General features: G+C 63.5%; 49 protein-coding genes and 3 riboswitches (1 of these 52 running past the window's edge). Of the genes, 35 read left to right on the forward strand and 14 right to left on the reverse strand.

Annotated features, from left to right (window positions below):
- The first annotated feature begins 360 nt into the window (after window positions 1-360).
- The 5 genes from DMO26_RS22920 (at window position 361) to DMO26_RS22940 (ending at window position 8,025) form a co-directional block, all read left to right on the forward strand.
- On the forward strand, window positions 361-1,311 hold the full coding sequence (locus tag DMO26_RS22920; RefSeq protein ID WP_117194663.1) for a phosphoribosylaminoimidazolesuccinocarboxamide synthase: 951 nt from the start codon (window positions 361-363) through the stop codon (window positions 1,309-1,311).
- Window positions 1,312-1,351: 40 nt separating this feature from the next.
- On the forward strand, window positions 1,352-1,954 hold the full coding sequence (locus DMO26_RS22925; protein ID WP_117194492.1) for a TetR family transcriptional regulator: 603 nt from the start codon (window positions 1,352-1,354) through the stop codon (window positions 1,952-1,954).
- A 162-nt stretch (window positions 1,955-2,116) separates the two neighbouring features.
- A complete protein-coding gene (locus tag DMO26_RS22930; RefSeq protein ID WP_117194493.1) occupies window positions 2,117-3,322 on the forward strand; it encodes an efflux RND transporter periplasmic adaptor subunit in 1,206 nt (401 codons plus the stop codon).
- A gap of 48 nt (window positions 3,323-3,370) precedes the next feature.
- Window positions 3,371-6,472: an efflux RND transporter permease subunit gene (locus DMO26_RS22935; RefSeq protein WP_117194494.1), complete on the forward strand. Its 3,102-nt coding sequence runs from the start codon at window positions 3,371-3,373 to the stop codon at window positions 6,470-6,472.
- 128 nt (window positions 6,473-6,600) lie between these two features.
- Window positions 6,601-8,025 carry an efflux transporter outer membrane subunit gene (locus DMO26_RS22940; RefSeq protein WP_117194495.1) on the forward strand — a complete coding sequence of 475 codons (1,425 nt, stop codon included), beginning with the start codon at window positions 6,601-6,603 and terminating at the stop codon, window positions 8,023-8,025.
- A gap of 96 nt (window positions 8,026-8,121) precedes the next feature.
- On the opposite strand, the gene efp is transcribed toward DMO26_RS22940, so the two are convergent.
- Window positions 8,122-8,691, reverse strand: a complete 570-nt coding sequence (efp, locus tag DMO26_RS22945; RefSeq protein WP_117194496.1) for an elongation factor P — start codon at window positions 8,689-8,691, stop codon at window positions 8,122-8,124.
- Window positions 8,692-8,880: 189 nt separating this feature from the next.
- On the opposite strand from efp, the gene epmA reads away from it, so the two are divergent.
- Together epmA and DMO26_RS22955 are read left to right on the forward strand one after the other, a co-directional pair.
- A complete protein-coding gene (gene epmA / locus DMO26_RS22950) occupies window positions 8,881-9,951 on the forward strand; it encodes an EF-P lysine aminoacylase EpmA (protein ID WP_117194497.1) in 1,071 nt (356 codons plus the stop codon).
- Window positions 9,948-10,994, forward strand: a complete 1,047-nt coding sequence (locus DMO26_RS22955) for a lysine-2,3-aminomutase-like protein (RefSeq protein ID WP_117194498.1) — start codon at window positions 9,948-9,950, stop codon at window positions 10,992-10,994. Before epmA ends, DMO26_RS22955 begins: the two co-directional genes overlap by 4 nt.
- A gap of 1,099 nt (window positions 10,995-12,093) precedes the next feature.
- Here DMO26_RS22955 and DMO26_RS22960 read toward each other — a convergent pair.
- A complete protein-coding gene (locus DMO26_RS22960; RefSeq protein WP_117194499.1) occupies window positions 12,094-12,984 on the reverse strand; it encodes an AraC family transcriptional regulator in 891 nt (296 codons plus the stop codon).
- 138 nt (window positions 12,985-13,122) lie between these two features.
- Between DMO26_RS22960 and DMO26_RS22965 the strand changes: the two genes are divergently transcribed.
- On the forward strand, window positions 13,123-13,902 hold the full coding sequence (locus tag DMO26_RS22965) for an SDR family NAD(P)-dependent oxidoreductase (RefSeq protein WP_117194500.1): 780 nt from the start codon (window positions 13,123-13,125) through the stop codon (window positions 13,900-13,902).
- Window positions 13,903-14,046: 144 nt separating this feature from the next.
- Here DMO26_RS22965 and thiC read toward each other — a convergent pair whose 3' ends face one another.
- Window positions 14,047-15,858, reverse strand: coding sequence for a phosphomethylpyrimidine synthase ThiC (gene thiC, locus DMO26_RS22970; RefSeq protein ID WP_117194501.1), 1,812 nt, complete (start codon window positions 15,856-15,858; stop codon window positions 14,047-14,049).
- 96 nt (window positions 15,859-15,954) lie between these two features.
- A riboswitch (TPP riboswitch) is annotated at window positions 15,955-16,086 on the reverse strand.
- A 181-nt stretch (window positions 16,087-16,267) separates the two neighbouring features.
- Here thiC and DMO26_RS22975 point away from each other — a divergent pair.
- Genes DMO26_RS22975 through DMO26_RS22995 form a run of 5 tightly spaced genes read left to right on the forward strand, consistent with a single transcriptional unit; the run spans window position 16,268 to window position 22,227 of the window.
- Window positions 16,268-16,519, forward strand: a complete 252-nt coding sequence (locus DMO26_RS22975) for an acyl carrier protein (RefSeq protein WP_117194502.1) — start codon at window positions 16,268-16,270, stop codon at window positions 16,517-16,519.
- A 1-nt stretch (window position 16,520) separates the two neighbouring features.
- The gene (locus tag DMO26_RS22980; RefSeq protein ID WP_117194503.1) at window positions 16,521-17,714 is read left to right on the forward strand and encodes an acyl-CoA dehydrogenase family protein; all 1,194 of its coding nucleotides are present in this window, start codon (window positions 16,521-16,523) and stop codon (window positions 17,712-17,714) included.
- 52 nt (window positions 17,715-17,766) lie between these two features.
- A complete protein-coding gene (locus DMO26_RS22985; RefSeq protein ID WP_117194504.1) occupies window positions 17,767-18,678 on the forward strand; it encodes an amino acid--[acyl-carrier-protein] ligase in 912 nt (303 codons plus the stop codon).
- A gap of 4 nt (window positions 18,679-18,682) precedes the next feature.
- On the forward strand, window positions 18,683-19,666 hold the full coding sequence (locus DMO26_RS22990) for a DUF1839 family protein (RefSeq protein WP_117194505.1): 984 nt from the start codon (window positions 18,683-18,685) through the stop codon (window positions 19,664-19,666).
- On the forward strand, window positions 19,663-22,227 hold the full coding sequence (locus DMO26_RS22995; protein WP_117194506.1) for a glycoside hydrolase family 2 protein: 2,565 nt from the start codon (window positions 19,663-19,665) through the stop codon (window positions 22,225-22,227). Before DMO26_RS22990 ends, DMO26_RS22995 begins: the two co-directional genes overlap by 4 nt.
- Here the strand turns inward: DMO26_RS22995 and DMO26_RS23000 are convergent.
- A complete protein-coding gene (locus DMO26_RS23000; RefSeq protein WP_226951397.1) occupies window positions 22,195-24,006 on the reverse strand; it encodes an alpha/beta hydrolase family protein in 1,812 nt (603 codons plus the stop codon). The genes DMO26_RS22995 and DMO26_RS23000 overlap by 33 nt on opposite strands.
- A gap of 108 nt (window positions 24,007-24,114) precedes the next feature.
- Window positions 24,115-25,197, reverse strand: coding sequence for a glycoside hydrolase family 5 protein (locus DMO26_RS23005; protein WP_226951398.1), 1,083 nt, complete (start codon window positions 25,195-25,197; stop codon window positions 24,115-24,117).
- Between the two features lie 283 nt (window positions 25,198-25,480).
- Here DMO26_RS23005 and purU point away from each other — a divergent pair, with 283 nt between their 5' ends.
- The 4 genes from purU to DMO26_RS23025 all read left to right on the forward strand — a co-directional run bounded on the left by purU (window position 25,481) and on the right by DMO26_RS23025 (window position 29,759).
- Window positions 25,481-26,365, forward strand: a complete 885-nt coding sequence (purU, locus tag DMO26_RS23010) for a formyltetrahydrofolate deformylase (RefSeq protein ID WP_117194508.1) — start codon at window positions 25,481-25,483, stop codon at window positions 26,363-26,365.
- A gap of 87 nt (window positions 26,366-26,452) precedes the next feature.
- Window positions 26,453-29,137 (forward strand): aminotransferase class III-fold pyridoxal phosphate-dependent enzyme, encoded by a 2,685-nt coding sequence (locus DMO26_RS23015; protein ID WP_117194509.1) that lies wholly within the window; start codon window positions 26,453-26,455, stop codon window positions 29,135-29,137.
- Window positions 29,138-29,201: 64 nt separating this feature from the next.
- Window positions 29,202-29,486: a hypothetical protein gene (locus DMO26_RS23020; RefSeq protein ID WP_117194510.1), complete on the forward strand. Its 285-nt coding sequence runs from the start codon at window positions 29,202-29,204 to the stop codon at window positions 29,484-29,486.
- Between the two features lie 75 nt (window positions 29,487-29,561).
- Window positions 29,562-29,759: a hypothetical protein gene (locus DMO26_RS23025; RefSeq protein WP_117194665.1), complete on the forward strand. Its 198-nt coding sequence runs from the start codon at window positions 29,562-29,564 to the stop codon at window positions 29,757-29,759.
- 66 nt (window positions 29,760-29,825) lie between these two features.
- Here DMO26_RS23025 and DMO26_RS23030 read toward each other — a convergent pair whose 3' ends face one another.
- Both DMO26_RS23030 and DMO26_RS23035 read right to left on the reverse strand, forming a co-directional pair.
- Entirely contained in the window at window positions 29,826-30,062 is a 237-nt protein-coding gene (locus tag DMO26_RS23030) for an Lrp/AsnC ligand binding domain-containing protein (RefSeq protein ID WP_117194511.1), read from the reverse strand.
- Between the two features lie 53 nt (window positions 30,063-30,115).
- Complete coding sequence (locus DMO26_RS23035; RefSeq protein WP_117194512.1) at window positions 30,116-31,039, reverse strand: LysR family transcriptional regulator; 924 nt, start codon at window positions 31,037-31,039, stop codon at window positions 30,116-30,118.
- 99 nt (window positions 31,040-31,138) lie between these two features.
- Here DMO26_RS23035 and DMO26_RS23040 point away from each other — a divergent pair, with 99 nt between their 5' ends.
- From DMO26_RS23040 to DMO26_RS23050, 3 genes are all read left to right on the forward strand, one after another.
- Window positions 31,139-32,422 (forward strand): NAD(P)/FAD-dependent oxidoreductase, encoded by a 1,284-nt coding sequence (locus DMO26_RS23040; protein WP_117194513.1) that lies wholly within the window; start codon window positions 31,139-31,141, stop codon window positions 32,420-32,422.
- Window positions 32,423-32,491: 69 nt separating this feature from the next.
- The gene (amaB, locus tag DMO26_RS23045; protein ID WP_117194514.1) at window positions 32,492-34,033 is read left to right on the forward strand and encodes an L-piperidine-6-carboxylate dehydrogenase; all 1,542 of its coding nucleotides are present in this window, start codon (window positions 32,492-32,494) and stop codon (window positions 34,031-34,033) included.
- Window positions 34,034-34,042: 9 nt separating this feature from the next.
- Window positions 34,043-35,038 (forward strand): P1 family peptidase, encoded by a 996-nt coding sequence (locus tag DMO26_RS23050; protein WP_117194515.1) that lies wholly within the window; start codon window positions 34,043-34,045, stop codon window positions 35,036-35,038.
- Here the strand turns inward: DMO26_RS23050 and cobD are convergent.
- A complete protein-coding gene (gene cobD, locus DMO26_RS23055; RefSeq protein ID WP_226951399.1) occupies window positions 35,031-36,041 on the reverse strand; it encodes a threonine-phosphate decarboxylase CobD in 1,011 nt (336 codons plus the stop codon). The genes DMO26_RS23050 and cobD overlap by 8 nt on opposite strands.
- Window positions 36,042-36,058: 17 nt before the next feature.
- On the opposite strand from cobD, the gene cbiB reads away from it, so the two are divergent.
- Window positions 36,059-37,027, forward strand: a complete 969-nt coding sequence (gene cbiB, locus DMO26_RS23060; RefSeq protein WP_117194516.1) for an adenosylcobinamide-phosphate synthase CbiB — start codon at window positions 36,059-36,061, stop codon at window positions 37,025-37,027.
- On the opposite strand, the gene DMO26_RS23065 is transcribed toward cbiB, so the two are convergent.
- Genes DMO26_RS23065 through DMO26_RS23080 form a run of 4 tightly spaced genes read right to left on the reverse strand, consistent with a single transcriptional unit; the run spans window position 37,011 to window position 40,056 of the window.
- Window positions 37,011-38,468 carry a cobyric acid synthase gene (locus DMO26_RS23065; RefSeq protein ID WP_117194517.1) on the reverse strand — a complete coding sequence of 486 codons (1,458 nt, stop codon included), beginning with the start codon at window positions 38,466-38,468 and terminating at the stop codon, window positions 37,011-37,013. The genes cbiB and DMO26_RS23065 overlap by 17 nt on opposite strands.
- A 2-nt stretch (window positions 38,469-38,470) precedes the next feature.
- Window positions 38,471-39,085, reverse strand: a complete 615-nt coding sequence (cobO, locus tag DMO26_RS23070) for a cob(I)yrinic acid a,c-diamide adenosyltransferase (RefSeq protein WP_117194518.1) — start codon at window positions 39,083-39,085, stop codon at window positions 38,471-38,473.
- Complete coding sequence (locus DMO26_RS23075; RefSeq protein WP_117194519.1) at window positions 39,082-39,849, reverse strand: CbtA family protein; 768 nt, start codon at window positions 39,847-39,849, stop codon at window positions 39,082-39,084. Before DMO26_RS23075 ends, cobO begins: the two co-directional genes overlap by 4 nt.
- 30 nt (window positions 39,850-39,879) lie before the next feature.
- Complete coding sequence (locus tag DMO26_RS23080) at window positions 39,880-40,056, reverse strand: CbtB domain-containing protein (protein ID WP_117194520.1); 177 nt, start codon at window positions 40,054-40,056, stop codon at window positions 39,880-39,882.
- Window positions 40,057-40,092: 36 nt separating this feature from the next.
- Window positions 40,093-40,304: riboswitch (cobalamin riboswitch) on the reverse strand.
- A gap of 71 nt (window positions 40,305-40,375) precedes the next feature.
- A riboswitch (cobalamin riboswitch) is annotated at window positions 40,376-40,596 on the forward strand.
- Between the two features lie 107 nt (window positions 40,597-40,703).
- Here DMO26_RS23080 and DMO26_RS23085 point away from each other — a divergent pair.
- Genes DMO26_RS23085 through DMO26_RS23115 form a run of 7 tightly spaced genes read left to right on the forward strand, consistent with a single transcriptional unit; the run spans window position 40,704 to window position 49,023 of the window.
- Window positions 40,704-41,096 carry a DUF1636 family protein gene (locus DMO26_RS23085; protein ID WP_117194521.1) on the forward strand — a complete coding sequence of 131 codons (393 nt, stop codon included), beginning with the start codon at window positions 40,704-40,706 and terminating at the stop codon, window positions 41,094-41,096.
- Entirely contained in the window at window positions 41,093-42,142 is a 1,050-nt protein-coding gene (gene cobW, locus DMO26_RS23090; protein WP_117194522.1) for a cobalamin biosynthesis protein CobW, read from the forward strand. Before DMO26_RS23085 ends, cobW begins: the two co-directional genes overlap by 4 nt.
- An 18-nt stretch (window positions 42,143-42,160) precedes the next feature.
- Entirely contained in the window at window positions 42,161-45,511 is a 3,351-nt protein-coding gene (cobN, locus tag DMO26_RS23095) for a cobaltochelatase subunit CobN (RefSeq protein WP_117194523.1), read from the forward strand.
- Window positions 45,508-46,875: a precorrin-3B synthase gene (gene cobG / locus DMO26_RS23100; protein ID WP_117194524.1), complete on the forward strand. Its 1,368-nt coding sequence runs from the start codon at window positions 45,508-45,510 to the stop codon at window positions 46,873-46,875. The genes cobN and cobG overlap by 4 nt, the downstream gene beginning before the upstream one ends.
- Complete coding sequence (locus DMO26_RS23105; RefSeq protein WP_117194525.1) at window positions 46,872-47,501, forward strand: precorrin-8X methylmutase; 630 nt, start codon at window positions 46,872-46,874, stop codon at window positions 47,499-47,501. The genes cobG and DMO26_RS23105 overlap by 4 nt, the downstream gene beginning before the upstream one ends.
- Window positions 47,498-48,250: a precorrin-2 C(20)-methyltransferase gene (locus DMO26_RS23110; RefSeq protein ID WP_117194526.1), complete on the forward strand. Its 753-nt coding sequence runs from the start codon at window positions 47,498-47,500 to the stop codon at window positions 48,248-48,250. The genes DMO26_RS23105 and DMO26_RS23110 overlap by 4 nt, the downstream gene beginning before the upstream one ends.
- On the forward strand, window positions 48,247-49,023 hold the full coding sequence (locus DMO26_RS23115) for a precorrin-3B C(17)-methyltransferase (protein WP_117194527.1): 777 nt from the start codon (window positions 48,247-48,249) through the stop codon (window positions 49,021-49,023). The genes DMO26_RS23110 and DMO26_RS23115 overlap by 4 nt, the downstream gene beginning before the upstream one ends.
- Here DMO26_RS23115 and DMO26_RS23120 read toward each other — a convergent pair.
- Window positions 48,987-49,754, reverse strand: coding sequence for a cobalt-precorrin-6A reductase (locus tag DMO26_RS23120; RefSeq protein ID WP_117194667.1), 768 nt, complete (start codon window positions 49,752-49,754; stop codon window positions 48,987-48,989). The two genes, DMO26_RS23115 and DMO26_RS23120, sit on opposite strands and share 37 nt — an antisense overlap.
- Before the next feature lies 1 nt (window position 49,755).
- Here DMO26_RS23120 and cbiE point away from each other — a divergent pair, with 1 nt between their 5' ends.
- From cbiE to cobM, 3 genes are read left to right on the forward strand one after another with little or no spacing between them, the layout of a single operon-like run.
- Entirely contained in the window at window positions 49,756-51,009 is a 1,254-nt protein-coding gene (gene cbiE / locus DMO26_RS23125) for a precorrin-6y C5,15-methyltransferase (decarboxylating) subunit CbiE (protein ID WP_226951400.1), read from the forward strand.
- Complete coding sequence (locus tag DMO26_RS23130) at window positions 51,006-51,407, forward strand: cobalamin biosynthesis protein (RefSeq protein WP_117194529.1); 402 nt, start codon at window positions 51,006-51,008, stop codon at window positions 51,405-51,407. The genes cbiE and DMO26_RS23130 overlap by 4 nt, the downstream gene beginning before the upstream one ends.
- Window positions 51,404-52,201 carry a precorrin-4 C(11)-methyltransferase gene (gene cobM, locus DMO26_RS23135; protein ID WP_117194530.1) on the forward strand — a complete coding sequence of 266 codons (798 nt, stop codon included), beginning with the start codon at window positions 51,404-51,406 and terminating at the stop codon, window positions 52,199-52,201. The genes DMO26_RS23130 and cobM overlap by 4 nt, the downstream gene beginning before the upstream one ends.
- On the opposite strand, the gene DMO26_RS23140 is transcribed toward cobM, so the two are convergent.
- The gene (locus DMO26_RS23140) at window positions 52,177-53,286 is read right to left on the reverse strand and encodes a cobalt-precorrin-5B (C(1))-methyltransferase (RefSeq protein WP_117194531.1); all 1,110 of its coding nucleotides are present in this window, start codon (window positions 53,284-53,286) and stop codon (window positions 52,177-52,179) included. The genes cobM and DMO26_RS23140 overlap by 25 nt on opposite strands.
- A gap of 53 nt (window positions 53,287-53,339) precedes the next feature.
- Between DMO26_RS23140 and cobA the strand changes: the two genes are divergently transcribed.
- From cobA to DMO26_RS23160, 4 genes are all read left to right on the forward strand, one after another.
- Window positions 53,340-54,137: a uroporphyrinogen-III C-methyltransferase gene (cobA, locus tag DMO26_RS23145; protein WP_117194532.1), complete on the forward strand. Its 798-nt coding sequence runs from the start codon at window positions 53,340-53,342 to the stop codon at window positions 54,135-54,137.
- Complete coding sequence (locus DMO26_RS23150; RefSeq protein ID WP_117194533.1) at window positions 54,134-55,447, forward strand: cobyrinate a,c-diamide synthase; 1,314 nt, start codon at window positions 54,134-54,136, stop codon at window positions 55,445-55,447. Before cobA ends, DMO26_RS23150 begins: the two co-directional genes overlap by 4 nt.
- 325 nt (window positions 55,448-55,772) lie before the next feature.
- The gene (locus DMO26_RS23155; protein WP_117194534.1) at window positions 55,773-57,362 is read left to right on the forward strand and encodes an ABC transporter substrate-binding protein; all 1,590 of its coding nucleotides are present in this window, start codon (window positions 55,773-55,775) and stop codon (window positions 57,360-57,362) included.
- Between the two features lie 99 nt (window positions 57,363-57,461).
- On the forward strand, window positions 57,462-57,671 hold the 5' portion of the coding sequence (locus DMO26_RS23160; RefSeq protein WP_117194535.1) for an ABC transporter permease. Its footprint extends 798 nt past the window's final position; the window shows 210 of its 1,008 coding nt (coding positions 1-210); it begins with the start codon at window positions 57,462-57,464; its stop codon lies beyond the right edge, outside the window.

Consider the following 57,671-nt stretch of genomic DNA (forward strand, 5'->3'; position numbering starts at 1 on the left):
CCATCAGCATTCCAGCCAACTTCTCAGAGATTGTGCAGAAGAAACCAAAATTTCTCCAGAACGAAGATCGTCGTCGCCAAAAGCGCCGCCGCCCTCGTCAGTGACACGGCTTATACTCACACCCCCCTCAGCCGTCAACAGCGATGTTTCACAAAACTGAAAAAATCTTATAAGCCACTGATATATATTCGAAAATAGCGACTTCAGACAAGTTTCCAAAGTTTGAACGACTTTATATATAGGGGAACGTGCAGCCTCTTCCAATTTCCGCAAACGACACCACTCGTCCTCCATTCTTGTGCATCCGCAACAAAACATGCGATAGCAAAAACACCCCGAAATCTCCAGAAAGTGGCTGCCGTGCGCGTTCTCTCCGATGCCTTCATCCCCGAATTGCCGAATCCCTATCGCGGCAAGGTGCGCGAGAACTACGACCTTCCCGACGGCAGCCGCATCATCATCGCGACGGACCGCCTGAGCGCCTTCGACCGGATCCTCACCTCCATCCCCGACAAGGGCCATGTGCTCACCCAGACCGCACGCTACTGGTTCGAGGCAACGAGGGACATCTGCCCCAACCACGTCATCGCCTACCCGGACCCGAACGTGGTGATCGGAAAGCGGCTCGATATCCTGCCGGTCGAGATCGTCGTGCGAGGTTATCTGGCCGGCACGACGGGCACGTCGCTCCTCACCCTTTATAAGAAGGGCGAGCGCCACATGTACGGGCTCGGCCTGCCCGACGGCCTGAGGGACAACCAGGTTCTCCCCGAACCGGTTATCACCCCAACCAGCAAGGCTTTCGACGGCGGTCATGACGAGCCGCTGACGCCGAAGGAGATCGTCGAACGCGGCCTGCTGACCGCCCAACAGTGGCAGACGCTCTCCGCCTATGCGCTCGCCCTCTTCGCCCGCGGCCAGGAACTGGCGGCGAAACGCGGGCTGATCCTCGTCGACACCAAATACGAATTCGGCACCGATGGGCAGGGTAACATCATCCTGGCCGACGAGATCCACACGCCGGACAGCAGCCGCTACTGGATCGCCGGCAGCTATGGCGAGGCCTTCGAAAAAGGCACGCGGCCGAAAAGCTTCGACAAGGATTTCATCCGCGCCTGGGTGGTCGAGCGTTGCGATCCCTACAAGGACGATATTCCGGAAATCCCGGCTGAACTGGTCGAGGAGACCGCGAAGGTCTATCGGACGGCTTACGAAACGATCACCGGCGAGACCTTTGTCCCGGATCAAAGCGGCGCAACCGTCCTCGAGCGTATCCGCAGGAACCTGGAACCCTATTTCAGCGCACGGTGAACCGTCGCCATTGAACCCTAACGTTTCTGATGAGGTGAGAGTGCGGAGGCCAAGGCGCAAGGCGGAAGAGACGCGGGAGGATATCCTCAACACGGCGGAAATCCTGTTCCGCGAGCGTGGCATCGCCAAATGCTCGATCGCCGACGTCGCCCAGGCGCTTTCCATGTCGCCCGCCAATATCTTCAAGCATTTTCATTCGAAGGCCGCGCTGGCGGATGCGATCTGCGACCGGCACATCAGCCGTATGATCGGCCGCTTCGGAACACTGGACGAGCCGGCGCCCGCCCCCGAACGTCTCGAGATCGTCGTCCGCAAGCTGATGGAGGCCCATCTTCAGGACCTGCGCGACAACCCTTATCTCTTCGAAATGATCTTTCTCATGTCGGAGGCCGATCTTCCGAGCGGCCAGCACTACAAGCGGCTGATCGAAACCCTGTTCACCGATCTCATCCGCCAGGGCGTCGAAAGCGGCGCCTACAAATGCAGCAATCCTGAGGGTATCAGCCAGTACGTGGCCGCCGCCTTCGCCAGCGTCCTGCATCCGGTTCTTCTGGCCAAGGCCGACGAGGCGGAGCTGCATGACCGATGCGACGGTCTTGCGAAACTTGTCAATGCTGCATTGCAAAATCCACTTGTAAAGTGACGGTTTTTGATTTACGTCACTTATTGTCGAGAAGTGTTGGCTGGATCCCGTTTTCAACCGGCACTGTTCCCATCGCTTGAGACGGGTTAATCTCCCCCGACCTCCGCCCCGGCACGAATCCTGCTGCCGCGGTGATCGCCAGATGCTTGCTTGGATGACGCCATGACCGGACGCAAACTGATCCTGCCTCTATTTTTCGCCGTGGCGCTCGCCGCATGCAGTGATTCGGGCCAGCAGGCCGCCGGCAACGGCCAGGGAGGCGGTGCAGGCGGTGCACCGCAGCGTCCGCCCCAGCCGGTCAGCGTCGTGTTGATGAAAAAGTCGGAACAGCCGATCACCGCCGTATTGCCGGGCCGCGCCTCGGCATTCCAGATCGCCGACATCCGGCCGCGCGTCACCGGCGAAATCAAGCAGATCGCCTTCAAGCAGGGCAGCGAGGTCAAGGCGGGCGATCTTCTTTATAAGATCGAAGACAGCACCTATGCGGCGGAAGTCGCCCAGGCGAAAGCGGCCGTTTCGAAGGCCGAGGCGAGCATTCCGAGCGCCCAGGCGAACCTTTCCCGCTACGAACGGCTGGTCAACAGCGGTGCGACCCAGATCGAATATGAAAGCGCCCGCGTGACGCTCCTGCAGGCGCAGGCGGATGTCGAACAGGCCAATGCGGCACTCAACGCCGCGCAGATCAACCTCGACCTGACCGAGATCCGCGCGCCCTTCGACGGTGTCACGTCGATCTCGAATGTCAGCATCGGCAATATCGTCACCGCCAACCAGACGACGGCGCTGACGACGCTCCGCCGGCTCGATCCGATCTATATCGACCTGATCGATTCCAGCACGAACCTTCTCGAACTGCGCGCCGCCATGGAATCCGGCCGGCTGAGCGGCGATCCGCGCAAGGCCGATATCCGCCTCGCGCTCGAGGACGGTACCGAATACCCTTTGACCGGCAAGCTCGACATGTCCGACATGGCCGTCAGCGAAACGACGGGGACCTACCAGATCCGCGCGCTGTTCGACAATCCGCGGGACATGATCCTGCCGGGCATGTATGTGCGCGCCACGGTCACCCTCGGCAAGGAAAGCGGTTTTCTGATTCCGCAGCGGGCCGCGACCCGCAACGCCCGCGGGGAGCTCTCCGCCAAGTTCGTGACGGCGGACAACAAGGTCGAGGCCCGCACGTTCCAGAAGAGCACCGTCTCCAACAACAGCTGGCTGGTGACGGAAGGCATCAATGACGGCGACAAGCTGATCGTCGACGGCTTCCAGTGGATCGGCGACGGAGCGCCCGTTGCCCCGGTCGAAACGACGATCGATGCCAAGGGCTTCGTTGTCGAAGCCCCGAAACCAGCCGCCGCCAAGCCGTGACGGCCGGGCGGAACCGATAACGACGAAACGCGGCAAGGAATCATCTGAATGGCCAAGTTCTTCATCCGGCGGCCGGTTTTCGCCTGGGTCATCGCGATCGTCATCATGCTGGGCGGCGCGCTTGCCATCGCGACTCTCTCCATATCGCAATATCCCGATATTGCTCCGACCACGGTCCGGATCAGCGCGAGCTACAACGGCGCCAGCGCCGAGACGGTCGAGAAGTCGGTGACCTCGATCATCGAGGACGGCATGACCGGCCTCGACGACCTCACCTACATGACCTCGTCCTCATCGACCGGACAGGCCTCGGTGACGCTCACCTTCGGCAACAGCATCCTCCCGGATATCGCCCAGGTGCAGGTGCAGAACAAGCTGCAGCTGGTGCAGTCGCAGCTTCCGGACGTCGTACAGCAGGCCGGCATCGAGGTGGCACGCTCGACCTCCAGCATCCTCATGGTCGGCGCTCTGGTCTCGACCGACGGCAAGCGTTCCTCCGTCGATCTCGGCGACGTCTTCTCGACCCAGATCGAAGACCAGGTGAAGCGCCTCGAAGGCGTCGGCAGCATCGATATCTTCGGTTCGGGTTACGCCATGCGCGTCTGGCTCGATCCTTACAAACTGCAGAAATACCAGCTCACCGCAGCCGACGTGACTTCTGCGATCCAGGCGCAGAACACCCAAGTATCGGTCGGTTCGCTGGGTGGTCTTCCGGCCGTCGAAGGCCAGCAGCTGACGGTGACGATGACGGCGCAGAGCCAACTCACCACAGTCGACGAATTCGAGCGGATCATCCTCAAGGTCGAGCAGGACGGTGCGACGGTACGGCTTTCGGATGTCGCACGCGTCGAGATCGGCCAGGAGAGCTATGGCGGCAACTCGCGCCAGAACGGGCTGCCTTCCACCGGCTTCGCCGTCAACCTCGCGACCGGAGCCAATGCGCTTGACACGGCGGCGCTCGTCCGCGCCGAGCTTTCGCAGCTCGCGCCGAACCTGCCGGAAGGCGTCGAGATCACCTATCCCTACGACACCACCCCGTTCGTCGAACTGTCGATCGAAAAGGTCGTCCACACGCTGATCGAGGCGATCATTCTCGTCTTCGTGGTGCTGCTCGTTTTCCTTCAGAACCTGCGCGCGACGCTCATCCCGATGATCGCGGTGCCTGTCGTCCTGCTCGGCACGTTCGGCATCCTCGCGTTCGCGGGGTATTCGATCAACACGCTCACCATGTTCGCCATGGTTCTGGCAATCGGCCTTCTGGTCGACGACGCGATCGTCGTGGTCGAAAACGTCGAGCGCATCATGGACGAGGAAGGGCTCGGGCCTCTCGAGGCGACCGAAAAATCCATGGGCGAAATCACCGGCGCAATCATCGGCATCGCGCTCGTTCTGACCGCCGTCTTCATTCCGATGGCCTTTTTCGGCGGCTCGACCGGCATCATCTATCGCCAGTTTTCGATCACCATCGTTTCTGCCATGCTGCTCTCGGCATTGGTCGCAATCGTGCTGACGCCGGCGCTCTGCGCGACGATGCTGAAGCCGATCGACCATCACAAGAAGCGCCGCGGCATCGGCGCGATGTTCAACCGCGGTTTCGAGAAGACGACCAAGGGATACACCTCGACGATCGGCTTCCTCCTGAAGCGTCCGCTGCCCGTCGTGCTGCTGTTCGCACTCGTCATCGCCGGTTGCGCATGGTTCTTCACCAAGCTGCCGAACTCCTTCCTGCCACAGGAAGACCAAGGCGTTGTCTTGACCATCGTGCAGACGCCGGTCGGCGCCACGACGCCGAGAACGGACGAAGCGGTCAAGAAGGTCGAAACCTATTTCCGGGAGCAGGAGAAGGACAATGTCGACGTCGTGTTCGGCGTGCTCGGCTTCAGCTTCGGCGGCAGCGGCCAGAACAACGCGATCGTCTTCACCAAGCTCAAGGATTTCGGGCTCCGCACCAGACCGGAACAGTCGGCGGCGGCCATCGTCCAGCGCGCGGGCCGTTATTTCTTCACGATCCGCGACGCCCAGGTCTTTGCGCTGCTGCCGCCGGCCATCCAGGGCCTCGGCACGTCGAGCGGCTTCTCCATGTACCTGGTCGACAGCGGCAACAACGGCAATGCGGCGCTTTCCCAAGCCTCGCAGCAGCTGATGCAGGCCGGCACCGGCAACCCCAACATAAGCTCGCTGCGCAGCAGCACCCAGCGGTCCGAAACCCAGCTGAAGATCCTGCTCGATCAGGAAAAGCTGGGCGCGATGGGTGTCGATCTGGCGTCCGTCAACTCCATGCTGGCAACCATTTTCGCCGGCCGCGACGTCAACGACTTCACGCTGAACAACGAGCTGAAACCGGTCTATGTGCAGGGCGACGCGCCCTACCGCATGCAGCCGGACGATCTGAAGCACTGGTATGCCCGCAACAACAAGGGCGAGATGGTTCCCTTCTCCTCCTTCAGCACCGTGGAGTGGATCAGCGGCACGCCGCAACTCGCCCGCTTCAACGGCACCAGCGCCATCCCGCTCGAAGGAGCGGCAGGTCCGGGCGTCAGCACCGGCCAGGCGATGGACGAGATGGAACGGCTGACGGCGCAACTGCCGGGCGGATATTCCGTGGCGTGGCAGGGCATCTCCTATCAGGAACGCCTTTCCGGCTCGCAGGCTCCGATGCTCTACGCGCTTGCCGTCCTGATCGTCTTCCTGTGCCTGGCGGCGCTTTACGAAAGCTGGTCGGTACCGTTCTCCGTCATCCTGGCCGTGCCGATCGGCGTGCTCGGCGCGCTGGCCGCCGCTCACTTCTTCGGACAGGCAAACGATGTCTACTTCAAGGTCGGCTTGCTCACGACAATCGGCCTTGCGGCGAAGAACGCGATCCTGATCGTCGAATTCGCAAAGGACCGGCAGGAGGGCAGCGGCATGAGCCTGATGGAGGCGACGCTGGAAGCGGCACGTTTGCGTCTTCGTCCGATTATCATGACATCGCTCGCCTTCATTCTCGGCGTGGTGCCGCTGGCGATCGCCACCGGCGCCGGTTCGGCGGCACAGAATGCAATCGGCGTCGGCGTGCTGGGTGGTATGCTTTCTGCAACACTCCTGGGAATTTTCTTCGTTCCCTCCTTCTTTGTTGTCGTTAGGCGGTTATCAAACCGTGAAAAAGAGTAGGATAGAGTTTACATTCGTTAATGTATCAATCGTTTAATCGTCATAAGGGCAAACCGCCTCTGGCGAGACAATCGGAAGGAGCAATCATTGCCACCCTTCCAAGCGTTGTAGGGCACTGGGACAGAAAAATGTTATCCATTCGCGTTGTTGCTCCTCTCACCATGTTGTTGCTGTCAGGCTGCGTCGTCGGCCCGGATCACACTGCGCCGGAAGTTGCTCTGCCAGGCAAGTTCGCCGAGGCCAAGGCCGCCAGCAATGGCGATGTCTCCCAGATCACCTGGTGGAAGGCATTCAACGACAGCCGCCTCAACGGCTATGTGCAGCAGGGCGTGAACCAGAACCTCGACATTCTCCAGGCCATGGAGCGGATCAAGGCTGCCGAGGCCAGCGTCGTCGTGGCGGGCGCCGGTGCTTTGCCGGGACTTGATCTTTCGGCCTCCAGTACGAGGAGCGGCGCCAATACCAGCCCCGATTCGGCCTCGGAAACGACGACGACCGTCACGAGCGGTTCGCTGACCGCCTCCTGGTTCCTCGATCTTTTCGGCCTCTATCGCCGCTCCACGGAAGGCGCGCTCGCCGATCTCCAGGCTGCGAAGGCTGCCGAGGATGGCGCACGACTGACTTTCCTGTCGCAGGTGGTCGCCGCCTATATCGACGTGCGCTATTATCAGGAGCGTATCGCGATTGCCCGCCGCAACCTGAATTCTCGCAACGAGACGCTCAACCTGACCAAGCTGCAGCTCGATGCCGGCGCCGCCTCGCGTCTCGACGTCGTGCAATCCGAAGGCTTGGTCAATTCGACACTTGCGGAAATTCCCGGGCTCGAGACGAGCTTCCGTGGCGCGGCGCATCGCGTTGCCACGTTGCTCGGCATGCCCGCTTCCTCGCTCGTGCCCGAACTCCAGAAAGGCGCTCGTCAGCCCGTCGCCCGCTTTAACGCCAAGGCTGGCGTTCCTGCCGATCTGATTCGCAACCGGCCGGACATCCGCGCGGCGGAACGTCAGCTCGCATCGGCAGTCGCCCAGATCGGTGTCGCCGAGGCACAGCTTTATCCGGCCATCACGCTCGGCGGCTCCATCTCGCCGCGCTACAACGCGATCGCCGGCGCCCTCGATACCCGGGCGCTCACCTGGTCCTTCGGCCCGCAGCTCAGCCTGCCGATCTTCGATGGCGGCCGCCTGCGCGGCAACGTGAAGATCGCCGAATCCTCCGCGCGCGAACAATATCTCGCTTGGAAGAAGACGGTTCTCGCAGCCGTCGAGGAAGTCGAGAATGCGCTCGCCGCCGTTGCTCGCGACAGCCGCACGGTTTCGGCGCTGCAGGCGACCGTCAAGTCCTACGAGGAAGCCCTGCAGCTTGCGACCGCAAGCTACCGCGACGGCGCCTCTTCGTTGCTCGACGTGCTCGACGCACAGCGCCAGGTCTCGACTGCCCAGGCAAACCTCGCCGCGGCCGTCCGCCAGATGGCGCAGGATTATGTGTCGCTCAACGTCGCGGTCGGCGGCGGTTACGCCTTCGGCAAGGTCGAGTCGGTCGTCGTGGCGAAGAAGTAATCTTCGCCGCCTGGCATCAAACGACACGTAAAAGAAAACCTCCGGAGCGATCCTCCGGAGGTTTTTATTGGTCGGAATACCGATGGACGGAAACGGTCAGTTCTTGGCGCGTTCCACGTAGGAATTGTCTTCCGTCGCGATGACGACGCGGGTGCCGGCGTCGATATGCGGCGGCACCATGGTACGGATGCCGTTCGAGAGGATCGCCGGCTTGTAGGAAGACGATGCCGTCTGGCCTTTCACGACCGGTTCCGTCTCGACGATTTCGAGCGTCACGTGGCGCGGCAGCTCGATCGCCAGCGGCACACCTTCATGGATCGACAGGATGCAGGTCATGCCTTCCTGGAGATAGGCCTTCTGCTCGCCCATCGTGTCGATATCGACGACGACCTGGTCGTAGGTGGCCGGATTCATGAAATGGAAGCCTTCGCCGTCCTCGTAGAGGTACTGGAAGTTCACGTCTTCCACGAAGGCGCGCTCGACCTGCTCGGTGGTACGCCAGCGTTCGGACACCTTCACGCCGTCGACGATGCGGCGCATGTTGACCTGGGTGACGGGCGTACCCTTGCCGGGGTGGAAGTTCTCAGCGGTGAGAACGACGTAGAGCTTGCCTTCGACTTCGAGGACATTGCCCTTGCGGACAGAAGAAGCGATGATCTTGACCATGGGATTCCTTGTGGTGCCTAACCGGCTTGTCACTGCCGAAAATGCGTCGTAGAGGAGCGGGCGACAGCCGGCCCTAAGGACGGCCCCGGGACCGCCCTCGGGATTCAATCTCTGTTTTCCGGGCGCACCTACCCTAAAATTGCGCGAAGTGGAAGCCTTGCCGGGCAGAACCGGCGAAGAAAGCCTTAAATGAGCTCGTCCCGATCCGTTACAAGCCGCCCGCCCTGGTGGAAACCGGAGAGCCATGCGGACCGCCGGCCCTTTCTCAAGGGCCGCAACGCGGTGCAGACGGCGCTGCGCGGTTTTTTCGCTGAGCGTGACTTCATCGAGGTAGACACCGCGACCCTCCAGGTCTCTCCCGGCAACGAAACCCACCTGCACGCCTTCGCGACCGAAGCGATCGCGATCGACGGCGGGCGAGCACCGCTCTATCTCCACACATCGCCGGAATTCGCAGCCAAAAAGCTGCTCGCGGCCGGCGAACGGCGCATTTTCACCTTCGCGCATGTCTACCGCAACCGGGAGCGCGGGCCGCTGCATCATCCGGAATTCACCATGCTGGAATGGTACCGGGTCGGCGAGGGTTACGAGCAGCTGATGGCCGACTGCGCCGACATGCTGGCGCTTGCCGCCGAAACTGCAGGAACGGAACGCTTTTCATTCCGCGGCATGGAGATCGATCCCTTTGCCGAGCCGGAACGCGTGACGCTTGCCGAGGTGTTCCAGCGTTTCGCGGGTATCGACCTTTTCTCCTCCATCGCGGCGAGCGGCGAGACGGATCGCGACCGGCTGGCAGCCGGCGTTGCCGGGGCCGGCATGCGCTTTGCCGAGGACGACACCTGGGCAGATCTCTTCAGCAAGGTGCTGGTGGAGAAGATCGAGCCGCATCTGGGGCAAGGCCGGGCAACGGTCCTCTGCGAATACCCGGTTTCGGAAGCGGCCCTCGCCCGGCCTTCCGCCCGCGATCCTCGTGTCGCAGACCGTTTCGAGCTCTATGCCTGCGGCGTCGAACTGGCGAATGCCTTCGGCGAACTGACCGATGCCGGCGAACAGCGCCGCCGCTTCGAACACGAGATGGCGGAAAAGGCGCGCATCTACGGCGAGCGCTATCCGATCGACGAGGATTTCCTCGACGCCCTCTCAATCATGCCGGAAGCGAGCGGTGCGGCACTCGGTTTCGACCGGCTCGCCATGCTGGCAACCGGCGCCACCCGCATCGACCAGGTCATGTGGGCGCCGGTCGCGGAGGTTTTCGCATGACCGCCGCTCGCTCCCTGAAGACCCTCGAAGAACTGGCATCCGCCGGGCTGATCGAAGCGGGCAGGCTTCCCGGCATTCGCGCCGTTGCGGACCGCTATGCCGTCGCCCTGACGCCGACGGTCGTTTCGCTGATCGACCGCGACAAGCCCGACGACCCGATCGCACGCCAGTTCCTACCCGATCCTGCCGAACTGCTGACGACGCCGGAAGAACGCGCCGACCCGATCGGCGACCATGCGCACAGCCCCGTCAAAGGCATCGTCCACCGTTATCCCGACCGCGTGCTCCTGAAGGCCGTGCATGTCTGCCCGGTCTATTGCCGCTTCTGCTTCCGCCGCGAAAAGGTCGGTCCGCAAGGCGACGGGACCTTGGCGCCGGATGAGCTGGCGGCCGCACTGGACTATATCCGGGCGCATTCCGAAATCTGGGAAGTGATCCTTACCGGCGGCGACCCGCTGGTTCTCTCGCCGCGCCGGCTCGCCGCGATCATGCGTGGCCTCGCCGACATCCCGCATGTGAAGATCATCCGTTTCCACACCCGCGTTCCCGTGGTCGGTCCCGCCCATGTGGACGATGCATTGATCGCGGCGTTGAAGGAAAGCGGCAAGGTGGTCTATGTGGCGCTGCACGCCAACCACGCCCGCGAACTGACGAACGAGGCCCGCGCCGCCTGCGCACGGCTGATCGATGCGGGTATCCCGATGATCAGCCAGACCGTGCTGCTCAAGGGTGTCAATGACGATCCGGCCGTGCTGGGCGACCTGATGAAGGCCTTCGTCGAGACCCGGATCAAGCCCTATTACCTGCATCATCCGGACCTCGCACCGGGCACCGGTCATTTCCGGCTGGAGATCGCCGAAGGCCAGAAGATCGTCCAGGCCCTGCGAGGCAACATTTCCGGCCTCTGCCAGCCGACCTATGTGCTGGATATTCCGGGCGGGCACGGCAAGGCGGTGATCGGAGAGAGCGCAGCGCGGCGCGAGGGCGGGTGTTATTCGGTCAGCGATTTCCGTGGCGAGGAACATGAATATCCGCCGCGGTGAGGTTGCGGCGGCCATTCTCCCCCTTGCACCAAAGGGGATACAACGTGAGCTCGGGTATCCAAGCATTGAGGGATCACTACCCGTCCTGCTTGTGCCTGGATCCTCGGGTCAAGCCCGAGGATGACGAGTGTATGGAACTGACTGGCGGCAACAGCGACCGTCCCGCTTGCTGACACCATTACTTCAGGCATCCTTGGCACCCCTTCGTCATTCTCGGGCTTGACCCGAGGATAAAGATACGGAGGACTGTAAGCCTTCGCACGGGACGCGCTCAGGCCTGCGTCGTTGAAATCAATTGCATTGATTTCCGCCCTTCGGCCAACACTCCGCAGCCCCGCGCAGTTTCCTGCCGTGGTTTTGTCAAAGATCGGAGAGCCCACACGAATGCGGAACCTCATTTAGTTTATATGTGTGGCTCCGCATTCGCGTGGCCTTCGGCGTTTTCTCGGGACTTCCGGTCCCTACAGGTGATCACCTCGCCTCGCTGCGTAGTCTTCTCAGACCACTTGCACGGCTCAACCGAACCCGGCCCGGCGGTCAGGGGGAGGCTTGATAGGGAAAAGTGTCTTGCAACCCCTCTCCCATGGCTTTCACCTCCCTGGCCTTTCCTGCACGTTACAGGTCCGACCAGGGCGCCGGCCCCCGCCTGCCCGCGAACGTCTCGCGAAACACTCCGGCGACGGAAGCGAGGCAATTGTAGGCACAGGTCCGGGAGACGGGGAAAGCGGGGATGAAATATCGCACGCCGCCGACCTTTCCGCTTGCGGAAGAGAAAATAAATTAGCAGCTTACTGAAAAGACAGGTGCCTGAATTTTAAAGCGGGGGGTTAAAACGTCCCCCTTGCCTGCCACTCGATTATACTGAGGTGTTCATCGACAATCGACTGCCCCGACCACGCCGAACAGCTTCGGATACCACTCCTAAAGCACGTCGCGATCTTGTTCGCTTGCCGCGCTTCAGATTCTTACGCGTGTCGTTGTCGCACAACCGCTGCACACTTTTGCGCGACATGTTTTCTGACATCAAGCGACATCAAGATGTCGGAATTCCGGTCTCCCCCACCAGGCGGAGAGAGCGCACCCACGAGACCGCTTGTCCCTACGCCGCCACCGCCCTCAGGGCCGTCACGTCCCGCCGCGGCGGGGTGCCGAACATGCGGGTGTATTCGCGGCTGAATTGGGAGGCGCTTTCGTAACCGACGCGGAAGGCCGCGGTTTCCACATTCGCCGCCTCCGCCACCATCAGCCGGCGCGCTTCGAGCAGACGCAAGTGCTTCTGGTACTGCAGCGGCGTCATCTGGGTGATCGCCTTGAATTTGCGATGGAAGGCAGACGGGCTCATGCCGGCCTTTTCGGCAAGATCCTCGATCCGCATCGGTTCGGAAAAGCGATCGCGCAGGCCATGGATGACGCTGACGATCCGGTGCGAATGGTCGTTGCCGAGCGTCATGAGCGCCACTTCGCCGCCGTTCGGGCCGGTCAGCAGCCAGTAGCAGATTTCACGCATGATCGATGGATAAAGCACGGGGATGGCCGCCGGCGTCTTGAGAAGGCGCACCATCCGCAAGGCGCAATCGGCGAGCGGCCCGTCGAAATTGCTGACGAAGACACCGAATGATACGTCGCCGGCCGCCCGCGGCGGATGGGGCAGGGTTTGCAGAACCTCCTGCATGATGCCGAGATCGAATTCGATGATCAGGCCCAGATACGGCTCTTCCGGGCTCGCCTCCGCCACACGGCCGAAGGCCGGCATCTCGACGCTGATGACCAATGCTTCACCGGCGCGGTAGTCCACATGGCGGTCGCCGAACACCGCCCATTTCGCGCCCTGCAGCACGATGCAGAGCGCGGGCTTGAAGATCAGGTGATCCGGCCGCTTCTCGTGATCGGCACGCAAGATGGTCAGCCCGTCGATCGCCGTCCGAAAGGGGCTTTCTCCTTCTTGCGCATCCGTGAACGTCCTGACCGCATCCAGAAGAACCCGAGACAATGCCGTACCTCTCCATCGCTGAAAGCCGAAGGTAGGCGTTCAAGCAGGATTAGGCAAGAAGTGAGAGAGTTCCGGCATTCAGACAAATCCGCTTTGAGGGATAGTTTCCGCCCATTCAATCCCAGAAAGGAGTTTGTCATGACCAGCGAAATCTACACGAAATCCAGCCGGAAGATCGCGATCCTCACCGGCGGCAGCCGCGGTCTCGGCCGCAATACGGTGATCAACCTCGCAAAGCGCGGTACCGACGTGATCTTTACCTACAACTCCAATCAGGCAGAAGCGGCAAATGTCGTCGCGGCTGTCGAGGCGCTTGGCCGCAAGGCGATCGCCTTGCAGCTGGACACCGGCAACATCCCGACCTTCGATGTATTCATTGCCCGCGTCCGCGAGGCCCTGACAGAGCTCGGCGCCGAAAAATTCGACTTCCTCGTCAACAATGCCGGCACTTCGCATCACGGTGCCTTCGAGGAAACGACGGAAGCGGAGCTGGACGGCCTCTTCAACGTCCATTTCAAGGGCGTTTTCTTCCTGACCCAGAAGCTGCTGCCGCTGATCAACTATGGCGGCCGGATCGTCAACATCTCCACCGGGCTTACCCGCATCACCGTGCCCGGCAGCGGCGCCTATGCATCGATGAAGGGAGCAATCGAAGTGCTGACCCGTTATCTCGCCAAGGAGCTGGGGGCTCGCGGCATCGCGGTCAACGCCGTTGCGCCGGGCGCCATCGCCACGGACTTCAGCGGCGGCATGGTGCGCGACAACCCGGAACTCAACAGGTGGGTTTCCGAAATGACCGCGCTCGGCCGCGTCGGCGAACCCGACGATATCGGACCGATGATCGCCGCGCTGCTTTCCGAGGAAAACCGCTGGGTCAATGCCCAGCGCATCGAGGTTTCGGGCGGGATGGCCATCTGAGGTTCGAGGAGGCATCAGCCCCTCATCCGCCTGCGTCCTGCCGACCCTTCTCCCCGTTTTGACGGAGAGAAGGGTCAAGCCGCAAGCTCCCGGTCCCTCTCCCGCGCGCGGGGGCTAGGGCGAGGACAACAGGAAGTACGGAAGCTACCGCTTCCCCACCGGCATGTAGAGATCGCCGCTCTCGCGGTATTTTGCGGCCATGGCTTTCAGCCCCTCCTTCTGCGCCTCCGAGCGGATATCGTGGGAAATCCGCATCGAACAGAATTTCGGGCCGCACATGGAGCAGAAATGCGCCACCTTGTGCGCCTCCTTCGGCAGCGTCTCGTCATGGAAGGATCGCGCCGTTTCCGGATCGAGCGACAGGTTGAACTGATCCTCCCAGCGGAACTCGAACCGGGCGCGGGAAAGCGCGTCGTCACGGATCCGGGCCGCGGGATGGCCCTTGCCGAGATCGGCGGCATGGGCGGCGATCTTGTAGGTGATGACGCCCGTCTTGACGTCGTTGCGATCCGGCAGGCCGAGATGTTCCTTCGGCGTGACATAGCAAAGCATTGCCGTGCCGAACCAGCCGATCATCGCAGCCCCGATGCCCGAGGTGATATGGTCGTAGCCCGGAGCGATATCGGTGGTCAGCGGTCCGAGCGTGTAAAAAGGCGCTTCGCCGCAGGCCTTGAGCTGCTTGTCCATGTTCTCCTTGATCTTGTGCATCGGCACGTGGCCGGGGCCTTCGATCATTACTTGGCAGTCCTTTGCCCAGGCGATTTTGGTCAGCTCGCCGAGTGTCTCCAGTTCGGCGAACTGCGCCGCATCGTTGGCATCGGCGATCGAGCCGGGACGCAGGCCGTCGCCGAGCGAGAAGGAGACGTCGTAAGCGCGGCAGATATCGCAGATCTCCTCGAAATGCTCGTAAAGAAAACTTTCCCGATGGTGATGCAGGCACCACTTGGCCATGATCGAACCGCCGCGCGAGACGATGCCGGTGACGCGGTCGACGGTGAGCGGAATATAGGCAAGCCGAACGCCCGCGTGGATGGTGAAATAGTCGACGCCTTGCTCGGCCTGCTCGATCAGCGTGTCGCGATAGACTTCCCACGTCAGGTCTTCGGCAATGCCGTTCACCTTTTCGAGCGCCTGGTAAAGCGGCACGGTGCCGATCGGAACCGGCGAATTGCGGATGATCCATTCGCGGATATTGTGGATGTTGCGGCCGGTGGAGAGGTCCATGACGGTATCGGCGCCCCAGCGGATCGCCCAGACCATCTTCTCGACCTCTTCCGCCATCGAGGAGGTGACGGCAGAATTGCCGATATTGGCATTGATCTTCACGAGAAAGTTCCGGCCGATGATCATCGGTTCGGATTCCGGGTGGTTGATGTTGGCGGGGATGATCGCTCGCCCCTCCGCCACTTCGCGGCGGACGAATTCGGGCGTGACGAAATCCGGGATATCAGCGCCGAAACTTTCGCCCTCACGCGCCAGCGCGTCCTTTGCGGCCCGGCGGCCGAGGTTTTCCCGGATGGCGATGAATTCCATTTCCGGGGTGATGACGCCGGCGCGGGCATAAGCGAGCTGGGTTACGGCCCGTCCGGCTCTGGCCTTCAGCGGCCGGTTGCGCAAGGGAAATTCCGGGGTGAGCCGATCGCCGGTCGCAAAGCCGTTGTCTTCCGGCCGGACGACGCGGCCGTCATAGGCCTCCACATCGGCACGGGCGAGGATCCAGCTTTCCCGAAGCCGGAGAAGGCCGTTCTCGATGGCGACCGCATGGGCCGGATCCGTATAGGGACCGGACGCATCGTAAACCGTGACCGGCGGCTCGCCGGCGGTGGGATGCAGGGCGATCTCGCGCATCGGCACGCGGATATGCGGATGCAGGTCCCCGGGTTTGAAGACTTTCGTGGAGGCGGGAAGCGGGCCGGTCGTGACGACCGGAACGGGCTTGGTCGCGGCAATATTCATGGTTCGAGGCTCCAAGGTTTGACGTTTGGAGACCCAGTTCCAGTGTTGGAATGATGAAAAAACGCCGATGGGCTTCGGGCAGAATCTGCCCCGATGCCGTCAGCGCTCGCACCGTCCCTACGCCAGTATGAACTGGATCAGGTTCAACGGGTCACTGCGCCGCGTCGACCAAGGCCGGATCGCCCAGCAGTATCTCAGCCCCTTGCCGGGACCCCCCTGGTGAATGCACGCATCAGAAACCCGCGGGACTTTCCTGTCAAGCCGCTTCCGCCGCATGGGGATCGATCGAATTTTACGGAATCCCGCAGCCCTAACTTCATCACGTTCCTTTCCGGAATCTTATGCTTTCCGCCCTAATGAATGTTTCAGCGATGAACGCTTGAGTTCCAAATAATCGGGAGATGTCGAGATGAACGAGACCATTCGCGAACTGCTGGCACGGGTTGGCGGCCTTCCGGTTGCCGTGACAACGCTTGAGGACGGCGCCGACCTCTACGCGGCCGGACTTTCTTCCTTCGCATCCGTGCAGCTCATGCTGGGTCTCGAAGAGGCCTTCGACATCGAGTTTCCGGACGCCTTGCTGAACCGCAGGTCCTTCGCCAGCATCACGGCGATCGAAGAGACGGTGTCGCAGATCCTGAAGGCTCGCGAGGCCGCCTGAGATGAGCCTCCCCGCTTTCGCCACCGACATGACCCTCGGCGCCCGCGCCCACCGCGTGGCGGCCGTCGCCGGAGAATTCGCCGATCGCGTCGACCGGGAAGGCCGCTTCCCGAAGGAAGCGGTCGACGCCATGAAGGCCGAACGTCTGCTCGGCCTCCAGATCCCTATCGCATTCGGCGGGGAAGGCGCCTCGATGACCGAGCTTGCCGAGATCTGCTCCATTCTGGGACAGGCCTGCGCGTCGAGCGCCATGGTCTTCGCCATGCATCAGATCAAGGTGTCGAGCCTCGTCGAGCACGGCAGCGAAAGCGCCTGGCACATGGATTTCATGCGCGAACTGGCCGCCCGCCAGCTGCTCGTCGCATCGGCGACGACGGAAGCGGGCATCGGCGGCAATATGCGCAACTCGATCTGCGCGATCGAGATCGCCAAGGGGGCAGAAGGCGATATCTGCCGGCTGACCAAGGACGCCACGGTGATTTCCTACGGCCTCCACGGCGATGCCATCATGGTAACGTCCCGCTCCCATGAAAACGCCGCCCCGAGCGATCAGGTGATGACCGTCTTCAGGCGCGGCCAGTACACGCTCGAAAAGACCGTCGACTGGGATACGCTCGGCATGCGCGGCACCTGCTCGGATGGGTTCCTCTTCAAGGGCGAAGCGCCGGCCGCCCAGATCTTCCCGAAGCCGTTCGCCGAAATCGCCGCGCAGTCGATGCTCGCGACGTCGCATCTTCTCTGGAGCGCGGTCTGGTACGGCATCGCCGCCGACGCGGTGCTGCGGGCGCAGGCCTTCGTTCGCGCCGCCGCCCGCAAGGCCGGCGGCACCCAGCCGCCCGGCGCGACGCGGCTCGCCGAAGCCTCGAACCTGCTGCAGCTGCTCAAGGCCAATATCATTGCCGGCCTGAAGGTCTATGCGGACGCCAAGGCGGATCCGGATCAGCTGTCGTCCATGGCCTTCTCGATCGCCATGAACAACGTCAAGCTCGCCTCGTCCGAAACGATCCTCACCATCATCAACCAGGCGATGATCATCTGCGGCATCATGGGGTACAAGAACGGCACGCCCTACAGCCTCGGCCGGCACCTGCGCGACGCGCATTCCGCCCAGCTGATGATCTCCAACGACCGCATTCTCGGCAACACGTCGACCATGCTGCTCGTGCAGAAACCGGACACCAGCCTCATCGGCTGACGCCCACCCCTTCAAGTAATTGCCCGTCAAATGAATTGAATGAGGTGAAGCCATGGACATGCAAGTTTCCTTTCTCGACCGCCTGTTTGACGCAGGCCTTCTGATCGACACCGGCGTCGACGGCCTTTATGGCCGCAGCGGCCAGTTCGAGGACGTGATCGCCGCCTTCGAGCGGCTGATCGATAGGACAGGCGGCGCCGACGGCGCGGAAGCGATGCGCTTTCCGCCGGGCATGAACCGCGCCTTCTTCGAGCAGAGCGGCTACATGAAGAGCTTCCCGCAGCTCGCCGGCACCGTGCATTCCTTCTGCGGCAACGAGCTCGACCACATGAGCCTCCTGAAGTGCATGGAAGTGGGCGAGGAGGACTGGACCAAGGGCCAGGAAGCGACCGATATCGTGCTGACGCCGGCCGCCTGCTACCCGCTCTATCCGACGGTGGCGCGCCGCGGCAACCTGCCGAAGTCCGGCGGCCTCTTCGACCTGCAGAGCTACTGCTTCCGCCATGAACCGTCCAAGGATCCCGCCCGCCAGCAGCTCTTCCGCATGCGCGAATATGTCTGCATGGGCACCGAACAGCATGTCACGGATTTCCGCCAGCGCTGGATGGACCGGGGCGTCGAGATGATGAAGTCGGTCGGCCTCGACGTGACGATCGACGTGGCCAACGATCCGTTCTTCGGCCGTGCGGGAAAAATGCTGGTGAACAACCAGCGCGACCAGAACTTGAAGTTCGAGCTCCTGATCCCGATCACCTCGGCCGCCAAGCCGACCGCCTGCATGAGCTTCAACTATCATCAGGACTCGTTCGGTCTGAAATGGGGCCTGAACCTCGAAGACGGTTCGGTGGCCCATACCGCCTGCGTCGGCTTCGGCCTGGAGCGCATCGCGCTGGCGCTCTTCCACACCCATGGTCTCGACGTCAAGGAGTGGCCGGAACACGTCCGCGCCACGCTCTGGGGTTAAGCTCATGAGCGCGGTATTCCCGGCTCTCGATCCGGCCGGCTACGCTCCCCATGCGCTGCATTCGGCCGAGCGCATGTGGCCGGAGACGAACTGCTACGTGGATCTGTGGATCGAGGTGCTTTCGGCCCAGGGCCTTGCGCCGCAAGCCATGCTCGGCTTCACGCTGACCCAGGATTTCGAGGGCGACCAGTTCACCTTCTTCAAGGTGCCGCTGGAGGACCTCGAAACGCTCTACGGCATCCGCGTGACGGAACTGGCGATCTTCGACCGTCCGGAACGGCATGTCGCCGAACAGATATCCCGCGGCCGGCTGACGCTGCTGGAACTCGACAGTTTCTACCTGCCCGACACGCGCGGCGTCGCCTACCGCCAGGAGCACGGCAAGACGACGGTGGCGATCAACCGGCTCGATCCGGAAAGACGGGAACTGGACTACTTCCACAATGGCGGATTCTTCGCCCTCTCCGGCGAGGATTTCGACGGCCTGTTCCAAATGAATGCGGCGCCGGACGCGTCACCTTTCCTGCCCTATACGGAATTCGCCAAGTTTCCCGCCCTTTATCCGGACGAGAGGGAATTGCGCGAGACGGCCTGGAAGCTGCTGCGCCATCATTTTGCGCGGCGACCGGACGAAAACCCGATCCGCACCTTCGCTAAGGTCTTCCCGGCGCAGGTGGAAAAGGTGGCGGAGCGAGATTTCGGCTTTTTCCACAAATACGCCTTCAACACGCTGAGGCAGGTCGGGGCGAATTTCGAGCTTCTCGCGAGCCATCTGGCGTGGCTGAACGGCAAAAGCTTCGCGGAGGCCGAAAGGCAGGCGCTGAAGATTTCCGAAGTGGCGAAATCGACGCAGTTCCTGCTTGCCCGCGCCGTCACCCGGAAAAAATTCGAACCGCTGGCAACGGCTCTCGATCCCGCCGCCGAAGCCTGGGACAAGCTGATGGCCGACCTGGCGCTGACGCTCGGCCAGACCAGAGAGGCCGCGTGAGCATTCCTCCGCAGACCGATACCCCGACCAGCCTTCTTTCCGAGGGCTGGTCCTTGTTTTTGACCGAACCGGGTGCCTATGGCCTGCCCGGCGATATTCCATCCGGTCTCGACACCCTCCCGGCAATCGTGCCCGGCACGGTCGCCGCAGCGCTGGAAGCCGCCGGACGGTTCGATCGCGACGATCCCGAACCGCTGTTCGACAAGGATGCGTGGTATCGCCTTTCGCTGAAGGGCGAAGCGGCCGGACCGACCGTCCTGCGGTTCGAGGGGCTGGCGACGATCGCCGAGGTCTATCTCGACGACCGGCTGGTCCTCTCGTCGGAAAGCATGTTCGAAAGCCACGAGGTACCGGTCGACCTCGCCGGTAGAGAGACGCTGTCGATCTGCTTCCGCGCCCTGAAGCCACATCTTGGAAAGACCGGTCCCCGTGCACGCTGGCGCCCACGGTTGATGAACAATCAAGGGCTTCGGCTGATACGCACCACGGCGCTCGGTTACATGCCGGGCTGGTGTCCGGAAGTGCATGCGGTCGGGCCATGGCGACCGATCTTGCTGATGAGACGGTCGGCTGGCTCCCACTTCTCCCACGCGTGGAGAAGTACCGAGCAACGCGAGGCAATGAAGGAGCCCGCACGAGATAAACACATCCCCGACAGTCTGGCGCCGCCTCCCTCATCCCGCCCTTCGGGCCACTTTTTCACCGCTGGAGAGATGGAGAAACTCACCGTCTCGGCCACGCTCGCCGACAATGACGTTGGCATCCTCAAGGTCAGCTTCCTCGAGGGCACACCGAACCTTGCCCCCCATCTTCTCTGCGCCGGCCGGGAAGTCTCCTTCACCTTCTTCGAAGGGCGGTATTCCGCCGAACTGCATCTGCCCGACATTCACCCCTGGTGGCCGCATACCCACGGCGAACCGGCGCTCTACGATGTGACGCTCCGGATCGACGGGGCGGACATCCCCCTTGCCCGCACCGGATTTCGCAGCGTGACCGTCGATCGAGGCGCCGACGGCAACGATTTCGCGCCCGTCGTCAACGGCGAAAAGATCTTCTGCCGCGGCTCGGTATGGACCTCGGCCGATATCGTCAAACTGCCCGGCGATCGCGCGAGCTACGCGCCGTGGCTGAGGCTCGCCAAGGACGCGGGCATGAACATGATCCGCATTCCAGGCATCGCGACCTATGAAAGCCCGGATTTCTTCGTACTTTGCGACGAGCTTGGCCTGATGGTCTGGCAGGACTTCATGTTCGCCAATTTCGACTATCCGGTCTCCGATCCGGACTTCGTGATTCACGTGAAATCGGAGGTGGCTCAGTTCCTGAAGGCGACGCAAGCCAATCCATCGCTGGCTGTGCTTTGCGGGGGCAGCGAGATCTGGCAGCAGGGCGCCATGCTGGGCCTGCCCGAACGCGTCTGGAAAGGTCCGCTCTGCAAAGAGATACTGGCGGTCACCGTGGCCGAGGCCCGGCCGGACCTGCCCTATGTCGCCAACTCTCCCTCCGGCGGGGCATTGCCCTTTTATCCCAATGCCGGCATCGCTCATTATTACGGCGTCGGCGCCTACAAGCGGCCGATTGAGGACGCCCGGCGGGCGAATGTCCGTTTTGCCGCCGAATGCCTGGCATTTTCCAATCTTTCGGATGGCGAAACGTTTGCCGGCGGCAAGGCGGGCGTCCCGCGCGATGCCGGCGTCGACTGGGATTTCGAGGATGTTCGCGATCACTATCTCGGCGAGCTTTACAAGGTCGATCCGTTGGAGCTTCGAAAGAGCGATTTCAGCCGCTATCTTGCCCTTTCCCGTGCCGTCACCGGCGAAGTGATGGAGGCGACCTTTGCCGAATGGCGACGTCCGGGCTCCCCCTGCAACGGCGCATTGACCTTCACCTTCCAGGACGTCACGACCGGCCCCGGCTGGGGCGCCATCGGCGTCGATGGCCGGCCGAAACCGGCCTGGTTCGCGCTGAAGCGCGCCTTTCGGCCGGTCCAGGTCGTGTTTGCCGACGAGGGAACCAATGGTCTCGGCATCCATCTCCTGAATGAGACATCCGCAGCACTTCCGGTCTCGCTTGAAGTCACCTGCCTGCGTGACGGCAGGATGCCGGTCGTGTCCGGACGCCGCGACCTGACGCTTGGCTCGCGAAGCAGCAAGACCATCGCATGCACCGATCTCTTCGGCGCCTTCTTCGACACCAACTTCGCCTATCGTTTCGGCCCGCCATCCCATGACGTAGCCGTCGCGCGGCTGATCCATATGCCAAGCGGCGAAATGATCGCGGAGGCTTTCCATTTTCCGCTCGGGCGAGCCAGGGCGATGCACGATGCGCAGATCGCCGTGACACTCGCCAAGGGGCAGGGTGAATACTGGCTGGAGCTTTCGGCCGATCTGTTTGCGCAGTCGGTCAGCATCGAAGCCGAAGGTTACCGGCTCTCCGACAACGGTTTCCATCTCGCGCCGGGCGTGACGAAGAAGGTTCTCCTGCTCCCGGGAACGGAAACGGCCGCCCCCCCGACCGGCTCGATCCGTTCACTCGGCGGCGATCGCTGGACGCGCTTTTGAGCGGCTCGCATCGACGGATGCGGGGAACCGAAAGGCCATTTCCCGCAGCGCCGTGATATAGATCTCGCGAGCATGATCCGGCGTCAGATTGTGATCGGCATGCGGGATGATCGTCGAGGATACGTTCGGGAAACGCGCCAGCCCCGATCCGTCACGGCCGAAATAGAAATCATATTGCTCCAGGCCGAGATCGTTTTCGCTGTAGATCAGCGCGATGGGCGTGCCGCGCCGGCTGAGCATCCGGAAAGCTCCGTAGATCGCACGGCCTTCCGGCAGGACCCCGCGAAGGACAAACAGGAGCCTGTTGCGGATGCGGTTGCCGAAACCTTTGACGATGTTTCGGGAGGCGGCGGCGATATCGACCTCGCCGCGAAGGATGCGTCTCAGGGTTTCCGCCCGCAGGGCGCGTTTGCCATAATCCTGCAGGTTGCGTGTGCCGTTGACGACAGCATCCTCGACCGAGCGCCCGGGGCGCCAGCGGAAAACGGCCGGATTGACCGAAACATTGCCGGCAATGCGGGGTTCGACCAGCAGGGTCCGGAAGCCGAGATAGGCGCCGCTGCAGCGGCCGGCCGTCACGACGGGCATCAGGCGGCGGGACTCGAGGAAATCGATCGCCTCCGATACATCGGCGTTCTGGGTGGAATGGTAGAGAACCTGATCCGGCCGGCCGGGTACCGGCGGACTGTCGCCGGCGTTGGCGGTATCGAAGCGCAGCGATGCGATGCCGGAACGGGCGAGCGTCCGCGCCATGGCAACGGTGGTCCGGCCCCAGCCGGCATGCCGGTCATAGGCGGAAGTGAGGAAGAGCACCGTCGCGCCCGAACGCTGGTGCAGCGGTTCGCACAGAACCCCCGACAGACGGCTGTTGACGCCGAAACGGACCGGGGTTTCCGCAAAACCGTCACCCGTCAGCGGTTCGGCGACCGAGGCGTGCCGGGGCGTTCCAATTCGAGGCCCCGCCGGCAGAGCCGCGATCCACTCGACAAGGTTTTCGGCGACGTGGACCGGTATCCTGGAGATCGTCGGGTTGGAAACCAGCCGATCATAGCCTTCGAATTCCGCACGGCCGACATCCGCACCGAGCGCCTCCAGGCGGCTCGCGAACTGCGCGTCGGCCGGGCGATCGGAACGGCCGATCACCAGCGCACGCGGCGCCGGCACCCGGTCGATCATCATCAGGTCGACCTTGCGAAGCTCGTCGGCGATTTCGCCCGGCATGCTCAGCGACGCCACCGAAACGCCAGCCTTGTTGCGCTGCTCTTCGGAAAGGCCGAGATTCTCATCGACGACCTTGGACCATACGGCAAGCTCGCGGATATGGAGCCGGCCGGAGACGACCGGCGCCAGGAAGGCGATGCCTTCCAATCCTTCGAGCGTTTCAGCCGCCTTGGCGGCGACCACGGCGCCGAGGCCCTGCGAAATCACGGCGATCCGCCCGCAGCCGGACAGGGCCTTCAGACGCTCTGCCGCGGCCAGCAGGCTTTCCGACCAGACGGAAAGGCCCGCCTCGAAATCCACGCCGTCCAAAGCGTCGCCGGTGCCGGGATAGTCGAAGCGCAGGCTGGCCATGCCGCGATCCGCCAGCATTTCGGAGATGATCCGGAAGAATTTGCGCGTCGACATCTCTTCGAGCCCCCAGGGGCTTGCAAAGAGCACCGCGAGACCGGAAGGCGTGGTTCCGGCCGCGGGCGGCGCGAAGAGCCCGACCGTGCCGCCGAAGGTCAGCGGCTCCGCTGCGGACCTCGCCGCAACGGATGGAGCTTCGTCAATCTGCAAGGGGTCCCGTCGAGCATGCGTCATGGTCGTGCCAGTGTCCTGGAATGTCACTGGCGACAGCCTTACGCCCGGTCTCGCTTGCATGGGTTTAAGAAATTTCCTGCAATTTTATCGATTGCAGGCGGATTGTTCCGAAAAGATGCGGGAAAGCACCTGCATCTGCGGACGGTCGCCGGTTTCGGTCGGCTGGATGTTGAGACGCTCGTCCTTCGGCCACCAGTCGCCGCCGGCCCAATAGGACCATCCGAGCCAGACATCGGCATCCTTCTCGACTGCCTTCACCATATCCGCAAGAGCGGTGAGACATTCCGGCAGGGCGGGAACGGCAAACTCGCCGAGAAACGCGTGCCTGCCATTCTCTCTCAGCCAGGCCGAGACATCGCCGATCGCCTTCACCGCATCCCCGGCCCGTGAACATTCGGCGTTCCTGCCGGAAAAGTCCGCATCCAGGTATTGATGGAGTTCGTAGGCGTAATTGTCCCTCGGATCGGCAATAGCCTGCATCACCGAAGCATTGGGCGTGCCGTAATCGCCGGCGAGCCAGCTGTGCGCGCCGGTCCAGGCCGTTCCGGGCACGAGAATGAGATTGCCGGCTCCGGCCTGGCGGATCGCCGCGATCGCCCCGTTGGCGGCCGACAGCCAGTCCTCGGCGGAGATCCCGTGGGGTTCGTTCATCAGGCCGAAAGCAATGCCGTCCGTCGTCGCGAACGTGCGCGCCAGCCGCCGCCAGAAATCCGAAAATGCGCTTTGCGGCACGCCATCCGAACCAATGAGCTCGCCGCGGAACCGGGCATAATTATGCGGATCGAGGATAACCGCCATGCGCCTGGCACGGATGAGCCGGACGGTATCCTTCAGCCGCCTGAGTTCGGCCGCATCGAAATCCTTGTAGAGCTGCGGCTGCAGTCTTTCCCACAGGAAGGGCAGCCGCACGGCGTTCAATCCCTGGTCGGCGAAATAGGCGATCGTCCTTTCGGACGGATAGGCGTATCCCCTGCCGTATTCGTCGCCGATGGCACCGAATTCCGCGCCGGCGAGATTGACGCCGCGCAGGCAATAGACATCGGCTTGCGCCGGTCCGGCCGCCACCGCAAGGCCGGCAAGCGTGCCCAATAACCGGGCGATGCGACGCCGGATCATTCCCAGCCTGTGCTCCACGCCTTTCTCCATTTCCAGCGGGCGTGCCTTCATGGCATCACCCTTAGCAGATGCGGACACCCGCCGAATAGGCAGGAGGGCGGCGATGCGCACCCTTACGGCGCAAAAGGAACGGAGTTTTGCGGAGTCTTGCCTAAGGTCGTGGAGACAGCCGGGACAAGTCCGCTTCTGGTCGCTCGCAGCCTGTACACATATGCAGGCGCCGATGGACCGATGACAAGGCATTTTTCCTTTGGGCTCACGGCTGGACATTGTCCGGCGTGATTTTTATGTATACACGGAATGGCCACTGACGGCGGAGGAGGGAGATTTTTAGATGAAGAGCTACGTCCTGACGGTATCCTGCAAGACGACGCGCGGCATTGTCGCCGCCATTTCCGGCTTTCTTTCGGAAAAGGGTTGCAACATCATCGACTCGTCGCAGTTCGACGACCTCGACACGGGCAAGTTCTTCATGCGCGTCAGCTTCCTTTCCGAAGAAGGCGCCGACCGCACCGCGCTGAACGAAGGTTTCAAGCCGATCGCCGACAGGTTTGCGATGGAATGGGACATTTTCGATGCCGAGGACCGCATGAAGGTTCTGCTGATGGTCTCCCGTTTCGGCCACTGCCTCAACGATCTCCTCTACCGCTGGAAGATCGGCGCCCTGCCGATCGACATCGTCGGCGTCGTCTCCAACCACTTCGACTATCAGAAACTCGTCGTCAACAACGATATTCCCTTCCACCACATCAAGGTGACGAAGGACAACAAGCCGCAGGCCGAGGCCCAGCTTCTCGACCTCGTCGAACAGAGCGGCACCGAACTCATCGTGCTCGCCCGCTACATGCAGGTGCTTTCCGACAATCTCTGCCAGAAGATGTCGGGGAAGATCATCAACATCCACCACTCGTTCCTGCCGAGCTTCAAGGGTGCCAACCCCTACAAGCAGGCCTATGGCCGCGGCGTGAAGCTGATCGGCGCCACCGCCCATTACGTCACCGCCGACCTCGACGAAGGCCCGATCATCGAGCAGGACACCGTGCGCATCACCCACGCCCAATCGGCCGACGACTATGTCTCGCTCGGCCGCGACGTGGAGGCCCAGGTGCTTGCCCGCGCCATCCACGCCCATATCCACCACCGCACCTTCATCAACGGCAACCGCACCGTCGTGTTTCCCCCAAGCCCGGGTTCCTACGCTTCGGAACGCATGGGGTGATCTGACGCCAAACTCGCGGCCGCGGCCCTATGGACGCAGGCTTTTGCCGCACTATCCTCTTCGGGAACGTTCCTTCCGGAGAGGTTCATGTCCGACCTGTCGCCCGAACTCACCGAACCTCCCTCGACCGATGTTCCGATCGACGCGATCGAGGAGATCTTGCGGGAGCAATATGGGCTTTCCGGACAGATCTTTCCCATCGAAGGTCGCCAGAACCCCTATTTCCTGATCGACAACGGCCATATGCGCTACCTGCTCAAGGTGGCGCCCGCCGACGGGCCTGTCGAGGAAATCACGGCCGAACACGCGCTGATGCGTCATATCCTGCGTAGCCCCGACGGGCCACGCGTACCCGAACCGGTCGCCACCCGGGACGGCCGCGATATGGTCACGCTGGCGCTCGGCGGGGAGGAACGGCTGATCCGGCTGCTGACTTTCATCGATGGAACGTCGCCGCCGGCCGATGAACGGCTGTCTGATCACGCCATCGCCGCCTTCGGCTCCATCTCCGCCTCACTTGCCCGCAGCGTCGAGGACTTTCAGGACCCCATCCTCGACCGGGAACCGGAAGACGACCTGCGCAAGGCCGGGCCGCAGACGGTCGCGCTCCTGTCGGCGGTCACGGACCAGCAGATACGCGACGGGATTGCCAAGGCCATGGTGACGGCGTTGCGGCGCATCCAGCCCCTTGCGCCTGCCCTGCGCATTGCGACTGCCCACCACAATCTCACGGCTGATTCCGTGGCGGGCGACCTGGCGGACGGGTCCTGGCAGCCGGTGGGCGTCACGGACTTCTCCGGCATTTCCAAGGGCTGGCTGGTCGCCGGCTTTGCCAATACCTGCGCCTATCTGCTCGCCAATCGCGGCGGCGATCCGTTTTCGCTGCTGCCGGCGGTGCGGGCCTATCACAAAATCTGCCCCCTGAACCTGGCCGAACTCGAGGCGCTGTGGCCGCTGATCGTCGCCCGCACCAGCATTCTCGCGGCGGAAGCCGAAAGCAGGCAGGTTCGCTCGCCGGACGATCCTGGCGTAAGGGAGGAGACCGAACGGCGCCGGGCCTTGCTCGAAGCCGCCGGCAGCGTTTCCCCCGCCCTGGTCTTCGCGGCGATTCTCGATGCCACAGGGATGGTCAAGCCCTTGCCGGAAATCAACCGTCTCGTGCCGGACCTCGATCCGGACACGATCCGTCTCGTCGACCTCAGCGTCACCAGCCCCCTGCTTTACGGCGGCAACTGGACCGATCCGGAAAACGACTGGCGGATGCTTGCCCGGATCGCTTCGGAAACAGGCCGGGCCGCCACCCGTTATGGCGAGTATCGTCTTTCGAAAAGCGTCGCCGACCCGCACCGGACACCGGAAAGCTTCGCGCTTCATATCGATGCCTGCGTTCCCGCCGGCAGCGCGGCTGTCGCCCCCTTTGCCGGAACGCTGAGGAGCACGGGGCCGCGACTCGTCCTTTCAGGCCGTGACCTGACATTGCATGTCGAAGGTCTGGAATGCACGCTCGCCGAGGAGACCGAACTGGCTGCAGGCGACCCGCTCGGCGGCGTCGCCGGTGCGGAAGGGGCCATCGGCGGGCTGCGTCTTCGCCTCTGCCGCGACTCGGATCTGGTCCCTCCGCTCTTCTGCACCCCGGACGACGCAGGGACATGGTCCAATTTATGTCCTTCCCCCGCAATACTGCTCGGGGTCGATGCGAATGCTCCGCCACCGGCCTATCCGGACACGCCCGCCGGCGACCGGTCCGTCCATCGTTGGCCCGTCCGCGGCTGGAAGGAATATCTCTTCGATGCTACGGGCCGCAGCGCGCTGGACCTGACCGGAGACGCTCCGCTGCCCGGGCACGGGCATCCGCGGATCGCCGCCGCCGCCTACCGTCAGCGTCTGCTCCTGAAGAATGCGGCTTTGGGTTCACCGCAGGCGCGGGAACCGCTTCTCGATCGATTGAAAGGCCACGCGCCGCAGGGGCTCAATACCGTGTTTCTCCTGCGCGGCCGCAGTGATGCCTTGCACCATGCCTTGAACCTTGCGCGTGCCCATACGGGCAGGGACGAGATCGTCTGCTTTGACGCATCGGAAACGACCTCGACCGATGATGATTCGAGACTGATTCATGTCGATAGCCTTCAAAGCGCCAAGGCGGCGTTTGACGGCGGCGGCAAGGCCGGATTGCTTCTGGCAGACCTTCTGCCTCCCCTCGAGGGATTTTCGAACCTGCCGGATGCCGTTTCCCGCAACGAAGGCCTCATGATCGTCGAAGAGACACGCACGGGCTGGGGACGGTTGGGCCATCACGCATGGGGTTTCGACGCGCAAGGCCTGAAGCCCGATATCGTGTTCGCCGGCCTTCCCGGCGAAGAAGAGATCGCGGTCGTGTTCGCTCGCGAGACAATTGCAGCCGATTGCCGCCCAATCTCCGCCTTGCCCAGCCTCACGGCCTGCGCGGCCGCGACTGCCAATTTAGACATCCATGAGGAGGAAGGTCTGCGCGAGAATGCCCGCCTTGTCGGCGACGGGCTGAGGGCGATGCTGCAGGAATTAGCAGCCCGCCATCCGGCGATCCGGCAGATAAGGGGCATGGGATTTTTCCAGGTCCTTGATTTGAATGCCGGCACTCCTGCCGAAGCCCTCCGGCACAGATTGGCGGAAAATGGCATCTTCATCACCATCCGCGACCCGGCGGAACTGATGATCCTGCCGCCTTTATGTTTCAGCGAGGAAAGCGCCACCTTGCTGATTCGCGCGATCGAAAAACTTCTCGCGGAAAATTGACACTCGTCAAATCTGAAATTTTCCGGCCGCCGTTCTTGCTTGAGCAGCGAGACCACCTATCTAAATGACGACGGGGCAGCTGCTGGAATGTGCGAATGAAATTTCACAATTTGGCCTTCTTCCTGTCATCGATCAGAAAAAAATTCTAGCTAAGCTAATTTTCATTGATCGTATCGTGATTCTGGATTACATACGATCATCGCTCGGCCAGACGAATCTGTTCGGGATGTCGCGCAACGCCAAAAGGGAGAGTGACATGTTTAAAACTGTTTTCGTCGCCGCCTTGGGTGAGGCCGGATTCAAAATGATTGGCACGGATCGCCGCTCCCTTCCGTGCTGTCGAATGTAACGCTTTCGGTTCTATCGTTCCTGAAAATTTCATTCGCCAGAGCTGCGGTTCAAGCAGCCAATGCGGGAGTCTGCCATGCAGAAGCAAGTAATAGAGTTCGGCGGGGAACCCGTCGGTATTGTCATTCCGGACGAAGATCGGCTGAAGTTCATTGCCGTCAAATTTCATGTGATCGATCTCGACGAGCGGCGCTTCAACACGCCGGACGAAGTGCGCCTGGCGATTCGTGACCTTGTACGCTCGCGCAATGTCGCACCCTCCGCACACGTCTGATCAATCGGATTTTAAAAACAAAAGCCGCCCTTGGGCGGCTTTTTTATTGACTGCCGGGCGGTGCTGTCAAAAGGCCGTGAAGGTGATCGTCGTCAGAGAGCGCTCGATGCCCGGAATGGAGGCGATCTTCTCGTTGACGAAATGGCCGATTTCGTCGTTGTCCTTGATGTAGATCTTCAGCAGCAGGTCCCAGTCGCCGCTGGTGGAGTAAAGCTCGGACACGAGCTCCGTCTTGTAGATGGCGTCGGCGACCTCGTAGGTCTTGCCGGGCTTGCAGCGGAGCTGGACGAAAATGGGTTTCATGGACGTCTTCCCGTCGGTCGGACCGCATCTGCGGTCATGATGGACATGTCCGACTATTGGCCGATGCGCTCGCCTTTCGCAAGCTTCTCGTCGCCAATCTCTTCCAGGATCCAGTCGCGGAAGGCGGCAAGCGGCGGATAGGTGGCGCGATCCGGCGGATAGGCGAGGAAATATTGCCCGCTTTCGGGAGTTTCCGCCTCCGACACCGACACGAGCAGACCCTGTTCCAGCTCCCGGTCGATGAGGAAACGCGGCAGGAGTGCCGCGCCGAGGCCTGCGACCGCCGCCTCGACGATCGTCATGAACTGATCGAACAGCATGCCATGCAAGGCATCGAACGCGACCCGGTTCTTGGAAAACCAAGCCTCCCAAGCATCCGGCCGTGTGTTGAGGTGAAGTAGCGGCGCTTTCAGCACGTTCGCCGGCGTTTCGAGATCATAGCGCGCCTTGAACTCGGGGCTGCAGGCCGGCACCACCTCCTCGTCCATCAGGAATGTCAGCGCTGCGCCCGGCCAGCGCGCCGAGCCGAAATGGATCGCCGCATCCAGCGTGTCGAAGCGGAAGTCGAAGGGTTCGAGCCGGGTAATGAGGTTCACCACCATGCCTCGATGGGCGTCGAGAAAACGTCCGATCCGCGGCGTCAGCCAGCGCGTGCCAAAAAACGGCAGGATGGCAAGGTTCAGCGTACCGCCGGAAGGATTGGCGCGCAGGTTCAGCGAGGCATTCGAGATGCGCCGCAGCGCTTCCCGTACTTCGCGGGCATAACCATCGCCGGCGATGGTCAGCCGGATCGTCTGCCGCTCGCGCAGGAACAGCGCCACGCCGAGCTGTTTTTCGAGCGCCGAGATTTGGCGGCTGACGGCACTCTGGGTAAGGCCGAGCTCGTTGGCCGCCGCCGTGACGCTGCCGGTGCGCGCCGCCGCTTCGAAAGCCGCCAGCAGCGAAAACGACGGCAGGAAGCGTCGGGGCGGCAGCATATCATTCCTCCAGCGAATGACCTGTTGAGAACAAGTCGATATTCACGGATCAGCGCGCCTTGTAAAGAGTTGGAAAGTGACGTTTCCGGACAATCGAAGATGCTGAACGATCCCCGCTCCCACGGTCTTTGGGAAAAGACCGCCCCGCCCCCGCCCGTCACGCCACGCCTCGAAGGCAGCGTCTCGGCGGATGTGGTAATCGTTGGCGGCGGTTATACGGGCCTTTCGGCGGCGCTGCATCTCGCGGAAGCCGGCGTGAATGTGCGTCTGCTGGAAGCCACGGAAGTCGGTTTCGGCGGCGCCGGCCGCAATGTCGGGCTGATCAATGCCGGCATGTGGGTGATGCCGGACGAATTCGCCAAGGAAATCGGTTCGCATTACGGCGAGAAACTGCTCGATTTCCTGGGGAATGCCCCCTATCTCGTCCGTGAGCTGATCGCAAGGCACGGCATAAACTGCGAGCTGGAAACCAACGGCACGCTGCATTGCGCCGTCGGCCGGGAAGGCCTGAAGGAGCTGGAGGAACGCGCCCGCCAGTGGCAGAAGCGCGGTGCGCCGATAACCCTGATCGACGCGGCCGAGACCGGGCGCCGCATCGGCTCGAACGCTTATGCCGGTGCCCTGCTCGACATGCGCGCCGGCACATTGCAGCCGCTGGCCTACGCCCGCGGTCTGGCCCATGCTGCGGTAAAGGCCGGCGCCAAGCTGCATACCGGCAGCCCCGTCGTCAGCACCGGCGAAGCGAACGGCAAAAGAGTGGTCAAAACGGCGCAAGGCGAGGTTTCCGCCGACTGGATCATCGTCGCGACCGACGCCTATAGCCATGGCCCGTGGGTTGAAGTGCGCCGCGAACAGGTCTTCCTGCCCTATTTCAACCTCGCCACGACACCGCTTTCCGACAATCTGCGCCACTCCATCCTGCCCAACCGCGAAGGCTGCTGGGACACCAAGGATATCCTCTCCTCCTTCCGCATGGATCAGGCCGGGCGCCTCGTCTTCGGCTCCTGCGGGGCGCTGCGCGGCACCGGCACGGCGATCCACAAGAACTGGGCCCGGCGTTCGCTGAAACGGCTTTTCCCCCAGCTCGGCGAGGTGGAGTTCGAAGCCGAATGGTACGGCCAGATCGGCATGACCGACAACGCGCTTCCGCGCTTCCACAAATTCGGCCGCAACACGATCGGCTTTTCCGGTTATAACGGCCGCGGCATCGCACCCGGCACGACTTTCGGCAAGCTGCTTGCCCGGCATATTCTGGGGGAGGTGCCGGAAGCCGATTTCCCGCTGCCGCCGACGGATGTCAAGGAAGCGCCCTTGCGCAATCTCAAGCAGGCCTACTATGAGGCCGGCGCGCAGATCGCCCATTTCACCGGCGAGCGGTTCTGATTGCGAAATCGCCGCCGGCTTGTACATTGCCACAGTTCCAGACCCATGGAATTCATACCGGAGACTGACATGACGCTCGCCAATCTCGATCTCGCCGCCGAAGTGAAGAACATCCTGGGCGACCTCGGCGTGAAGGCCGAAGCCTATACCGGCGGCACACTCGCCGTACGCTCGCCGATCACCGGCGCCGAAATCGGCAAGCTGTCGGAAATCAGCGCGGCCGATGCGAAGAAGGCGATCGAAGCCGCCCATCAGGCCTTCCTCGAGTGGCGGCTGGTGCCCGCACCGAAGCGCGGCGAACTGATCCGTCTGCTCGGCGAGGAACTGCGTGCTTCCAAGGCTGCGCTCGGCCGCCTCGTGTCGATAGAAGTCGGCAAGGTGACTTCCGAAGGCCTCGGCGAAGTGCAGGAAATGATCGACATCTGCGACTTCGCGGTCGGTCTTTCCCGCCAGCTCTACGGCCTGACGATCGCCACCGAGCGCTCCGAACACCGGATGATGGAGACCTGGCATCCGCTGGGCGTCATCGGCATCATCTCCGCCTTCAACTTCCCCGTCGCCGTCTGGTCGTGGAACGCGGCGCTCGCCATCGTCTGCGGCAATTCCACCGTCTGGAAGCCGTCCGAAAAGACGCCCCTGACGGCGCTCGCCACCCAGGCGATCTTCGACAGGGCGCTGGACCGTTTCGTCGCCGATGGCGCAAGCGCGCCGAAGAACCTTTCGACCCTGCTGATCGGCGGCCGCGAGATCGGCGAGGTGCTGGCGGATCACGAGAAGGTGCCGCTGGTTTCCGCCACCGGCTCCACCCGCATGGGCCGCGAAGTCGGTCCGCGGCTCGCCAGGCGCTTTGCCCGCTCCATCCTCGAACTCGGCGGCAACAATGCGGCGATCGTCGCGCCGACGGCCGATCTCGATCTGACGCTCCGCGGCGTCGCCTTCGCCGCCATGGGCACTGCAGGCCAGCGCTGCACGACGCTGCGCCGCCTCTTTGTCCATGACAGCGTCTACGACACGCTGGTGCCGCGGCTTTCCAAGGCCTATCAGTCGGTGACGATCGGCTCGCCGCTCGAAAACGGCAATCTCGTCGGCCCGCTGATCGACAAGGCCGCTTACGAGAAGATGCAGACGGCGCTCGAAGCGGCGAAATCCGAAGGCGGCAAGGTGGTGGGCGGCGAGCGCGTGCTGGAGAACCAGGCCGCCGATGCCTATTACGTGCGCCCTGCGATCGTCGAAATGCCGGCCCAGACCGGCCCGGTGAAAGAAGAGACCTTCGCGCCGATCCTCTACGTGATGAAATATTCGAACTTCGACGAAGCGCTTCACCTGCATAACGATGTGCCGCAAGGTCTCTCCTCCTCGATCTTCACCAATGACATGCGCGAGGCCGAGACTTTCGTTTCCGCCCGCGGTTCGGACTGCGGCATCGCCAACGTCAACATCGGTCCCTCGGGTGCCGAGATCGGCGGTGCTTTCGGCGGCGAGAAGGAGACCGGCGGCGGCCGCGAATCGGGCTCCGATGCCTGGAAGGCCTATATGCGCCGCGCTACCAACACCCTGAACTACGGCCGCACCCTGCCGCTGGCGCAGGGCGTCAAGTTCGATATCGAGTGATCGCACCGGATGGCGGCGCTCAACCTGCTCACCGATATCGAGGGCGTGGCCGTCGGCCATGCCACCGACCTTTTGCTCGGGTCCGGCGTTACCGCCATTGTCTTCGATGAACCGGCTATCGCCTCTGGCTCCGTGTTGGGCGGAGCACCCGGCGGGCGAGATACGGCCTTGCTCGACCCCTCGATGAGCGTGCAGGCAGTGGATGCCTTCGTTCTTTCCGGGGGCTCGGCCTTCGGGCTGGACGCGGCCGGCGGCGTGCAGGCGGGATTGCGGGAGATCGGCCGCGGGTTCCAGGTCGGAACGGCGCGGGTGCCGATCGTGCCGCAGGCAATCCTGATGGACCTGCTGAACGGCGGCGACAAGGATTGGGGCCTCCATTCGCCCTATCGCGACATGGGTTATGAAGCCTTCAAGGCGGCAGGCAAGGGGAGGTTCGCTCTCGGCACCGTTGGCGCGGGCACGGGCGCATCGACCGCGACTTTCAAGGGCGGCATCGGCTCGGCCAGCGCCGTGACCCCGGCCGGACATACGGTCGCCGCGCTGATGGCAGTCAATGCCATGGGATCGGCAACGATTGGCGAAGGCCCGCATTTCTGGGCGGCGCCTTTCGAACGGGAAAACGAATTCGGCGGGCTCGGCCTGCCGCAGACCTTCGATACCCGGCTGCGGCTGAAGGGGCGCAGCATGATCGCCACGACGATCGGCGTAATCGTGACGGATGCGGTGCTGAGCAAGGCCGAGGCGCATCGCCTGTCGATCCTCGCGCATGACGGGCTTGCCCGCGCCGTCCTGCCCGCGCATCTTCCGGGCGACGGAGACACCATCTTTTCCGCCGCGACCGGCACCAGGCCGCTGAAGGAACCGGCGGACTTCATCGATATCTGCCATCTCGCCACGCTCGTGACGGCCCGGGCTGTGGCCCGCGGCGTCTACGAGGCGACTGCGCTGCCGGTTCCGAATGCGCAGCCCGCATGGCAGGACAGGTTTATTTCGCCGGCTAAATAGCTTTCAATGCGTCTTCGAGGCGCAGCCAGTCATCCCCGCCCGGAAGGCCGATCCTGAGATCGTCCGGCCTACCCTCGAACACGCGCGTGAGGATACTGCGCTCGCCAAGATGCCGGAAAAGCGTTTGCGCTCTCGGATCCCGGATGAACCTGAACAGCGATGTCCCGTCCGTGACAGGGAAGCGCGCCGTCGCCAGCAGGGCGTCGAGCCGGGCCGCATCCTCCTTCAGTTTTGCCCGCATCGTTTTCTGCCATGGAATGTCCGCCAGCGCTTCGGTCGCCACGTGCAAAGCCGGGCCGGATACGGCCCAGGGGCCAAGATGGCTTTCGATCTTCGCGACGATATCCGGATGCCCGATGGCGAAACCGAGCCGCAGGCCGGCCATGCCGTAAAACTTGCCGAAGGATCGCAGGACCACCAGGCCCCCCTGATCGACGGCGTTCGCGACGCTCTCGGCTTTGGATACGTCCATGAAAGCTTCATCGACGACGAGCAGGCCGCCCTTTGCCCGCATCCGTGTCGCGAGCGCCAGAAGATCACCCTTTGCGATAATCCGGCCCGTCGGGTTGTTCGGATTGACGATGACCGCAAGATCGGCGTCAGCCAGGCCTTCCAGATCGCCGGTTTCCGTCACGTCGAAACCCGCAAGCCTTGCCGCCCGGGCATGTTCGGCGTAAGTCGGCGAAAGCACCGCCGCCCGAGCTTGCCGTCCGATCAGGCCCGCAACCATCGGCAGCAGGATCTGGGTGCCCGGTCCGGCCGCAAGATGCGCCGCCGAAGGCGCGCCATAGGCCGTCATCGCCAGCGCCTTCAATCTTTCCGCCAGATGCGGCTCCGGAAGGCGCGCGAAAGCATTGCCGGGTATGGGCGAGTGTGGATAGGAATAAGGGCTGATACCGGTCGAGAGATCGATCCAGGGTTCGGGGGCTTGAGGAAAGAGCACCCGGGCGCGGAAAAGATTGCCGCCGTGCTCGATCGGACCACCAACTTTATCTCCAGTCACTGGGCCTGCCACCGCTCATGTTCCTTCTTGCATTCGCCGCGCTGATCGTTGAGCGCTTCATCGGCTACCCGGACTGGGTCTACCGCCGCATCGGCCATCCGGTGACTTGGATCGGCAGGCTGATATCCCGGCTCGATCGTGATTGGAACCGGGAGGCCGACGATTTCGCCACACGAAAGCGCATGGGCGTTTTCGCCCTGCTCGTCATTCTCGGCCTGACCATCGTGATCGCGCTGGCGATCGAATGGGACCTGAGGGCGATCCCGCCGCTTGGGCCACTCCTGCTCGTGCTGCTGGCTGCCAGCCTGCCGGCGCAGAAAAGCCTTGAAGAACACGTGGAGGCAGTCGCCCACGCCATGAAATACGGCGGGCTCGAAGCCGGCCGCAAAGCAGTCTCCCGCATCGTCGGACGCGACCCGGAGAAGCTCGATGAAGCCGCCGTCTGCCGCGCCGCGATCGAGAGCCTGGCCGAGAATTTTTCCGACGGCGTCGTCGCGCCGGCCTTCTGGATGGGAATCGGCGGACTTGCCGGAGGAGCCGCCTACAAGGCGGCCAATACCGCCGACAGCATGATCGGCCACAAACTGCCGCGCTACCAGGCCTTCGGCTGGGCGGCCGCCCGTTTTGATGACCTGATCAACCTGCCCGCCTCTCGACTGAGCGCTCTTCTTTTCGTCGTCGCCGCCGCATTCCTGGATCGCGCCTCGCCGAAGAACGCCATCAAGGCGGTTTTCCGCGATGCCCGGCATCACCGGTCGCCGAATGCCGGCTGGCCGGAAGCGGCGATGGCCGGTGCGCTCGGCATCGCGCTTGCCGGTCCGAGAAGTTATGGCGGCGCAATGATAGAAGCGCGTTTCATGGGCGAAGGCGGCCGTACCCAACTCACCTATGAGGACATCCGTCGCGCCCTGAAGCTCGCCCGCGTGGCGGACGCGCTTCTGATCGGTCTTTTCGGCCTGGCTGCATGGATCATCTGGCAAGCGTAAGCAATCCGTCCAGATCGAGATGCCGTTCGATATGGTCGGCCAACCGGTCCAGCACAGTTTCGATCCCGGCTTCATAATCGAGGACCGACGCCGTTCCGCCAAGCCGCATCAGCCAGGCGGAACGCTGGCGATCGTCGGCGAACAGGCCGTGCAGATAGGTTCCCCATACCCGACCGTCAGCGGATATCGCGCCGTCCGCTCCGCCGCCGATCATGGAAAAGGGCCTCGAACAATCCGGTCCGAGTGTCCGCCCGACATGCATTTCATAGCCGGATAAGGAGATTCCGTCGAAGCTGGCTCCCGAAACGGCTTCCAGCCGCTTGTCCCCGGCCAGCACCGTCTCGACATCAAGCAGGCCGAGCCCTTCGACGGAGCTTGGCGGCCCTTCGATGCCGTCAGGATCGGAAATCCTCTTGCCGAGCATCTGGTAACCACCGCACAGGCCGAGCACCCGTCCACCCCGCCGGGCATGGGCGGCGATATCGACATCGAAGCCGGCGGCCTTCAGCGCAGCCAGATCGGAAATCGTCGCCTTGGAACCGACCAGCAGCACCAGATCGCAGTCCCCTGGAATCGCCTGCCCGTTCCGCACACGGGTGAGTTCCACATCCGGCTCCGCTTCGAGCGGGTCGAGATCGTCGAAATTGGAAATATGCGGCAGGATCGGTACCGCGATACGGATCTTCGCCCCGGCCTTGCGGGCGGATGGACCGTTGAGACCAAGCGCATCCTCGGCCGGCAATCGCGCAGCATCGGCAAAATGCGGCAGCAGCCCGATCGACCGCCAGCCGGTCAGTTCCCCGATCATCCGCATGCCATCGGCAAACAGGGCCGGGTCGCCGCGAAAACGATTGACGATGAAGCCGCGGATCATCGCCGCATCTTCCGGTTCCAGCACCAGTTTCGTGCCGGCGAGGCTGGCGATCACACCGCCGCGGTCGATATCGCCGATCAGCACCACCGGCACGTCCGCGGCACGCGCAAAACCCATATTGGCGATATCGTTCTGGCGCAGGTTGATTTCCGAGGCGCTGCCGGCGCCCTCCACCAACACGAGGTCCGCCTTGCTGCGCAACAACTCGAAACTTTCCAGAACCCGCGGCATCAGCTTGCGCTTGAGATGCTGGTATTCATCCGCCTTGGCATTACTCTCGACCTTGCCCTGCACCACGACCTGCGCGCCGACCTCGCTCTGGGGCTTCAGGAGCACCGGGTTCATGTGGACGCTGAGCGATACCTTGGCGGCACGCGCCTGCAGCGCCTGCGCTCGGCCGATCTCGCCGCCGTCCGCCGTCACGGCCGCGTTATTGGACATGTTCTGCGGCTTGAAAGGCAGGACCCTGAGCCCCCGCAAGGTAAAAGCGCGGGCAAGCCCGGCCACGACCAGCGACTTGCCCACGTCCGAGCCCGTCCCCTGAAACATGAGAGATCGGGCGGCCATCCTTAGAACTCGATGCCCGCCTGGGCCTTTACGCCCGCCTTGAAATGATGCTTCACCAGCGTCATCTCGGTCACCATGTCGGCCGCCTCGATCAGCGCCGGTTTGGCATTGCGGCCGGTGACGACCACATGCAGGTTCGGCCGGCGGGCCTGCAATGTGGCTATGACCTTGTCGAGATCCAGATAATCGTAGCGCAGCGCGATATTGAGTTCGTCAAGGATGACGAGGTCGATCGTCTCGTCGGCCATCAGGTCGAGCGCCTTTTCCCAGGCCTTTTCCGCCGCCGCGACATCCCGTTTCAGGTCCTGCGTTTCCCAGGTGAAGCCTTCGCCCATCGTGTGCCAGACGACGCGGTCGCCGAATACGGCAAGCGCCGGCTGCTCGCCGGTCGACCAGGCACCCTTGATGAACTGCACGACACCGACCCGGCGATTGTTGCCGAGCATGCGCAGCGCCAGACCGAAGGCGGCCGTGGACTTGCCCTTGCCGGAGCCTGTGTTGACGATGAGAAGACCTTTTTCCAAGCTCTTCCCGGCGACTTCCGCATCCTGCACCGCCTTCCGGTTCGCCATCTTGGCGCGATGGCGCTCCTCGGTGGCCTGATCGATCTCCTTCACCGCGATGCAAGCCCGGCAGCCGGACGCGCGGCGATATCCTCACCGGCCCGGAATTTTTCACGTACGACCGCGGTCAGGGTACCGAGCACGGCCCAGAACACCAGGTTCGTGGCATAGACGGCATTGACGAAACGGGCATGCAGTTCGATCGGTACATCCGTCTCATGCGTCGGTGGCAGCGGCGCGCCGATGAGATGCGGCGCGACCAGCAGCACGATCGCCAGCGCTGCAAGCACGGCGGAACGGGTGTAGCCGATGAGGCCGAGCCCGATTGCGGTGCAGGCGGCAGTCGAAATCCACCAGACCTGGCGCGAGCCGAGTTCGGCGGCCGGCATGCCCGGCAATTCCGGCGGCAAGCCGAGACCAGGGGCGAGACTGACGGTGAGGAAACCGGCTATGCCGAACATCAGGCCGCGGCGCCAGCCGTTGAAACCGCCGAGGGCTTCCGCGATGGCGATGAGCACGAGCCCGAAGCCAACGGCCGAAAGCATGTCGGCGGCCGCAGTGTAGATGAAGCGCTCGAAGCCGTCGGCTGGTGCCCAGGCTTCCTCGTCGTGATGATGCTCTGCCGCAGGCGATGCAGCCCCGGCGGCCGGAGCCGCATCGTGGCTGTGGCCATGGCCCGCCTCCGGAGCCGCCCTCTCATAGGTTTCCGCCTGCAGGATCAGCGGCACGGTAGAAAAATGCTGTATCACGGTCATCAGCAGGCCGGACAACAGGCCAGCGATCACCGCCGTGAAGACGATGTTACGAAACAGCGACATTTTCAGAATTCCTCTCGGTGGCGAACGCGCTCAGTGGCAGGGGAAAGCCAGCGAATGGCGCGTATCGTGGGCCGCATTGTGGACGACTTCGAGATGCGAGAAGCCGACAAAACCGACGATGAACAGGCCGAGAAGGGCCGTCATGCCGAGGGGAATGATTTTCGAAGCGGAAACGCTGACTGCACTTGCAGCAGAATTCGTAACCATGGCTTTATCCTTTCACCCTCCGCCCGAGGGCACTTGAAGTTTTTCTTGCCTCTGGCAGGTCTCCTGGCTCGCGGATCGGGCGCCTTTCCCGCCTTCCCGGATTTCTCCAGTGGCTTGACGGCCGAACGGCCGTTTTGGGTAAAGACTTTCCGCTTACAGTTGCGGGGGCAGCCGCGGGTTTGACGGCAAGTCCGTCGCACCGCATTCCCTCATAACGCCCTTCGGGCACCATAGGCTCCGTCAACATACACCAATTCCGCCAAGCGGCAATCGCCTTTGCGACACCCGCTGCACTCCATTGACACGGACCTGCGACCGGGCTTAGTTGAACGAAGACGGTCCTTTTCCGGCAACGGGAAGGGCTAAGAGAGAATGCGGTGCGGGCTTTTGTCGGCCCAATGCCGCGGCTGCCCCCGCAACTGTAGGCGGCGAGCCATCTGCCGAAGAGCCACTGGGAAATCCGGTCGACGGAAATCTGGGAAGGCAGGCAAATGGCGATGACCCGCGAGCCAGGAGACCTGCCGTTCGATTTTCAGGCTTTGCCGGGCGGGGTGCTCCGGAAAAGTTCAGGTCATTCACCGCAGGCGGGCAAACCTTCCTGCACCGCACCCCGATTTTTTGATACCCGGCGGTAATGCGGCCCGACCATGAGTGACGAGAACAAGAACGACATCGATGTGACGATCTTCGTCTGCACGAACTGCCGCGACGAAGCGGACGGCAATATTCGGCCGGGGGTGGCGATGATTGCGGCGCTCAAGGACGCCGCTGCCGGCAAGCCGCTCGCCGTCAAACCCGTCACCTGCCTTGCCAATTGCGAAAAAAGCCCAAGTGCTGCCTTCAACCACCGCTCCGGCTGGTCCTATGTGTTCGGCCATCTGACGCTGGAGAATATCGACGATATCGTCACCGGCGCGATGATGCTGGCCGGGGACGAGCGCGGTTTCCTGCCCCTTCGCGGTCGCCCCGCCTGCCTGCGCGGCAAGGGCATGACGGCTCGCATCCCCCCCTTCCATCATCACGAGGACATGCCCCAATGAGCGTCAATTTCGCCAACAAGTTCGATCGCGTTCCCTGCACCGTCGTCACCGGTTTTCTCGGTGCCGGCAAGACGACGCTGATCCGCAACCTGATCGAAAACCTCGAGGGCAAGCGGCTGGCGATCATCGTCAACGAATTCGGCGATGTCGGCATCGACGGCGAAGTGCTGAAAGGCTGCGGCATCGAAAGCTGCCCGGATGACAATATCATCGAACTCGCCAACGGCTGCATCTGCTGCACCGTGGCGGACGATTTCGTGCCGGCGATCGACCAGATCCTCTCCCGCCAACCGCGCGTCGATCATATCCTGATCGAAACCTCGGGCCTTGCCCTGCCGAAGCCGCTCGTGCAGGCCTTCCAGTGGCCGGATGTCAAGGCGCGCGTGACGGTGGATGGCGTCGTCGCCGTGGTGGACGGCGTCGCACTTGCCGAAGGCCGCGTCGCCGACGACCATGACGCGCTGGAAACCCAGCGTCAGGCGGACGGCTCGATCGACCACGACGACCCGGTCGAGGAGGTTTTCGAGGATCAGGTGGCATGCGCCGACATGATCGTGCTCACCAAAAGCGATCTGCTCACCGCGGACGGTCTTGCCGCGGCAAGGGAGCGCGTCTCGGCCCATCTGCCGCGGGCGGTGAAAATCGTTTCGGCCGCCAACGGCGTGATCGACCCGGCCGTTCTGGTCGGCCTCGGCCTCGCCGTCGAGGACGATATCGAAAACCGCAAGACCCATCATGACGACGAACTGGACCACGATCACGACGATTTCGACAGCTTTGTCGTCGATCTGGCCGCCGTGACGGATGCCGAGGCGCTCGCCGCCCGCATCTCCGCGACCGCGGAAGCGGAAAACGTGCTGCGCATAAAAGGCTTCGTGGAAGTCGCGAACAAGCCGATGCGCCTGCAGGTCCAGGCGGTAGGATCGCGCGTGAACCACTATTTCGACCGCGCTTGGGGCGCAAACGAGCCTCGCCGGAGCCGCCTCGTGGTGATCGGCGAAAAGGGCATCGACCGCGCGGCGATCGAAAGGATGCTGGCCGCTTGAAACGGCCTCGAGGAAGGCATGCACATACTCGCCACCACATCGTCGTCGCTCGACGACCTGATCGAGCCGGTCGACCTCAACCAGTCGCCGGCCGATGTGGTGGTGCTGTCGTTTTCCGGCAGCGACCTGAATGGAATTGCTGCGGCCTGGAATTCGGTCGGGCACTGCGGGCGAGAGAAGGGTGACGGCCTCGCTGGTTGTGGAAGCGGGCAATCAACATATCCATCCCTCGCCCTCGCCAGTCTCTCCGACCTCCGCCATCCGATGTCGGTCGATCTGTGGCTGGAAAAGACGGCGGTTCATGCGAAGGTCATCCTCGTCCGCATCCTCGGCGGCTATGACCGCTGGGCCTATGGCGTGAATGAATTGTCGCGCATGGCGAGGCGCAGGAAGATCGCGCTCTGCCTTCTCCCTGGCGAATGCAGCATTCGCGACGAGCGCTTGGCCGTCGCCTCGACGGTTTCGGAAGGGATGCTTTCCGGCATACTTGCCTGCTTTCGCGAAGGCGGGCCGGACAATATGCGGCGGCTGGCGCAGAGGCTGAGCGCGCTTGCCGATGGTGGCGCGGACATCCTGCCGCAGGCGGCGCCGATGCCTAAAGCCGGCTTTTACAAGCCCGGCCGCGGCATCGTCCGAGCGAGCGATCTGCTGGCCGGCTTTTCGCCGGATGCACCGCGCCTGCCGATCCTCTTCTACCGTTCCATGCTGCTCGCCAATGATGCGGCACCGGTCGACGCTCTTTTCGAGGCGCTGGCAGGACGGGGTTTCGCGCCGCTGCCGATCTTCGTCAACGGCCTGAAGGATGCGGATTCCGTCGCATTCGTCGAGCAGGCCGTCATGGACTTTGGGCCGGCCGCGATCATCGCGACGACCGCCTTTGCCAGCGGCACGGACGACCAGGGCGAAACCGTCTTCGACCGCAGCGGCATCCCCGTCTTTCAGGTCGTCGTCGCCACGACGCGGCGCGACGGCTGGGGGGAAGGCCGCCGCGGCCTGAACCCGGCCGACCTTGCCATGCATGTGGTTCTGCCGGAACTCGATGGCAGGATCTTCGCCGGAGCGATCTCGTTCAAGATGGGCAGCAGCTCCGCCAATCTCGTCAACCAGCCAGAATCCGACCGGGTCGAACAGGTCGCCGAACGTATCGCAGCCTTCCTCCGGCTGAAACTGGCTTCCCGAGCCGAGCGGAAGATCGTCATCCTGATGCCGAACTATCCGAGCGCGCCGGGCCGCACCGGTTACGCGGTGGGACTGGACGTGCCGCAAAGCGTGCTATCCATGTTGCGAGGTCTTTCGCTGGCCGGCTATTCCGTCTCGGATATTCCTCGGACGCCACGCGATCTCCTCGATCTCCTGGCTTTGAAATCCGCAAGGATGGCACTGTCGGACTATCGTTCGACGGCCGGTGCGGAAGCAGCCTGGGGTTCGCCGGACGGGGACGAGGATATGGAAGGCGGCTTCTTCCGCTTCCATGCCGCGCGATTCGGCAACGTCACCGTGGCGCTCGCGCCGGATCGCGGCCGCAATGCCGACCGCCGCGCCGACTACCACAGCCCTGATCTTCCCCCGCGTCACGCTCTGATCGCCTTCGGCCAATGGATGCGCAACGAGCTGGGTGCGCATGCCCTCGTACATGTCGGCGCGCATGGCACGCTGGAATGGCTGCCGGGCAAGACGGTGGCGCTTTCGAAGGATTGCTTCCCGGAACGCGTCACCGGCGGCCTTCCGGTCATCTATCCCTTCATCGTTTCCAATCCGGGCGAGGCAGCCGTCGCCAAGCGGCGGATTTCCGCGGTGACCGTCGGCCACCTGCCTCCGGTCCTGACCGGCGCGGGCCTGTCCGATGAGCAGAAGAAACTCGAACTGCTGGTCGATGAATACGCCCAGGCGGACGGACTGGATCGGCGCCGCCGCGACCGCCTGGCCACACTGATCGTCGAGACCGCGCGCGAGACGGGATTGGCCTCGGAAGCCGGCGTTTCCCGCGACGACGACCCGGACACGGCACTGACGCGCATCGACGCCTTTCTCTGCGATCTCAAGGATCTCGCCATCAAAGACGGGCAGCATGTGTTCGGCGAGGTCTCGGAGCAGGACGACGATCCCCTGCGGCAGGAAAGCGCCCGCGCGGAACGGCAGGCCCTCATCGATGCGCTGGACGGCAGGCACGTCCGTCCCGGCCCATCCGGTGCACCCGCACGGGGCCGCCGCGACGTGATGCCGACCGGCCGCAATCTTTTCACCAGCGATCCGCGTACGCTCCCGACGCCGACCGCCTTCGAACTCGGCAAACGGGCGGCAGACGAAATCCTCCGCCGTTACCTGCAGGATCATGGCGACTGGCCGAAAAACCTCGTCTTCGATCTCTGGGGAAGCGCATCGCTGAGAAGCGGGGGCGAGGAAGTGGCCCAGGTGCTTGCTCTCATGGGAACCAGGCCGATGCAGGATGCCGCAACCGGCCGCGTGACCGGTATCGAGGTTCTGCCGCCGGCCCGGCTCGGCCGTCCGCGCATCGATGTGACGCTGCGCATTTCCGGCCTGTTCCGCGACATGTTTCCCGCACTGATCGCGCTTCTCGACGCCGCCATGCGCGCCATCGCCGCCCGCGAGGAGGCTCCGGGCGACAATCCGCTTGCCGAAGAAGCGCGGACCATCGGCCACGTGCCGCCACGCATCTTCGGTTCGGCGCCCGGCACTTACGGTTCCGGCATCGAGGAAAAGCTGGCCGACGGGACGTGGGACGAACGCGAGGAACTCGGCCGCATCTATCTCGATGCCGCCAGCCATGCCTTTGGCGGCGCCGAAGGGGAGGCGTCGGTGATGCCCGGACGTTTTGCCGAACGGATCGGCAATGCCGATCTCCTCGTCCATACCGGCGACGATCCCGGCCGCGATCTCCTGGACGGTTCGGCGGATGTCGCCTTCATCGGCGGCTTTTCGGCAGCCGTGGCCGCGCTCGGCGGCAAGGCCGACGTGATCGCGCTGGACACCACGGATCCCTTGAGGCCGAAAGCCCGTTCCATTTCCGAGGCCGTGACCCGCCTGGTGCGCGCCCGCGCCGTCAACCCGCGCTTCATTGCCGGCCAGTTGCGCCACGGCCCGCGCGGCGCGGCAGAGCTTGTCGAAACGGTGGACCGGCTGATCGGCTTTGCCGAAACCACCCATGCCATCCCGCAATCGCTGATCGACGCCGCGTACGACGCCTATCTCGGCGACACGACAGTGCGCGATTTCCTGCTTTCCCAGAACCCGGAAGGTGCCCGCTACATGGGCGAACGTTTCCGCTCGGCGCTGCGCCGCGGTCTCTGGCATCCGCGCCGCAATGCGGTGGATGCCGAACTGGAAATGCTGATGGAGGAGGTCGCATGACGATGGCGGTAACGACGACTTCTCACGATCGCGACCTCGCCGACATGCGCCGCGGCGCCTGCCCGGCTCTTTCCGCGCCGATGATGAGCGGCGACGGACTTCTGGCTCGCGTCGCGCTGACCGCGGCGATTTCGCCGGGGCAGCTGATCGGGCTGAGCCGCCTCGCCCGCCGGCACGGCAACGGCATGCTCGACATTTCGGCCCGGGGCAACCTTCAGGTTCGTGGGCTGAGCACGACCGCGGCGCCGCTGCTGGACGCCGATGTCCGTGCTCTGGACCTGCCGCTTCGCGAGGGGCTTGCGGTCGAAGTGCCGCCACTTGCCGGCATGGACGAGATGGAAATCGCCGACCCCCGGCCGCTTGCGGAAGCAATCCGCGAAGGCGCTCGCGGCATCACCGGGCTGGCGCCGAAAATGTCGGTCGTTGCCGACGGGCACGGGCAGTTGCGCCTTTCCGAGCTGCTGGCCGATATCCGGCTGGTGGCGCTCCGCGTCGAGGGCGAAGTCCGCTGGAAGGTCCTGCTTGGCGGCACGGAAGAGTCCGGCCGTGTTTTCAATGTTTTACGTGAAACACAGGCGGTCGAAGCCACAATCGGCCTGTTGCACAGGCTCTCCGAGCTCGGCCCCAGGGCTCGCGGTCACGATCTGGCAGGCAGTTTGGCGGAAAGCGCCGAGCTGGACATGGATAGACCAGGAGGCGGTATGCCGGCCTCTTCCCACCCGCGCGTGAAAGGCCCCTTCGGCACCTTCGTCCTTGCAGGAAACCTCTGCGCCACCGGCATCGGCCCGGCCTTCGGCCAAATCGTCGCCGAAAAACTCGTCGCGCTCTGCAGCGAAGCCACGCGCCTGGGAATAAGATCCCTCAAGCCCGCCTTCGACCACTCCCTCATCTTCTTCGGCGAACAGGAAAGCTGCAAAGCGCTCACAGCCTTCGCCGCCGAAAACGGCTTCATCACATCCGCGGCCGATTCGCGGGGCCAGATCGCCACCTGCCCCGGAAGCCCCGCTTGTGCTTCCGCGACGATCGCCACCCATGAGATCGCCGCCCGCGCTGCAGCCGAATGCGGTGATCTGCTGGACGGTTCGTTCAAGCTGCACGTTTCTGGCTGTCCGAAGGGCTGCGCCCATCCGCAAGCCTCAGCGCTCGTACTCTGCGGCACGGCGGCCGGACTGTCCGTCATTCATCTCGGAAAAGCGTCGGATCTACCCTTTGCGACAGCCGCTTTTGCCGATACCAACGCCGCGCTTCGCCGCCTTGCCGATCTCGTAAGATCGGAACGGCGAGCGGGTGAAAATTCCGCCGCCTGCCTCGCTCGGCTCGGGTCCGGGCACCTAGCGGCAACTGTCATGTCAGGACGACCATGAACAATTACGACTACATCCGTGAAGGTGATGCGATCTACGAAAGATCGTTTGCGATCATTCGTGAAGAAGCCGACCTTTCTCCCTTTTCCAGCGAGCAGGCAGAGATCGCGGTGCGCATGATCCACGCCTGCGGGTTGGTGGAAGCGGCCCAGCATTTCCGGTTCTCGAGGGATTTCGTCGCCCATGCGCGCGGCGCGCTTTACGATGGCCGGCCGATCTATTGCGACGCCGAGATGGTGGCCCATGGCGTTACCCGTACCCGCCTGCCGGCCGATAACGACGTGATCTGCACGCTGCGCGACAGTCGTACGATCGAACTGGCGAAGACGCTGGGCAACACCCGTTCCGCTGCCGCCCTGGATCTCTGGGACGAGATGGAAGGCGCCGTGGTTGCCATCGGGAATGCGCCGACGGCGCTGTTCCGCCTGCTCGAAATGCTGGATGCCGGCGCGCCGCGCCCGGCGGCGATCATCGGCATGCCGGTCGGTTTCGTGGGCGCCGCCGAATCGAAGGAAGCGCTGATCGAATCGGCTCATGGCATTCCCTATGCGGTAGTGCGGGGCCGCATGGGCGGTTCGGCCATGACGGCGGCCTGCATCAACGCACTGGCGAGGGCCGGGCTTTGAACGCGGCGATCCTCAAAGGCAAAGTGACCGGCGTCGGAACCGGCCCCGGCGATCCGGAACTTCTGACGCTCAAAGCCGTGCGCGCCATCAACGAGGCTGACGTCATCGCCTTCTTCTGCAAGAAGGGATCGAGCGGCAACGGCCGTGCCATCGTCGAAACACATATGCGGCCGGGCACGCTGGAACTGCCGCTGGTCTATCCGGTCACCGTCGAGACGCAGAAGGACGAAGCCGGGTACAAAGGCCCGATCGCCGATTTCTTCGATCGTTCCGCGGAAGATATCGCAGCGCTTCTCGACGCCGGCAAGAATGTCGTCGTGCTCAGCGAAGGCGACCCCCTGTTCTACGGCTCCTACATGCACCTGCATGTGCGTTTGCAGAACCGCTACCAGGCCGAGGTCGTGGCCGGCATCACCGCCATGTCCGGCTGCTGGTCGATGACCGGCCTACCGCTGGTGCAGGGCGACGATATCTTGAGCGTGCTGCCGGGCACGCTGTCGGAGGAAAAACTCGCCGAACGGCTGGCGAATACGGACGGCGCCGTGATCATGAAGGTCGGCCGCAACCTGCCGAAGATCAGGCGGGCGCTTGCTTCCGCCGGCAAGCTCTCGGACGCTCTCTATGTGGAGCGAGGCACCATGGCGAACGGCGCGGCTGCGAAGCTGGAAGAGCGTGATGAAAGTCCGGCCCCTTATTTTTCGATCGTACTCGTACCCGGCTGGAAAACCCGCCCCGGAGACGTTCGATGACGGGGTCCCTGACTGTCGTCGGCCTTGGCCCGGGAAATCCGGACCAGATGACGACGGAGGCACTTGCCGCAATTGCAGCCGCCGAGGATTTTTTCGGTTATTTTCCGTATATCGACCGCCTGAACCTTCGGGCGGATCAGCGTCGCCATGCCTCCGATAACCGCGAGGAACTGGTCCGCGCGAGGGCGGCGCTCGAAATGGCGGCGAACGGCGGCAGGGTCTGTGTCGTTTCCGGCGGCGATCCCGGCGTCTTCGCCATGGCGGCCGCCGTCTGCGAGGCGATCGACGAGGGCCCCGTCGAATGGCGGCAGATCGAGCTTTCGGTCATCCCAGGGGTCACCGCCATGCTGGCGGTGGCGGCCAGGGCAGGCGCGCCGCTCGGCCACGATTTCTGCGCGATATCGCTTTCCAACAACCTGAAGCCCTGGCCCGTCATCGAAAAGCGGCTGATTGCGGCGGCGCGGGCCGGTTTCGTCATGGCCTTCTATAACCCGGTCAGCAAGGCCCGGCCGCATCAGCTCGACGAAGCCTTCGATCTCCTGCGCGGTTATCTGCCGGTCGCCGTGCCGGTCGTCTTCGGCCGAGCTGCCGGACGGCCGGACGAAGCGATCCGCATCGTACCGCTGGCGGAGGCGCAGGGCGGAATGGCGGACATGGCGACCTGCGTGATCGTCGGAACGGCCGAAACGCGGATTATCCAGCGCGGAGAAAACCGCCCGATCGTCTATTCGCCGCGCTATTTCAGGGGTGGATCGGGGAGCGATGGCGCATGATCGAGCCATGCCAGCATCTCGTCGATGGTCTGCACGGACGGGACATCCGGCAGGTCCGGCCGCCGCACGATGACGATCTGGATGCCGAGCGCACGAGCGGCCGCGATCTTGCCGTAACTTGCCGGACCGCCGCTGTTCTTGGCGACGATCACCTCGATGTCGTGCTCCTTGAGCAGTTGCATTTCATCCGCTTCGGCGAAAGGCCCGCGCGAGGTGAGATAGATCGCGCTGGGGATGTTCAACGGCGGATCGACCGGATCGACGCTGCGGATGAGGTAGCGATGCTGGGGGGCGGCTTCGAAAGGCAGCAGTTCCTGCCGGCCGAGTGTGAGGAAGATTTTTCGGGGTTTTCCGCCCAATACCCCCACAGCATCGCCGACGCTGTCGACCTCGATCCAGCGATCACCCGGCTGCGGCTGCCAGGGGGAACGGCGCAGCGCGACCAGTGGTATGGCGGCGCGCGTCGAGGCCGCCGCCGCGTTGCGGGAAATCTGCGCCGCATAGGGATGCGTCGCATCGATCAGAACCGTGAAAGCCTTTTGCCTAAGATAGTCGGCAAGCCCCTCCGCTCCGCCGAAGCCGCCGACCCGCACCGGCACGGGCTGTTCGACCGGTACGCGCGTCCTGCCGGCAAGCGAGAATTCCACGGCAAAGCGTGGATCGTCCGCAAGCCGTCCAGCCAGCGCCCTGGCCTCCGCGGTGCCTCCGAGAATGAGAATGGAGTGTTTCAAGTTGCCTCCTGAATCAGTCGAAGGACCTTTAACCCAAAGCCGCTGGCTGTCCATCGTCGGCATCGGCGAGGACGGCGCAAAAGGGCTTGGCGAGGCCGCACGGAGCGCTATTTCGTCGGCCGCCGTCGTCTTCGGCGGCAGGCGGCATCTGGAACTGGCGGCATCGCTGATATCGGGCCAAGCAAGACCCTGGCCGACGCCTTTCGATGTCGCCATGCGCAACGTCTTGGCGTTGCGCGGTCAAAAGATCTGCGTGCTGGCCTCCGGCGATCCTTTCTTCTTCGGGGTCGGCGCGACGCTGGCGCGACATGTTCAGGCGGGGGAATTCACCGCCTATCCGGCGCCATCCGCCTTTTCGCTGGCCGCCTCCCGGCTGGGCTGGCCCTTGCAGGAAATCGAGACGGTTTCCCTTCACGGCCGGCCGGTCGATCTCGTTCGACCCCTCCTGCACCCCGGCCGGCGGATCGCCGCGCTGACTTCCGATGAAAAAGGACCGGCGGAGCTTGCGGCATTGCTGACCGAAAGCGGTTTCGGCCGGTCGCGCATGACGGTGCTGGAGGCCTTGGGCGGCACGGCCGAACGCATCCGTTCCGCGCAAGCGGGCCGGTTCGCCCTGGCGGACGTCAATGCCCTCAACGTCGTCGCCATCGAAGTGTCGGCCGAACCAGGCGCCCGCATCCTTTCCCGGACCTCCGGGCTGGACGACGTGCTGTTCGAACATGACGGCCAGATCACCAAGCGGGAGGTCCGAGCCCTCACACTCTCGGCGCTCGCGCCACGCCGCGGGGAATTCCTCTGGGATATCGGTGCCGGTTCCGGCTCGATCGGCATCGAATGGATGCTTGCCGATCCCTCGCTGAGCGCTGTTGCGATCGAGGCCCATCCGGAACGCGCCGCACGCATCCGCCGCAATGCCGTGGCCTTCGGCGTACCGGGACTCGACGTCATCGAAGGGCAGGCGCCGGACGCGCTGGCCGGCCTACGGCAGCCGGATGCGATCTTCATCGGCGGCGGCGGCAGCGATCCATGCGTCTTCGATACGGCCGTGGAGGCGCTGAAGCCCGGCGGCCGGCTGGTCGCCAATGCCGTGACGCTCGAAATGGAGACCGTCCTTCTCGCTGCACGGGCAAGGCTTGGCGGAGAACTGACCCGCATCGAAATATCCCGTGCGGCGCCGATCGGTTCCATGAGCGGCTGGAAACCGGCCATGCCCGTAACGCAATGGACCTGGACGAAGCCCGGAGAACCCACGTGATCGTTGCAGGTCTCGGCTGCAGAAAGGGAACCCCTGCGCAAGCGCTACTTTCGGCGCTGGATGCCGCATGTGCTGCTGCGGGCATTTCACGTGAATCCATTGCCGCACTGGCGACCGGGGAAATAAAGCGCGACGAGCCGGCGATCCATGAACTGGCCGACCGACTGGCTCTACCGCTGCATATTCTCGACGGCGCGGCCCTGAAACAGGCCGAAGGCCGGACGAAAACCGTTTCGAACCATAGCCTTGCGCAAACCGCGACCCCGAGCCTTTCGGAAGCCGCCGCGCTTGCCGGCGCAGGCGATGGGGCGGTGCTCCTCGCAGCACGCGTGATTGCCGAAGGCGCCACCTGCGCGCTGGCGCGCTCGGAGGAATTGTTCATGAAGGACGGAGCATGACCGTGCATTTCATCGGCGCCGGACCGGGCGCCGCCGATCTCATCACCGTACGCGGCCGTGACATCCTCGCGTGCTCGCCGGTCTGCCTCTATGCCGGCTCGATCATGCCCAAGGAACTGCTCGACTGGTGCCCCAAGGATGCGCGGATCGTCGATACCGGCTCGCTGTCGCTGGATGAGATCGAGGCGGAATATGTCGCCGCCCACGAGGCGGGCAAAGACGTGGCGCGGCTGCATTCGGGCGATCTTTCCGTCTGGAGCGCGGTGGCCGAGCAGATCCGCCGGTTGGAAAAACACGGTATCGCCTATACGCTGACGCCCGGCGTACCCTCGTTTGCCGCCGCCGCTGCAGCGTTGAAACGGGAGCTGACCATTCCGGAAGTGGCGCAGAGCCTGGTGCTCACCCGCGTGTCCGGCCGCGCCTCCCGGATGCCGGAGGGCGAAACTCTGGCCGCCTTCGGCGCCACGGGCGCGACTCTGGCGATCCACCTCGCCATCCATGCACTCGGCAAGATCGTTGTGGAATTGACGCCGCTTTACGGCGCCGACTGCCCGGTTGCGATCGTGGTGCGCGCCTCCTGGCCGGAAGAGCGGATCATCCGCGGTACGCTTGCCGACATCGAGGCGAAACTTGCGGAAGAACCGGCCGAGCGCACCGCGCTAATCTTCGTCGGCAAGGGGCTAGGTTCGACGAATTTCGCCGAAAGCCGGCTTTACAATGCCGACTATGTGCGACGTTTCCGGCCGGGCTGGAACCAGTTGAGCCGGAGTCAGACGGACAAGGATTCCGAATGATCGGACGGGGTGAACGGCGCGCAGCCGACAAGCCGGCCTTCGCGGTCGAAGACGAGAATTTCCAGGGCAATCGCCGGATCCTTCAGCACGTTTGCGGCCGTTTTCCAGGCGAGCGCGGCAATGCGATCGCCAAGCGCCAGTCCGCTTTCGCCGGCAAGCGAGAAAGCCTGCAGGACCGTGTTGGCGGCCGCGATACGCTCCACCAGACCGGCATCCGCGTCGGCTTCCGCCGCGACCTTCGCCAAAGCTTCGAGATCGGCAAGGCCTCGCTTGGAATGCACGTCGAGCATGCCCTGGGCGAGCTTGGTCACCTTGGCGACGCCGCCGGCGATCGTCACCTTGGGCACCGGATGGTCGCGCAGGTATTTCAGCATGCCGCCGACGAAATCGCCCATGTCGATGAGCGCGATCTCGGAGAGGCCATGATGAACCTGCGCCGCCTTTTCGGACGTGCTCCCGGTCGATCCGCACACATGATCGAGGCCGGCTGCCCGCGCCACGTCGATGCCGCGCCAGATGGAATGGATCCAGGCCGAGCAGGAAAACGGAATGACGATCCCCGTCGTGCCGAGGATCGAAATCCCGCCCAGAATGCCGAGTCGGCCATTCAACGTCTTCTCGGCGATCTTCTCGCCGTCGGCGACGGAAATCTCCACTTCGAAATCGGTCTCGCCATCCGCCGCGTCGGTGATCGCTTCCGCGATCATCTTTCGCGGCACGGGATTGATGGAAGGTTCGCCGGGCGGCAGGGGCAGCCCGGGGCGCGTGACCGTGCCGACACCCGGCCCCGCCTTGAAGACAAGGCCGCTGCCGGCCGGCCCGCGCCGCACGGTGCTCATGATCAGCGCCCCATGCGTGACGTCGGGATCGTCGCCGGCATCCTTGACGATGCCGGCCTTGGCAAAACCTTCGCCGGCCTCTTCCATGGCAAGCGCAAAGCTTGGCCGTTGCCCACCCGGCAGCGTCACGTCCACCATCTCCGGAAACTGCCCGGAAACGAGCGCAAGACAGGCCGCCTTGCTGGCCGCCGCCGCGCAGGTTCCCGTGGTCCAGCCACGGCGCAGGTTCTTGCCATCTACTTCCATGGCCGTTTCTATATCCCGACCGGAACCGAGCGTCACCGGTCAAAGGTTCGCATATGAATGAGAGTATCGAAACAATCGTCGCAGCCCCCGAATTCGCGCCCGGCCATGTTTGGCTGGCGGGCGCCGGCCCCGGCCATCCGCGCTACCTGACGCTGGAAGTGGCCGATGCGCTCGCCAAGGCCGACGTGATCGTCCACGACGCGCTGGTCTCCGATGGCGTGCTTTCGCTCGCCAAGACGCCGGATCTGATCTTCGTCGGAAAGCGCGGCGGCAAACCCTCCGTCGCCCAGGACGACATCACCGCCAGGCTCATCGAACTCGCCAGAGCGGGAAAACGCGTGCTGCGGCTGAAGGGCGGCGATCCCTTCGTCTTCGGCCGTGGCGGCGAGGAGGCCGAGGCGCTGGTCCGGGAAAACATCCCTTTCCGCATCCTGCCCGGAATGACATCGGCACTGGCGGCACTGGCGGCAGCCAACATTCCGGCCACGATGCGCGGGATAAGCCGCGCGATCACGCTCGCAACCGGCCATGCGGCCGGCACGCCCGGCGACCTCGATTGGAAAGCGCTGGCGAAAACCGGCGAACCGATCGTCGTCTATATGGGCGTCGGCACGATCGGCACGATCGCGCAGTTGCTCATGGAAGGTGGGCTTTCGCCGGAAACCCCCGTCGCTGTGTTGATGGCTGCGACCACGCCGGACGAGCGATCGCTCACCGCGACGCTGGCAACGGTTCAGGCGGAAGTCGAGCGCCAGAACTTCGTCGCACCTGCCCTCATCGTCATCGGAAAGATCGTCTCCATGCGCGCCGTGCTTTCAGGTCGAACGGCGCTTCCGGGGAACAAGCCGTGACCCCCCGCGCCCTCATCATCGGCGCGCCGCGCTCCGGCTCCGGCAAGACCAGCGTCACGATCGGCCTGTTGCGCGCTTTTGCCCGTCGTGGCGTCAAGGTGCGTGGCATCAAGACCGGGCCGGATTATATCGATCCCGGCTTCCATGAAGCGGCCACCCGCCTGCCAGGCCTCAATCTCGACAGCTGGGCCATGGCGCCGGACCTGCTCAGACATCTGGCGCGGGAACAGGCGGAAGAAGCCGAACTCGTTTTGATCGAAAGCGCCATGGGCCTGTTCGACGGCATCGTCACCGAGCCCAACCGCTCCGGTGCGGCCTCCGACTTGGCCCGTCTCTTCGGCCTGCCGGTTCTCTTGGTCCTCGATGTTTCCGGTCAGAGCCAGACGGCGGCGGCCGTCGCCTGCGGCTTCATGCATTACGACCGCCAGGTGAAGATCGCCGCCTGCGTGCTGAACCGCGCCGGCAGCGAACGGCACAGGAAACTTTCCGGCGAGGCGATCGAGGCGATCGGCCTGCCCGTCGTCGGCACGGTCTTGCGCGACCCGACGCTGATCCTGCCCGAACGGCATCTCGGCCTCGTGCAGGCGAGCGAGCACCCGGAAATGGATGCGCATATCGAGCGGCTGGCGGATGCCATGGAACGCTCGCTCGACCTCGACGCCATATTTGCCGCGGCAAAGCCCTTCGAAATCCCGGCAGGTTCGCCAGAAAAAGCGTTGCCGCCACCCGGCCAGCGGATCGCACTGGCTCAGGATGCGGCCTTCACTTTCCTCTACCCGCATATCCAGAGGCAATGGCGGGCGATGGGCGCCGAGATCATCCCCTTTTCGCCGCTTTCCGACGAGGCGCCACCGGCCGATTGCGACATCTGCTGGCTGCCAGGCGGTTATCCCGAACTGCATCCGGGCAGGCTGGCCGCAGCCCGGAACTTCAAATCCGGGCTTGCCGATTTTTCCGAGACGAAACCCGTCCATGGCGAGTGCGGCGGCTATATGGTTCTCGGCGAAACGCTGGAGGACGCCGATGGCGTGACCCACGTCATGACCGGCCTTCTCTCCCATCGCACCAGCTTCGCCAAACGCAGGATGAACCTCGGTTACAGGCAGGCGACATTGCATGCCGGCTGCCCGATCGGACAGCCGGGAGAAACCGTCCGCGGCCACGAATTTCATTATGCCAGCGTGGTGTCGCAGGGCACCGACGAGCCGGTCGCAACGATCGCCGACGGTACGGGCAAGGAGATCGGCCCCTCCGGCGGCAGGCGCGGCCTCGTCAGCGGTACGTTCTTCCACGCCATCGCCCGCGGCTGAACAGCCGCCCGGCGCATGAACAAAAGCCATCCGCGGCCGGAACAGTCGCATCGACGGCAGTTTATGTCGCACAGGATGCAGCGCAAAAAGCTGATCCGAACCTTAATCCAAGAAAGACCTGCCCAAAGCAGGACCGCAAAGATCCAATGCGGTGTAACGGCGCAAGAACGGCCGAAAACCGCTTTCGCATGAGGATGGAAAGACCGGCGGCAACCGGAGCATTTCCCACAGATCGATGGCAGGCAGATCCGACGAGCGGAAGAGGAAACCGCCGGACCTGCCTGAATATGCAATTTCAACGCTCAACGATAAGAGGAACAGGGGAATGAACGATTTTACCAAACATCTGGCGGGCCGCGTGACCGCAGGCGGGATGAACCGCCGCGAATTCATGGGCCGCGCCATGGCCGCCGGCCTGACGCTGACGGCCGCAAGCCAGCTCTTCGTCGAAAGCGCCGAAGCGCAACAGCCCAAGAAGGGCGGCCATCTGAAGCTCGGCCTCGAAGGCGCCGCCGCCACCGACTCCAAGGATCCCGCCAAGGCTCTCTCCCAGTTCATGTTCGTCGTCAGCCGCTGCTGGGGCGACATGCTGGTCGAATCCGAGCCGCTGACCGGCAAGCCGGTCCCGGCGCTCGCAGAATCCTGGTCGCCCTCCGCCGATGCCGTCACCTGGACATTCAAGATCCGCTCCGGCGTGAAATTCCACAACGGCAAGACTCTTACCGTCGACGACATCATCGCCACGCTGAAGCGCCATACGGACTCCAAGTCGGAATCCGGCGCGCTCGGCGTTATGAAGTCGATCAAGGAGATCAAGGCGGATGGCGGCAACCTCGTGCTGACCCTGACCGAAGGCAACGCCGACCTGCCGTTGCTCCTGACCGACTATCACCTCGTTATCCAGCCGAACGGCGGCAGCGACGATCCGAATGCCATGATCGGCACCGGCCCCTACAAGGTCGCGAGCTTCGAGGCGGGCGTGCGCGCCACTTTCGAAAAGAACAAGGATGACTGGCGCTCCGACCGCGGCTTCGTCGACACCGTCGAAATCATCGCCATGAACGACGCGACGGCGCGTATCGCCGCTCTCTCCTCCGGTCAGGTTCACTATATCAACCGCGTCGACCCGAAGACGGTGGCGCTTTTGAAGCGCGCACCGACGGTCGACGTGCTCTCGACGTCGGGCCGAGGCCATTACGTCTTCATCATGCACTGCAATACCGCGCCGTTCGACAACAACGACCTGCGGCTTGCGTTGAAATACGCCATGGACCGCGAGAACATGGTGAAGACCATTCTCGGCGGGTACGGCAAGGTGGGCAACGACTTCCCCGTCAACAGCACCTATGCGCTCTTCCCGGAAGGCATCGAGCAGCGCGCCTACGATCCGGACAAGGCCTCGTTCCATTATAAGAAGTCCGGCCATAGCGGTTCGGTCCTGCTGCGCACCTCGGAAGTCGCCTTCCCTGGCGCCGTCGACGCCGCCGTGCTCTACCAGCAGAGCGCCAAGAAAGCCGGCATCAATATCGAGGTGAAACGCGAGCCGGGTGACGGCTACTGGACCAACGTCTGGAACGTGCAGCCCTTCTCCACCTCGTATTGGGGCGGCCGGCCGACCCAGGACCAGATGTATTCCACCGCCTATCTCTCCACCGCCGACTGGAACGACACCCGCTTCAAGCGTCCGGACTTCGACAAGATTCTGCTGGAAGCCCGCTCGGAGCTGAACGAAGGCAAGCGCAAGGAGATGTATCGCACCATGGCGATGATGGTGCGCGACGAAGGCGGCCTCATCCTGCCGATGTTCAATGACTTCGTGAACGGCGCCAGCAAGAAGGTGAAGGGTTACGTCCACGACATCGGCAACGACATGTCGAACGGCTATGTCGCGACCCGCGTCTGGCTGGACACCTGATTTCTGAAACCGCGGCTCGCCACATCATCGAAGGATCGCGGGCAACGCCCCTAGGGCTGCACGCGATCCCTCCTTCCGTTTCAGAAGAGGCCCTTGCCGATGTCCAATTCCCCGGGAACCGAAAGCCTGCCCGGCCTGCGCTTCAGGGAGCGTTTTCCGCTTTTGGCGCTGGTGATCGAACGCATGATCCTGTCGATCCTGCTGCTGTTTGCCGTCTCGATCCTGATATTCGGCGGTGTCGAGGCGCTGCCGGGCGATTTCGCCACCACCTATCTCGGCCAGTCGGCAACACCCCAGGCGGTCGCCAAC

It is taken from the genome of Rhizobium terrae, assembly GCF_003425685.1.
GTDB classification, from domain to species: domain Bacteria; phylum Pseudomonadota; class Alphaproteobacteria; order Rhizobiales; family Rhizobiaceae; genus Neorhizobium; species Neorhizobium terrae.

What these genes read in the sequence shown, in the direction of transcription:
- DMO26_RS23035 (WP_117194512.1), bottom strand. Translation starts at nt 31,039, where the DNA reads ATGCTGCCGCCCCGACGCTTCCTGCCGTCGTTTTCGCTGCTGGCGGCT.
- DMO26_RS22940 (WP_117194495.1), top strand. Translation starts at nt 6,601, where the DNA reads ATGTTATCCATTCGCGTTGTTGCTCCTCTCACCATGTTGTTGCTGTCA.
- DMO26_RS23025 (WP_117194665.1), top strand. Translation starts at nt 29,562, where the DNA reads ATGCAGAAGCAAGTAATAGAGTTCGGCGGGGAACCCGTCGGTATTGTC.
- DMO26_RS23005 (WP_226951398.1), bottom strand. Translation starts at nt 25,197, where the DNA reads ATGAAGGCACGCCCGCTGGAAATGGAGAAAGGCGTGGAGCACAGGCTG.
- DMO26_RS23040 (WP_117194513.1), top strand. Translation starts at nt 31,139, where the DNA reads ATGCTGAACGATCCCCGCTCCCACGGTCTTTGGGAAAAGACCGCCCCG.
- cobW (WP_117194522.1), top strand. Translation starts at nt 41,093, where the DNA reads ATGAGCGTCAATTTCGCCAACAAGTTCGATCGCGTTCCCTGCACCGTC.
- DMO26_RS22965 (WP_117194500.1), top strand. Translation starts at nt 13,123, where the DNA reads ATGACCAGCGAAATCTACACGAAATCCAGCCGGAAGATCGCGATCCTC.
- DMO26_RS23020 (WP_117194510.1), top strand. Translation starts at nt 29,202, where the DNA reads ATGACGACGGGGCAGCTGCTGGAATGTGCGAATGAAATTTCACAATTT.
- DMO26_RS23050 (WP_117194515.1), top strand. Translation starts at nt 34,043, where the DNA reads ATGGCGGCGCTCAACCTGCTCACCGATATCGAGGGCGTGGCCGTCGGC.
- DMO26_RS23155 (WP_117194534.1), top strand. Translation starts at nt 55,773, where the DNA reads ATGAACGATTTTACCAAACATCTGGCGGGCCGCGTGACCGCAGGCGGG.
- cbiB (WP_117194516.1), top strand. Translation starts at nt 36,059, where the DNA reads ATGTTCCTTCTTGCATTCGCCGCGCTGATCGTTGAGCGCTTCATCGGC.
- DMO26_RS22980 (WP_117194503.1), top strand. Translation starts at nt 16,521, where the DNA reads ATGAGCCTCCCCGCTTTCGCCACCGACATGACCCTCGGCGCCCGCGCC.
- DMO26_RS22935 (WP_117194494.1), top strand. Translation starts at nt 3,371, where the DNA reads ATGGCCAAGTTCTTCATCCGGCGGCCGGTTTTCGCCTGGGTCATCGCG.
- purU (WP_117194508.1), top strand. Translation starts at nt 25,481, where the DNA reads ATGAAGAGCTACGTCCTGACGGTATCCTGCAAGACGACGCGCGGCATT.
- DMO26_RS23115 (WP_117194527.1), top strand. Translation starts at nt 48,247, where the DNA reads ATGACGGGGTCCCTGACTGTCGTCGGCCTTGGCCCGGGAAATCCGGAC.
- cobG (WP_117194524.1), top strand. Translation starts at nt 45,508, where the DNA reads ATGACGATGGCGGTAACGACGACTTCTCACGATCGCGACCTCGCCGAC.
- amaB (WP_117194514.1), top strand. Translation starts at nt 32,492, where the DNA reads ATGACGCTCGCCAATCTCGATCTCGCCGCCGAAGTGAAGAACATCCTG.
- DMO26_RS22930 (WP_117194493.1), top strand. Translation starts at nt 2,117, where the DNA reads ATGACCGGACGCAAACTGATCCTGCCTCTATTTTTCGCCGTGGCGCTC.
- DMO26_RS23015 (WP_117194509.1), top strand. Translation starts at nt 26,453, where the DNA reads ATGTCCGACCTGTCGCCCGAACTCACCGAACCTCCCTCGACCGATGTT.
- DMO26_RS23030 (WP_117194511.1), bottom strand. Translation starts at nt 30,062, where the DNA reads ATGAAACCCATTTTCGTCCAGCTCCGCTGCAAGCCCGGCAAGACCTAC.
- DMO26_RS22975 (WP_117194502.1), top strand. Translation starts at nt 16,268, where the DNA reads ATGAACGAGACCATTCGCGAACTGCTGGCACGGGTTGGCGGCCTTCCG.
- DMO26_RS23075 (WP_117194519.1), bottom strand. Translation starts at nt 39,849, where the DNA reads ATGTCGCTGTTTCGTAACATCGTCTTCACGGCGGTGATCGCTGGCCTG.
- thiC (WP_117194501.1), bottom strand. Translation starts at nt 15,858, where the DNA reads ATGAATATTGCCGCGACCAAGCCCGTTCCGGTCGTCACGACCGGCCCG.
- epmA (WP_117194497.1), top strand. Translation starts at nt 8,881, where the DNA reads ATGAGCTCGTCCCGATCCGTTACAAGCCGCCCGCCCTGGTGGAAACCG.
- DMO26_RS23065 (WP_117194517.1), bottom strand. Translation starts at nt 38,468, where the DNA reads ATGGCCGCCCGATCTCTCATGTTTCAGGGGACGGGCTCGGACGTGGGC.
- DMO26_RS23140 (WP_117194531.1), bottom strand. Translation starts at nt 53,286, where the DNA reads ATGGAAGTAGATGGCAAGAACCTGCGCCGTGGCTGGACCACGGGAACC.
- DMO26_RS23105 (WP_117194525.1), top strand. Translation starts at nt 46,872, where the DNA reads ATGAACAATTACGACTACATCCGTGAAGGTGATGCGATCTACGAAAGA.
- DMO26_RS22990 (WP_117194505.1), top strand. Translation starts at nt 18,683, where the DNA reads ATGAGCGCGGTATTCCCGGCTCTCGATCCGGCCGGCTACGCTCCCCAT.
- cobN (WP_117194523.1), top strand. Translation starts at nt 42,161, where the DNA reads ATGCACATACTCGCCACCACATCGTCGTCGCTCGACGACCTGATCGAG.
- DMO26_RS22955 (WP_117194498.1), top strand. Translation starts at nt 9,948, where the DNA reads ATGACCGCCGCTCGCTCCCTGAAGACCCTCGAAGAACTGGCATCCGCC.
- DMO26_RS22985 (WP_117194504.1), top strand. Translation starts at nt 17,767, where the DNA reads ATGGACATGCAAGTTTCCTTTCTCGACCGCCTGTTTGACGCAGGCCTT.
- DMO26_RS23080 (WP_117194520.1), bottom strand. Translation starts at nt 40,056, where the DNA reads ATGGTTACGAATTCTGCTGCAAGTGCAGTCAGCGTTTCCGCTTCGAAA.
- cobM (WP_117194530.1), top strand. Translation starts at nt 51,404, where the DNA reads ATGACCGTGCATTTCATCGGCGCCGGACCGGGCGCCGCCGATCTCATC.
- efp (WP_117194496.1), bottom strand. Translation starts at nt 8,691, where the DNA reads ATGGTCAAGATCATCGCTTCTTCTGTCCGCAAGGGCAATGTCCTCGAA.
- cobA (WP_117194532.1), top strand. Translation starts at nt 53,340, where the DNA reads ATGAATGAGAGTATCGAAACAATCGTCGCAGCCCCCGAATTCGCGCCC.
- DMO26_RS23085 (WP_117194521.1), top strand. Translation starts at nt 40,704, where the DNA reads ATGAGTGACGAGAACAAGAACGACATCGATGTGACGATCTTCGTCTGC.